This is a genomic window from Halorubrum wangae (assembly GCF_051194135.1).
Lineage (GTDB): Archaea > Halobacteriota > Halobacteria > Halobacteriales > Haloferacaceae > Halorubrum.
Genome location: NZ_JBLZNH010000003.1, coordinates 386,350 through 441,078, shown reverse-complemented (window position 1 = coordinate 441,078; position 54,729 = coordinate 386,350). Strand labels below are relative to the sequence as shown.

At 66.8% G+C, this 54,729-nt stretch carries 56 protein-coding genes, 2 tRNA genes and 1 pseudogene (2 of these 59 cut by a window edge); 23 read left to right on the top strand and 36 right to left on the bottom strand.

Features of this window, described 5'->3' with window-relative positions; genetic code table 11:
• Nucleotides 1–1,403, bottom strand: the 5' portion of a protein-coding gene (locus ACNS84_RS12265) for a ribonuclease FAU-1 family protein (protein WP_435075147.1). 73 nt of this gene lie to the left of the window's left edge; only the first 1,403 of its 1,476 coding nucleotides appear in the window; it begins with the start codon at nt 1,401–1,403; its stop codon lies off the left edge, out of view.
• Nucleotides 1,400–1,816, bottom strand: coding sequence for a DUF7532 family protein (locus ACNS84_RS12260; RefSeq protein ID WP_435075146.1), 417 nt, complete (start codon nt 1,814–1,816; stop codon nt 1,400–1,402). The genes ACNS84_RS12265 and ACNS84_RS12260 overlap by 4 nt, the downstream gene beginning before the upstream one ends.
• 139 nt (nt 1,817–1,955) lie before the next feature.
• On the opposite strand from ACNS84_RS12260, the gene ACNS84_RS12255 reads away from it, so the two are divergent.
• Nucleotides 1,956–2,966 carry a PrsW family intramembrane metalloprotease gene (locus ACNS84_RS12255; protein WP_435075145.1) on the top strand — a complete coding sequence of 337 codons (1,011 nt, stop codon included), beginning with the start codon at nt 1,956–1,958 and terminating at the stop codon, nt 2,964–2,966.
• A 24-nt stretch (nt 2,967–2,990) separates the two neighbouring features.
• Here ACNS84_RS12255 and ACNS84_RS12250 read toward each other — a convergent pair whose 3' ends face one another.
• The 3 genes from ACNS84_RS12250 to ACNS84_RS12240 all read right to left on the bottom strand — a co-directional run bounded on the left by ACNS84_RS12250 (nt 2,991) and on the right by ACNS84_RS12240 (nt 5,354).
• Complete coding sequence (locus ACNS84_RS12250) at nt 2,991–3,971, bottom strand: ROK family protein (RefSeq protein ID WP_435075144.1); 981 nt, start codon at nt 3,969–3,971, stop codon at nt 2,991–2,993.
• An 87-nt stretch (nt 3,972–4,058) separates the two neighbouring features.
• A complete protein-coding gene (locus ACNS84_RS12245; RefSeq protein ID WP_435075143.1) occupies nt 4,059–4,517 on the bottom strand; it encodes a universal stress protein in 459 nt (152 codons plus the stop codon).
• Between the two features lie 57 nt (nt 4,518–4,574).
• The gene (locus ACNS84_RS12240; protein WP_435075142.1) at nt 4,575–5,354 is read right to left on the bottom strand and encodes a hypothetical protein; all 780 of its coding nucleotides are present in this window, start codon (nt 5,352–5,354) and stop codon (nt 4,575–4,577) included.
• A 106-nt stretch (nt 5,355–5,460) separates the two neighbouring features.
• On the opposite strand from ACNS84_RS12240, the gene ACNS84_RS12235 reads away from it, so the two are divergent.
• Nucleotides 5,461–6,054 carry a histidine phosphatase family protein gene (locus tag ACNS84_RS12235; protein WP_435075141.1) on the top strand — a complete coding sequence of 198 codons (594 nt, stop codon included), beginning with the start codon at nt 5,461–5,463 and terminating at the stop codon, nt 6,052–6,054.
• Nucleotides 6,055–6,072: 18 nt separating this feature from the next.
• On the opposite strand, the gene ACNS84_RS12230 is transcribed toward ACNS84_RS12235, so the two are convergent.
• Together ACNS84_RS12230 and ACNS84_RS12225 are read right to left on the bottom strand one after the other, a co-directional pair.
• Nucleotides 6,073–6,456, bottom strand: a complete 384-nt coding sequence (locus ACNS84_RS12230; RefSeq protein ID WP_435075140.1) for a DUF5611 family protein — start codon at nt 6,454–6,456, stop codon at nt 6,073–6,075.
• Between the two features lie 122 nt (nt 6,457–6,578).
• Nucleotides 6,579–7,679, bottom strand: coding sequence for a DUF7093 family protein (locus ACNS84_RS12225; RefSeq protein ID WP_435075139.1), 1,101 nt, complete (start codon nt 7,677–7,679; stop codon nt 6,579–6,581).
• A gap of 223 nt (nt 7,680–7,902) precedes the next feature.
• Between ACNS84_RS12225 and ACNS84_RS12220 the strand changes: the two genes are divergently transcribed.
• Complete coding sequence (locus ACNS84_RS12220; protein ID WP_435075138.1) at nt 7,903–8,217, top strand: 2Fe-2S iron-sulfur cluster-binding protein; 315 nt, start codon at nt 7,903–7,905, stop codon at nt 8,215–8,217.
• A 211-nt stretch (nt 8,218–8,428) separates the two neighbouring features.
• On the opposite strand, the gene ACNS84_RS12215 is transcribed toward ACNS84_RS12220, so the two are convergent.
• Nucleotides 8,429–8,623 carry a cold-shock protein gene (locus tag ACNS84_RS12215; RefSeq protein WP_004048101.1) on the bottom strand — a complete coding sequence of 65 codons (195 nt, stop codon included), beginning with the start codon at nt 8,621–8,623 and terminating at the stop codon, nt 8,429–8,431.
• Between the two features lie 214 nt (nt 8,624–8,837).
• On the opposite strand from ACNS84_RS12215, the gene ACNS84_RS12210 reads away from it, so the two are divergent.
• Both ACNS84_RS12210 and ACNS84_RS12205 read left to right on the top strand, forming a co-directional pair.
• On the top strand, nt 8,838–9,350 hold the full coding sequence (locus ACNS84_RS12210) for a hypothetical protein (protein WP_435075137.1): 513 nt from the start codon (nt 8,838–8,840) through the stop codon (nt 9,348–9,350).
• Nucleotides 9,351–9,421: 71 nt separating this feature from the next.
• Nucleotides 9,422–9,775 (top strand): DUF7577 domain-containing protein, encoded by a 354-nt coding sequence (locus tag ACNS84_RS12205; RefSeq protein WP_435075136.1) that lies wholly within the window; start codon nt 9,422–9,424, stop codon nt 9,773–9,775.
• Here ACNS84_RS12205 and ACNS84_RS12200 read toward each other — a convergent pair.
• Nucleotides 9,772–10,308, bottom strand: coding sequence for a DoxX family protein (locus ACNS84_RS12200; protein ID WP_435075135.1), 537 nt, complete (start codon nt 10,306–10,308; stop codon nt 9,772–9,774). The genes ACNS84_RS12205 and ACNS84_RS12200 overlap by 4 nt on opposite strands.
• 208 nt (nt 10,309–10,516) lie before the next feature.
• Between ACNS84_RS12200 and ACNS84_RS12195 the strand changes: the two genes are divergently transcribed.
• The 6 genes from ACNS84_RS12195 to ACNS84_RS12170 all read left to right on the top strand — a co-directional run bounded on the left by ACNS84_RS12195 (nt 10,517) and on the right by ACNS84_RS12170 (nt 17,295).
• Entirely contained in the window at nt 10,517–10,945 is a 429-nt protein-coding gene (locus ACNS84_RS12195; protein ID WP_435075134.1) for a universal stress protein, read from the top strand.
• A gap of 126 nt (nt 10,946–11,071) precedes the next feature.
• On the top strand, nt 11,072–13,252 hold the full coding sequence (locus tag ACNS84_RS12190) for a heavy metal translocating P-type ATPase (protein ID WP_435075133.1): 2,181 nt from the start codon (nt 11,072–11,074) through the stop codon (nt 13,250–13,252).
• Between the two features lie 48 nt (nt 13,253–13,300).
• A complete protein-coding gene (locus ACNS84_RS12185) occupies nt 13,301–13,960 on the top strand; it encodes an SdpI family protein (protein ID WP_435075132.1) in 660 nt (219 codons plus the stop codon).
• 154 nt (nt 13,961–14,114) lie between these two features.
• On the top strand, nt 14,115–15,515 hold the full coding sequence (locus ACNS84_RS12180) for a sodium-dependent transporter (RefSeq protein WP_435075131.1): 1,401 nt from the start codon (nt 14,115–14,117) through the stop codon (nt 15,513–15,515).
• A 182-nt stretch (nt 15,516–15,697) separates the two neighbouring features.
• Entirely contained in the window at nt 15,698–16,306 is a 609-nt protein-coding gene (locus tag ACNS84_RS12175) for a hypothetical protein (protein ID WP_435075130.1), read from the top strand.
• A 155-nt stretch (nt 16,307–16,461) separates the two neighbouring features.
• A complete protein-coding gene (locus ACNS84_RS12170) occupies nt 16,462–17,295 on the top strand; it encodes a cupredoxin domain-containing protein (protein ID WP_435075129.1) in 834 nt (277 codons plus the stop codon).
• A gap of 86 nt (nt 17,296–17,381) precedes the next feature.
• Here the strand turns inward: ACNS84_RS12170 and ACNS84_RS12165 are convergent, their stop codons facing one another.
• Nucleotides 17,382–17,921 (bottom strand): dihydrofolate reductase family protein, encoded by a 540-nt coding sequence (locus ACNS84_RS12165; protein ID WP_435075128.1) that lies wholly within the window; start codon nt 17,919–17,921, stop codon nt 17,382–17,384.
• Between the two features lie 147 nt (nt 17,922–18,068).
• Between ACNS84_RS12165 and ACNS84_RS12160 the strand changes: the two genes are divergently transcribed.
• On the top strand, nt 18,069–18,893 hold the full coding sequence (locus ACNS84_RS12160; protein ID WP_435075127.1) for a CPBP family glutamic-type intramembrane protease: 825 nt from the start codon (nt 18,069–18,071) through the stop codon (nt 18,891–18,893).
• Between the two features lie 222 nt (nt 18,894–19,115).
• On the opposite strand, the gene ACNS84_RS12155 is transcribed toward ACNS84_RS12160, so the two are convergent.
• The 10 genes from ACNS84_RS12155 to ACNS84_RS12110 form a co-directional block, all read right to left on the bottom strand.
• The gene (locus tag ACNS84_RS12155) at nt 19,116–19,784 is read right to left on the bottom strand and encodes a hypothetical protein (protein WP_435075126.1); all 669 of its coding nucleotides are present in this window, start codon (nt 19,782–19,784) and stop codon (nt 19,116–19,118) included.
• 386 nt (nt 19,785–20,170) lie between these two features.
• Nucleotides 20,171–20,244 (bottom strand) — tRNA-Phe (locus ACNS84_RS12150).
• 370 nt (nt 20,245–20,614) lie between these two features.
• Nucleotides 20,615–20,685 (bottom strand) — tRNA-Pro (locus ACNS84_RS12145).
• Nucleotides 20,686–20,772: 87 nt separating this feature from the next.
• Entirely contained in the window at nt 20,773–22,641 is a 1,869-nt protein-coding gene (locus tag ACNS84_RS12140) for an SLC13 family permease (protein ID WP_435075125.1), read from the bottom strand.
• Between the two features lie 63 nt (nt 22,642–22,704).
• Complete coding sequence (locus ACNS84_RS12135; RefSeq protein WP_435075124.1) at nt 22,705–24,759, bottom strand: DEAD/DEAH box helicase; 2,055 nt, start codon at nt 24,757–24,759, stop codon at nt 22,705–22,707.
• A 160-nt stretch (nt 24,760–24,919) separates the two neighbouring features.
• Nucleotides 24,920–25,450 (bottom strand): 50S ribosomal protein L16, encoded by a 531-nt coding sequence (locus ACNS84_RS12130; protein ID WP_435075123.1) that lies wholly within the window; start codon nt 25,448–25,450, stop codon nt 24,920–24,922.
• A 77-nt stretch (nt 25,451–25,527) separates the two neighbouring features.
• Nucleotides 25,528–26,310 carry an endonuclease NucS gene (gene nucS, locus ACNS84_RS12125; RefSeq protein WP_435075122.1) on the bottom strand — a complete coding sequence of 261 codons (783 nt, stop codon included), beginning with the start codon at nt 26,308–26,310 and terminating at the stop codon, nt 25,528–25,530.
• 166 nt (nt 26,311–26,476) lie between these two features.
• Complete coding sequence (locus tag ACNS84_RS12120) at nt 26,477–27,766, bottom strand: adenosylhomocysteinase (protein ID WP_435075121.1); 1,290 nt, start codon at nt 27,764–27,766, stop codon at nt 26,477–26,479.
• A gap of 146 nt (nt 27,767–27,912) precedes the next feature.
• The gene (locus ACNS84_RS12115; RefSeq protein ID WP_435075120.1) at nt 27,913–28,905 is read right to left on the bottom strand and encodes a hypothetical protein; all 993 of its coding nucleotides are present in this window, start codon (nt 28,903–28,905) and stop codon (nt 27,913–27,915) included.
• A gap of 223 nt (nt 28,906–29,128) precedes the next feature.
• Nucleotides 29,129–30,442, bottom strand: a complete 1,314-nt coding sequence (locus tag ACNS84_RS12110) for an amidohydrolase (RefSeq protein ID WP_435075119.1) — start codon at nt 30,440–30,442, stop codon at nt 29,129–29,131.
• 135 nt (nt 30,443–30,577) lie between these two features.
• Between ACNS84_RS12110 and ACNS84_RS12105 the strand changes: the two genes are divergently transcribed.
• The 3 genes from ACNS84_RS12105 to ACNS84_RS12095 are packed head-to-tail and all read left to right on the top strand — an operon-like array spanning nt 30,578 to nt 32,330.
• A complete protein-coding gene (locus ACNS84_RS12105; protein WP_435075118.1) occupies nt 30,578–31,447 on the top strand; it encodes a PHP domain-containing protein in 870 nt (289 codons plus the stop codon).
• Between the two features lie 23 nt (nt 31,448–31,470).
• Nucleotides 31,471–31,815, top strand: a complete 345-nt coding sequence (locus tag ACNS84_RS12100; protein ID WP_435075117.1) for a dihydroneopterin aldolase family protein — start codon at nt 31,471–31,473, stop codon at nt 31,813–31,815.
• A gap of 17 nt (nt 31,816–31,832) precedes the next feature.
• Nucleotides 31,833–32,330 carry a DUF7974 family protein gene (locus ACNS84_RS12095; RefSeq protein WP_435075116.1) on the top strand — a complete coding sequence of 166 codons (498 nt, stop codon included), beginning with the start codon at nt 31,833–31,835 and terminating at the stop codon, nt 32,328–32,330.
• Between the two features lie 74 nt (nt 32,331–32,404).
• Here the strand turns inward: ACNS84_RS12095 and ACNS84_RS12090 are convergent, their stop codons facing one another.
• The 7 genes from ACNS84_RS12090 to ACNS84_RS12060 all read right to left on the bottom strand — a co-directional run bounded on the left by ACNS84_RS12090 (nt 32,405) and on the right by ACNS84_RS12060 (nt 41,816).
• On the bottom strand, nt 32,405–33,739 hold the full coding sequence (locus ACNS84_RS12090) for an ABC transporter ATP-binding protein (RefSeq protein WP_435075115.1): 1,335 nt from the start codon (nt 33,737–33,739) through the stop codon (nt 32,405–32,407).
• The gene (locus tag ACNS84_RS12085; protein WP_435075114.1) at nt 33,736–34,854 is read right to left on the bottom strand and encodes an ABC transporter ATP-binding protein; all 1,119 of its coding nucleotides are present in this window, start codon (nt 34,852–34,854) and stop codon (nt 33,736–33,738) included. Before ACNS84_RS12085 ends, ACNS84_RS12090 begins: the two co-directional genes overlap by 4 nt.
• Before the next feature lies 1 nt (nt 34,855).
• Nucleotides 34,856–35,827, bottom strand: a complete 972-nt coding sequence (locus ACNS84_RS12080) for an ABC transporter permease (protein ID WP_435075113.1) — start codon at nt 35,825–35,827, stop codon at nt 34,856–34,858.
• The gene (locus ACNS84_RS12075) at nt 35,827–36,759 is read right to left on the bottom strand and encodes an ABC transporter permease (RefSeq protein WP_435075171.1); all 933 of its coding nucleotides are present in this window, start codon (nt 36,757–36,759) and stop codon (nt 35,827–35,829) included. The genes ACNS84_RS12080 and ACNS84_RS12075 overlap by 1 nt, the downstream gene beginning before the upstream one ends.
• A 322-nt stretch (nt 36,760–37,081) precedes the next feature.
• Nucleotides 37,082–38,749, bottom strand: a complete 1,668-nt coding sequence (locus ACNS84_RS12070; protein WP_435075112.1) for an ABC transporter substrate-binding protein — start codon at nt 38,747–38,749, stop codon at nt 37,082–37,084.
• 310 nt (nt 38,750–39,059) lie between these two features.
• Nucleotides 39,060–40,694: a GTPBP1 family GTP-binding protein gene (locus tag ACNS84_RS12065; RefSeq protein WP_435075111.1), complete on the bottom strand. Its 1,635-nt coding sequence runs from the start codon at nt 40,692–40,694 to the stop codon at nt 39,060–39,062.
• Between the two features lie 135 nt (nt 40,695–40,829).
• Nucleotides 40,830–41,816 (bottom strand): transcription initiation factor IIB, encoded by a 987-nt coding sequence (locus tag ACNS84_RS12060; RefSeq protein WP_435075110.1) that lies wholly within the window; start codon nt 41,814–41,816, stop codon nt 40,830–40,832.
• Nucleotides 41,817–41,979: 163 nt separating this feature from the next.
• Here ACNS84_RS12060 and ACNS84_RS12055 point away from each other — a divergent pair, with 163 nt between their 5' ends.
• Nucleotides 41,980–42,504: a DUF7858 family protein gene (locus ACNS84_RS12055; RefSeq protein WP_435075109.1), complete on the top strand. Its 525-nt coding sequence runs from the start codon at nt 41,980–41,982 to the stop codon at nt 42,502–42,504.
• A gap of 70 nt (nt 42,505–42,574) precedes the next feature.
• Here the strand turns inward: ACNS84_RS12055 and ACNS84_RS12050 are convergent, their stop codons facing one another.
• The 3 genes from ACNS84_RS12050 to rnz all read right to left on the bottom strand — a co-directional run bounded on the left by ACNS84_RS12050 (nt 42,575) and on the right by rnz (nt 44,951).
• Nucleotides 42,575–43,363: a P-loop NTPase family protein gene (locus ACNS84_RS12050; RefSeq protein WP_435075108.1), complete on the bottom strand. Its 789-nt coding sequence runs from the start codon at nt 43,361–43,363 to the stop codon at nt 42,575–42,577.
• Between the two features lie 117 nt (nt 43,364–43,480).
• A complete protein-coding gene (locus tag ACNS84_RS12045; RefSeq protein ID WP_435075107.1) occupies nt 43,481–43,897 on the bottom strand; it encodes an HIT family protein in 417 nt (138 codons plus the stop codon).
• Between the two features lie 121 nt (nt 43,898–44,018).
• A complete protein-coding gene (gene rnz, locus ACNS84_RS12040; protein WP_435075106.1) occupies nt 44,019–44,951 on the bottom strand; it encodes a ribonuclease Z in 933 nt (310 codons plus the stop codon).
• Between the two features lie 137 nt (nt 44,952–45,088).
• Between rnz and ACNS84_RS12035 the strand changes: the two genes are divergently transcribed.
• Together ACNS84_RS12035 and ACNS84_RS12030 are read left to right on the top strand one after the other, a co-directional pair.
• Nucleotides 45,089–45,403: a DUF7538 family protein gene (locus ACNS84_RS12035; protein WP_435075105.1), complete on the top strand. Its 315-nt coding sequence runs from the start codon at nt 45,089–45,091 to the stop codon at nt 45,401–45,403.
• Between the two features lie 100 nt (nt 45,404–45,503).
• Nucleotides 45,504–47,450 carry an ABC transporter ATP-binding protein gene (locus ACNS84_RS12030; RefSeq protein WP_435075104.1) on the top strand — a complete coding sequence of 649 codons (1,947 nt, stop codon included), beginning with the start codon at nt 45,504–45,506 and terminating at the stop codon, nt 47,448–47,450.
• Between the two features lie 48 nt (nt 47,451–47,498).
• Here ACNS84_RS12030 and ACNS84_RS12025 read toward each other — a convergent pair whose 3' ends face one another.
• Complete coding sequence (locus ACNS84_RS12025) at nt 47,499–47,822, bottom strand: DUF5789 family protein (protein ID WP_435075103.1); 324 nt, start codon at nt 47,820–47,822, stop codon at nt 47,499–47,501.
• 158 nt (nt 47,823–47,980) lie between these two features.
• Here ACNS84_RS12025 and ACNS84_RS12020 point away from each other — a divergent pair, with 158 nt between their 5' ends.
• On the top strand, nt 47,981–48,730 hold the full coding sequence (locus ACNS84_RS12020) for a creatininase family protein (RefSeq protein WP_435075102.1): 750 nt from the start codon (nt 47,981–47,983) through the stop codon (nt 48,728–48,730).
• Nucleotides 48,731–48,838: 108 nt separating this feature from the next.
• Here ACNS84_RS12020 and ACNS84_RS12015 read toward each other — a convergent pair whose 3' ends face one another.
• From ACNS84_RS12015 to ACNS84_RS12005, 3 genes are all read right to left on the bottom strand, one after another.
• A complete protein-coding gene (locus tag ACNS84_RS12015) occupies nt 48,839–49,048 on the bottom strand; it encodes a hypothetical protein (RefSeq protein WP_435075101.1) in 210 nt (69 codons plus the stop codon).
• A 187-nt stretch (nt 49,049–49,235) separates the two neighbouring features.
• Nucleotides 49,236–49,649, bottom strand: coding sequence for a DUF5790 family protein (locus ACNS84_RS12010; RefSeq protein ID WP_435075100.1), 414 nt, complete (start codon nt 49,647–49,649; stop codon nt 49,236–49,238).
• A 155-nt stretch (nt 49,650–49,804) separates the two neighbouring features.
• The gene (locus ACNS84_RS12005; RefSeq protein ID WP_435075099.1) at nt 49,805–50,611 is read right to left on the bottom strand and encodes an aldo/keto reductase; all 807 of its coding nucleotides are present in this window, start codon (nt 50,609–50,611) and stop codon (nt 49,805–49,807) included.
• 116 nt (nt 50,612–50,727) lie between these two features.
• On the opposite strand from ACNS84_RS12005, the gene ACNS84_RS12000 reads away from it, so the two are divergent.
• The 3 genes and pseudogenes from ACNS84_RS12000 to ACNS84_RS11990 all read left to right on the top strand — a co-directional run.
• Nucleotides 50,728–51,282: a DoxX family protein gene (locus tag ACNS84_RS12000; protein WP_435075098.1), complete on the top strand. Its 555-nt coding sequence runs from the start codon at nt 50,728–50,730 to the stop codon at nt 51,280–51,282.
• A 219-nt stretch (nt 51,283–51,501) separates the two neighbouring features.
• On the top strand, nt 51,502–51,885 hold the full coding sequence (locus tag ACNS84_RS11995; RefSeq protein WP_435075097.1) for a cupin domain-containing protein: 384 nt from the start codon (nt 51,502–51,504) through the stop codon (nt 51,883–51,885).
• Between the two features lie 87 nt (nt 51,886–51,972).
• Nucleotides 51,973–52,251: pseudogene (locus ACNS84_RS11990) on the top strand (methyl-accepting chemotaxis protein); the annotation flags it as partial.
• Between the two features lie 32 nt (nt 52,252–52,283).
• Here the strand turns inward: ACNS84_RS11990 and ahbB are convergent.
• Together ahbB and ACNS84_RS11980 are read right to left on the bottom strand one after the other, a co-directional pair.
• Complete coding sequence (gene ahbB / locus ACNS84_RS11985; RefSeq protein WP_435075096.1) at nt 52,284–53,342, bottom strand: siroheme decarboxylase subunit beta; 1,059 nt, start codon at nt 53,340–53,342, stop codon at nt 52,284–52,286.
• A 139-nt stretch (nt 53,343–53,481) separates the two neighbouring features.
• On the bottom strand, nt 53,482–53,640 hold the full coding sequence (locus tag ACNS84_RS11980; RefSeq protein ID WP_435075095.1) for a DUF7317 family protein: 159 nt from the start codon (nt 53,638–53,640) through the stop codon (nt 53,482–53,484).
• Between the two features lie 304 nt (nt 53,641–53,944).
• Here ACNS84_RS11980 and ACNS84_RS11975 point away from each other — a divergent pair, with 304 nt between their 5' ends.
• Nucleotides 53,945–54,729 carry the 5' portion of an anthranilate phosphoribosyltransferase gene (locus ACNS84_RS11975; RefSeq protein ID WP_435075094.1) on the top strand. The gene runs 319 nt beyond the window's last position, so only the first 785 of its 1,104 coding nucleotides appear in the window; its start codon is at nt 53,945–53,947; the stop codon falls past the right edge of the window.

Here is a 54,729-nt window from a genome sequence, read left to right as displayed (position 1 = left end):
GCCTCCGCCTCCCGCAGTTCGTCGTCGTCGACGCGCTCGACGGTCCCGTCCGCCCGCTTCACCACGTCGACGTGGAGGTCCACGTAGCGCGCGGCGTCCGGGAACACCTCGACCGGGGTACAGATGTTGACGTAGGTCCCCCGCACCGCGCCGTCGCGACCGCGGTACGTGGTCGGGTACCACCACCGGCCCTCCTTCAGGCTCGTCTCGGCGATGTCGCCGGCCTCGCGGGGCGTGCCGAGCCCGTCGTACGTGCCGCCGCCGGTCATCTCGCGCTCGACCGTGACCGAGCCGTCGGCCGCAGTCTCGGTGACGGTCCCCTCGCCGAGCGTGATCAGCCGGCCGTCCGGCTTTCCGTGTTCGATCCGGAGCGCGTCGCCCGCCGTCGGCCCGAACACGTCCGTCACCACCCCGAACGGGAACGCGGCCTCCGGGTCGGGATCGCAGAGCGCTTCCGCGAGGTCGACACCCGCTGAGGCATCCGCCGCCCCCGCTTTCAGGCGGTGGTGTCCCGGCATCGTCGCCGTCACGTCGCGGCGTCGGTCGTCGAGCGCGAACCGGCTCTCGCGTCCGAACCACACCCAGACGCCCGCGTTCGGCGACGCGACCGGCTCGTCGCGGAGGCGCTCTGCACCGCCGAGGACGCCGATGCCGCCCGCCGCGTCGACCGCCTCGTCCAGCCCCTCGGCGGCCGCGACGGCCCGCCGGAGCCCAGCCTCGAGCGCTTCGGTTCCGGCGTCGACCGCGGGCGGCTTCCACACCGCCCGCCACCCATCCGGCGGCTCCAGCCCGAGCAGGTCGACCATCCCCGCAAGCTCTCGGGCGGCCTCGTCGTCTCGGACGTCGACTCGAGTGCCGGAGCCCGGTTCGAGCGCCACGAGCCCGCCGCCGGCGCGCAGCGACCCGTCCAGCGACGAGCGGCGGTCCGTCCACGGCGCCGCGGAGTCGTCCACCCGCACCCGGACCGGGTCTCCCGTCTCAACTCTGTCGTCGACGCTCCCGTACGGGAGGTACCCCTCTGCGGTGGCGGGGTCACCGCCGTCGACGTCGCGCCCCGCGGCGCCGACGCGGAGCCGCACGACCGCGCCGCCGCCGAGCGTCTCGGTCACCTCGCCGTCGAGGACGGTTCCGGGCGGCGTCGGATCGGTCCACGCCAGCGCGTCGCGGCCGACTCCCGCGAGGCGGTCGCGAAGCGACGCCACCACCTCGGGGTCCCCGTGGACACCGACCCCCTGCCGGTCGTCCGTCGTCTCGATCCGAACGTCCGGGGGCGCGTTCTCGAACCCCTCCTCGAAACGCCGGCGGATCGGCGGCGACGCGTCGACGACCGCGTGCCCCGCGTTCAAAAGGAGCCGCGTCAGCGCCGTGGCGTAGATGCCGCGGACGCGAACGGTCGCGGTCACAGCTCCTCCGGGTCGCGGGCGAATCGGACCCGACCGTGGATCGTCTCACCCAGTGACAGCTCGACGAGAACGGGGCGCTCGGCGGCGTCTTCGTCCGCCTCGTCCGCCCCAGACGGCCGCAACACCCGGCCGTCCTCGACCGGGACGCCCCAGCCGTCGAGCGAGAGGTAGCCGCGGAGGTCGCCGCCGTGGGTGAACAGGTCGACGTCGGCAGTCGCGTGTTCCTGCGTCTCGGCGCTGCTGTGCGCCAATTCCATGTCGGAGTAGTACGGACCGTCGCCGGCGAAGAACGCTCGCAGGCGGTCGGCGTCCTCGGCGACCAGGTCGGTGACGCGGTCGGCGGCGGCCGCGACCGCGTCCGCGTCAAGCCCCGCTTCGCGGAGCGCCCGTTGGGTTCGCGGATCGAAGTGCATACCGTCCCTTCGTGCGCCGCGGTTTCAACTCCATCGGCTCGGAGCGTGCCCCCGACGCTCGCGGTGCGCCGGGGACGACCGCGGGGGCGGGTTACCGGGTCGGCCACGGCTTAAGTCGCCACGGATCGAACGACTCTCTATGCCATCTCGGTCCGACCCGGTCAAGTCGCGTGCCGACGACGACCAAGACCTCTACGACGTCGCCACGTGGGAGGAGCGCACCTCTCTCGACGGGCTCTCGGTCGCGCTCTACTGGCTCATCACTCGATCGGCGAAGGCGCTGGTCGTGTTCGTCGCCCTCCTGGGACTGCTCGCAATCCTCGGATCGTTCGGTCTCGGGCTGGTCTTCGACCCCGCCATCGCGATGCTCGTCGGTCTCTCGACGATTCCGGCGTTCGGCCTCGCCGCGTACGTGTACGTCTCCGACGTCACGACCGCTGAACCGCTCTCCCTGCTCGTGGCGACGTTCATGCTGTCGATTCTTACGGCGACGTTCGCCGCCGTCCTCAACAGCTTCGCGCAGCCTCTCTTCGCGCCGCTCGGGTTCCTCGGGTTTGTCCTCTTCTTCTTCCTGATCGTCGGCCCCATCGAGGAGACGGTGAAACTGCTCGCCGTCCGGCTGTACGCGTACACCGACGACCGGTTCGACGCCGTCGTCGACGGCGCGGTGTACGGGGCTATGGCCGGCCTCGGCTTCGTCGTCATCGAGAACCTCGTCTACATCGTTCAGAACGTCGATATGTCGGAACTGACGATCGGACTCGCCGTCCTCGGCGCGGGCGACGGGATCACGGCCCTCCGCGCGCTCGCCGGACCGGGCCACGTCGTCTATTCGGCGTTCGCGGGCTACTACCTGGGGCTGGCGAAGTTCAACCCCGAGAACCGCGGCCCCATCGTCGTGAAGGGACTCGTCATCGCCGCCGTGATCCACGGGCTGTACAACACCCTCGTCGGCCCGGTCATCTCGGTGGCTTCCGCACTGACCCCCCTCTCGCGGCTTTCGGCGCTGTTCGTCTTCGTCATCCTCTTTCAGGGGGCGTTCGGCTACGTCCTCCTGCGCAAGATCTGGCGCTACCGGGATGCGTACCTGGAGACGCGGGACTCGGTCGATCCGAACGTCAAACCGGAGATGACGGAGTTCGAGGACTGATCGGCGCCGCGTCTTTCGGGCGGGTCAGCCGGGCGGCGTCTCGACTCGCGAGCGGTCGCCCGTGCCGCCGGTGAGCGCGCTCGCGAGCGCCCCCTTCACGACGACCTCGTCGCCGAGGTCGGTGAGCCGAACCTCCGGGACGTTGATGAACACCATCTCGGAGAGTTTCTCGCGGACGGGGTCGAGCACCCGCTCGGGATTGTTGAGCGCGACCGCGCCGCCGACGCTCACGACGAGCGGGGCGTACGCGTGGATCACGTTGGCGACGCCCATCGCGTTCCAGTGAGCGACTTGGTCGATCACGTGGTCGGCGAAGATGTCGTCGTCGGCCGCCTCGAACACGTCGACCGCGGAGAAGTCGGGGTCGTCGATCGGCAGCGAGGTCTCGATCGGGTCCTCGGCGTGGAGTTCGCGGGCGTACTTCGGAATGTTGTTGCCGGAGCAGTACCCCTCCCAGTGGCCGTCGAGGCCGCACCCGCAGGTCATGAACCCGTGCGGGTCGACGGTCATGTGACCTACCTCGCCGGCGTTGCCGTCCCATCCCGAGAGGACGTTGCCGTCGACGGCGACCCCCGCGCCGATCCCGGAGGAGATCGTGAGGTACACCATGTCGTCGGGGTTGCGCTCGGCGTGGAAGCGCTCTCCGATGACCCCGGCCACGGTGTCGTTGTGGAGGTGGACCTCGTCGGTGTTGAGGAGTTGGGAGACTGGCCCGACGAGTGGAATCCGCTCGACGGTGTCCGGGAGGTTCGCCGGCCCCTGCACGACCCCGGCCGCGAGGTCGAGGGGGCCGATCGAGCCGATCCCGGCCGCGACGGCTTCGGTCGGGTCGATCTGCGCGGCCCCGCACGCGCCGCGGACGACGCCCAGCACGGCCTCCGTCACGGCGATGCCGTTCGGGCCGCGGGGTGTTCTGCGCTCGTCGGAACCGAGGATAGTCGCGGTCTCGTCGCCGACGACCGCCCGGACGTTCGTCGCCCCGAGGTCGACGCCCACGTAGTACATCGGCTAAACGCCCGTTCCGGTATCACTTAAGCGGGACGCTTCAGGAGACGGAGCGCCGCGACCGTCGTGCGGTCGCCGGCCGTCCGTTTACGCGGCCACTTCGCGCACGAAGGTCACGGGACACGGAGACGAGAGCATCACCTTCTGAGCGACGCTTCCGAAGACGGCCTTACCGGTCGGCGATCGGCTCCGACCGCCGACAACCACGCGGTCGGCGCCGATGGCCGTCGCCGCGTCGACGACCTCGTCGGCGTGGTCCCCGACCGCTCCGCGGACCGAATATCGGACGTCGGCGTCGGAGAGCGCCTTCGCAAGCGCTCGCGTCGTGGTGTGTCGCTCCGCGACGGCGTCCGGTGTCGATCCTTCGCTCGTCGGGTCGACGCCGATGTTCGATCGGACCGTGTCGAACTCCTCGTCGGTGAACACGTGGGTCAACACGACCTCCGCGCCCGCGGGCTCGGCGACCGCGATAGCCTCTTTCGCCAGCTGTTCGGTTCGCTTCTCGTCTTCGGTACCGACCGCCAGTAGCACTGTCTCGATGCTCATACACGTCCTTCGTCGGCCGTCGGCTTAACACTGTCGAAGTTTTAACTCAGTTCTGAATTAACTTTTGTTCGATCGATCCTGACAGTTCTCGCCAGCGTCTGAGCCGGTCGAGTCGGCAGAACCGCCCGTCTCGGACGCGCTCGGTGGCTCAACGAACAGCGGCTCGCCGCTCGGTCGCCCGTAGTCGACGATCCAGAACTGGCCGCGATACGCGCCCACGTTCTCCGGTTTGAGCTCGTCGAAGTGGAATCGGTCGCGGTACGGCGCCAGCGCCGTCCGAACGCGCTCGAGCGCCGCTTCCCGAACGTCCTCGTCCGGGGGGACGTCCGCGCGTGGCATGACGATCCAGTCGCCCTCCTCGTCGCCGCCGAGCACGGGGAGGAACGGGTGTGACCCGACCGCCGACCAGATCCGACGTTCGCGCCGGTTCTGTGGGCGTCCGTCGCCCATCTCAGCGGACGGCCCGTACCGGGCCAGTTTCGCGACGAGGCTTTCGTCGGCCGCCCGCGTCTCCTCGGCGACAGACCCGGGTAGCGAGACGGCGACGCGTCCCGTGCCGACACCGACGACCTCGGCCGACTCCCCCGCTCCGTCCGCCTCTCTGCGGGCATCGAGCTCCGCGAGCAGGTCGTCGAGGACCTCCCGCTCCCCCGGCGCGAGTTCGCGGAAGTAGGTCCTCGCCTCGCCCGCCGGCCACGACCACGTCCGCCCCGCGTACTCCCACTCGGTCTCCTCGACGGCAGCGCGGTCGAGCGCGCGCTGACGGGCCGCTCGCAGGCGACGAGCCGCGACCGAGAGCCGGTCCGCGAGCGCGGTCGGGATCGGGTCCTGACGCATTCGGTTTCCCTACCCGGCGGGCCGTCAATAGCCTGTCGTCGGTCGTCGTGCCTCGCGGCCCGCCGTTCGGCGAAACCTCCTTGCCGCGCGCTCCCGACTCTCAGCCGTGCACACGCTGTTCGTCAGACACGGGACGACCGAGTGGAACGAGGCCGGTCGGATACAGGGGTGGGCGCCCGTCGGCCTCTCGGCCCGCGGTCGCGAGGAGGCCGCACGGGTCGCCGACGCGCTCGTCGAGCGTCACGCCGTCGACACGGTCGTCGCCTCCGACCTCGCGCGGACCGTCGAGACAGCCGAACCGATCGCCGCGGCCGCCGGCGTCGAGGTAGAGACCGATCCGCGGCTCCGCGAGCGCGACTTCGGCGTGTTTCAGGGCCTCTCGTCCGGCGACTTCTTCGAGCGGTTCCCCGATTTCGATCTCTTGGAAAGCGGTCGGGACGCGGCCGAGCGCGCCCCCGAAAGCGGCGAGAGCTGGCTGGCAGTCCGAGAGCGCGTCCTGGAGGCAGCGGCCGACCTCCGCGCTCGCGACGGGACCGTCGTCGCCGTCACGCACGTGAACCCGATCCGGCTCCTCGTCGGCGACCACCGCGACCTCTCAGTCGTGCGGTCGCTCACGGAGTTGTCGGCCGACAACTGTTCGGTCACGGCGGTCGACGACGAGGGCGACGTCGTCCGCGCGGACGACCGATCGTATAAATAGCGGCGGCAATCAGTCCCGTCAGTAGTCTGGCGCGTCGTCCTCGACCTCGCGCTTCAGCGATTCGCGGCGGGACTTCGCGTCGCGGCCGGTCGCCTCCAGCAGGAACGCGTTTTTCGCGTCGACCGCGTCGGCGGCGGCGTCGGCGTTCCCCTCGGCGATGACGTCCTCGGCCGGGCGCTCCTCGAAGTGGACCGCGAGCTTGTCCTTCTTGCTGCCGTACTCGGTGGCGCCGGCGACGATGCGCTCGAAGACGGGGTTGTCGGGCTCACCGACGACGTACAGCTCGTGGCCCTGCCACTCCTCGGTTCCGGTGATCTCGCCGAAGTACTCCTCGATGGATCCTTTGAGGTCGGGCATGCGGTCGTCCAGATGCTCGCCGCGTCGCATCTTGTACTCCTTCATGCCGCGACCGTTCGACAGGGGGGCGTAAACCAGTTTCGTCACGGGGTCTTCAGCCCGCTGAGCACGCCGTTCCGAGTGGAGGGGGTCGGACGACCGACGGCGCGAGTCCGATCCTCGGCGAGTCAGATCGGACGTTCGGTGACGTAGCCGCGCTTGCACTCGGGACAGATGTCGCCCGCGCGCATGGAGTTGCCGTCGGCCGCTCGGGTCATCTCGCACTCGGGGCAGTGATACTCCGTCGTCGTCTCCGAGGTCGAGGTCTCCAGCGTCGGACTCTCGGCACGGGTTATCCCCGTCCCCGCGTCGCTCGCCGCCGACTCGTCGTCACGCGGCTCGATCGTTCCGCCGACCGCGTCGGCGTCACGCTCCGGCGCCTCGACGTACTCCGCGTCTTCGTCGTCCGGGACCGAGTCGGCGGCTTCCGGGGTGAGGCCACCGCTGAACTCGACGCCGTCGCCCGCGTCGCCGTCGCCGATCTCGGCGCTGAATCCCTCGTCCTCACCGGGCTGTTCGGGCCACGGCGTCGCGGTGCCGGGCGACTCTTCGGGCTCGTCGAGCGCCGGCCACGCGCCGCGCTCGCGCTCCGCCGCCGGTTCCTCCTCTTCGTCGAGGATCACGCCATCGTCCGTCTCCGCGCGCTGCTCGTCGTCGTCCGGCGACGACGCGTTCTCGACCTCCGGATACTCCGCGTAATCGTCGCTCCCACCGAGCGACCCCGCCTCGTCGTCCGGCCCCGATTCGAGGAGTTCCGCGCCGTCGTCTCCGTCGGCGGCGTCCTCGGCTTCCGTCTCGACAGCCACGTCGTCGTCGAGCGCGTCTGCGGGCTCTGAGTCGGCCGGTGCCGCGTCCGAAATCTCGTCGCTCGCCGCGTCGACGGGCTCCGCGTCCGGGGTCGCGGCCCCGTCGTCGATGATCACGGCGTCCTCGATGTCGCCGTCCGCGTCGACCGGTCCGACCTCGTCGGCGGGAGCGTGGCCGTCGCCGACGCTCGGTTCCATCGGCGCGGCGTCTGACGCCGGCGCGCCGGCCCCGGCGGCGGCCTCGTCGGCCAGTTGCTCCATCGTCGTGACCTCGGTGTTCTCGCTCACGACCTGCGTCTCACCGCAGCGAGCGCAGGTCTTCACCTCCGTGACGGTCGTGACGACCTCGTTCCCGTCTTCCTCGCGCTCGCGCCGTAGTTCGGGTTCGTCGAAGTCGTGCCCGAGCAGACACCTGAGTCCCATTATGCCCATCCTGCGGTGCCGAAGGTAAAAAACGCCCCGTCCGGTGTCAGACGCCCGGCGCACGCCGGTCCCGCGGCGCGTCCTCCCCGGTGCCTCCTTCGCGTCTCGGCTCGCGGCTTCTTATCCCCGTTCGCACCTCGGATCGCGGGCGGCAGGCGGTCGCGGTCGGTCGGCCGCGGTACCCAGACTCTTTGTGGGTCGGCCGCATACCGTACGGTCGTCTATGCCGACTGTATCCTATCAGGGAGAGGAGATCGAGTGCGAGAAGGGCGCGATACTGCGTGACGTTTTAAAAGAGGCCGGTCTCTCCGTCTACAACGGGAAGATGGAACAGCTCAACTGCCGCGGTATGGGGTCGTGCGGCTCCTGCGCCGTCCAGGTCGACGGCGAGGTCAGCGAACCCGGCAAAAAGGAGAAGATCCGTCTCTGGTTCCCCCCGCACCATCCGAGTCACGACGTCCGCCTCGCGTGCCAAACCCGCGTCGAAGGCGACGTCGAGGTAACCAAGGGCCGCGGGCTCTTCGGACAGCACATCTGATCCGGCCCTCGCCGAGCCGAACCCTCGAATTTTAGAGCTCTAGCCAGCGCTGCCGCTCGTCGTCGCCCGCCGAACCGATCGGCGGCGGCGACGCTCGGTGTCGTGATACAAACCCGCAGCGGACGTGAATCCGCGGCGGGCAGAAGTTTCGTTATCGCGTGTCAGAGTCGCGTTCGGCAGCAGCCGGACCGACCCACCTTATCGGATCGGCTTACTGCCGAACGACGTTGGACGCGCGCGGGCCCTTGGGCGAGGACTCGATGTCGAACTCGAGCTCCTGGCCCTCTTCGAGGTCCGGTCCTTCGACGTCTTCCATGTGGAAGAACACGTCGTCGTCAGCGTCGTCAGTCTCAATAAATCCGTAGCCGCCAGTGTCGTTGAAGAAGTCAACCTTTCCGGTCGCCATTACATCTCAACGAAAGCCCCCTTAAGACATAAGGATTGCGAGTGTACAGTTAACACGGCGGTAGGCGGGCATTTACACCCGTTTTCGGCGACTATCGAGACGATCGGTGACCGTACGGTGGAGTCGGTTCGGTGCCGCCGACCAATCACTCACTTCACCGGGCACCTCCGCCGTCGGAGGGACGCTTATCACCCACCGCCGTGATCGAACCGTCGTGTTTCGATCGATCAGAGCGAACGGACCGGCGCTCCTCGTCCCCGCCGCCTGGCTCGTCGTCGCCGCGGCGACCCTCGACGTCGTCTCGGCGCACACGCTGTTCGTCGCCCACGTCGTCATGAGCGTCCTGCTCGTCGCGTTCGTCGTCGCCTCGTGGGGCGACATGGCGACCGGCGTGCTCCGGGCGTGGAAGCTTGTGATCCTCGCGGGGACGCCCGTGACGCTCGCGGGGGTCGCGGGGTTCCTCGCGCTCGGTGACGGGGTGGTCCCGTCGAACGCCCTGCTGGCCGTTTCGCTCTTCGGCTGGGCGCTCCTCCCGGCGGCGGGGTTCGTCCACACCAGTCGCCGCGTCGAGGCGGGCGCGCGGATATACGCCGCCGGCGCCGTCTGTTGTGTCGTCGGTGCGATCGCGATCGCGGCCGCGCCCTCGGCGGCGTGGACCGCAGTCGGACTCGCGGTCGTCGGTGCCGGACAGACCGCCGGCATCCTCGACGCCACGCTGCGGTACTGACTCGCCGTCTATGCGCGCGCGAGCAGTGGGTCTGCCCCACAATACCTAACCGTTCGGCCCGTACGATTCGCATGGTCGACGTTGGTCCGGTCTATCTCACGATCTCGGGCGCGCTGCTCCTCGTCGCGCTCGCACTCGGCCTCCGCGTGCTCCGCGGCATCGTTCGCGAGGGGCGGGACCGACGGCGCCGTCGCCGCGCCGGCGAGATCGAGAAGTACACCGAAGACGAGGAGTACGGGCGGCGGCCTCGGGTCGGCCCCGACGGCGACTCAGGAGAGGCGGACGGGCCGACACGCCCCGACGATCGGAGCGAGCCGGGAGGCCCGAACGCCCCGGACGTCACCTGCCCCGGGTGCGGCGCGGTCAACGCCCCCGGATTCACGTACTGTCGTCGCTGCGCGGGGCCGCTTCGCTCGGAGACTTAACGCTTCGTGCCCCGTCTGACACCGTCGTCCTCGCTCTCTGACTCGGCTTCCGGGAGTGCGTGCCACCACGCCCACAGCACCAGCAGGGCCTGCATCGGGAGGCGCGCCAGCGCCGCGGCGCGGGCGACGCCGCCGAGGCGGTCGGGGACGAACTCGGCGGCCACGTCGTCGGTCGCCATGTAGACGTTCGCCGGGAAGACGGCGACCAGCAACGCGACGATTCCCCACGACGACGCGCGCCGCGTCCGGTCGAACTGCATTCCGACGCCGAGGAGGACCTCCGCAACCCCGGACAGGTAGACGAGCGCCCGCGGCCGCGGCAACTCGGGCGGAACGGCCCTGGCGAACGAGTTCGGCGCGAGGAAGTGAGCGACGCCGGCGACGATGTACGTTAGGCCCATCAGCCGGCTCAGGCCTCGCTTCCGTCGCGCGACCGGGCCGACGCGGTCGATCTGATCGTCGTCGTCGTCGCTCCCGTCGCGTTCGTTCGAGACGAGACCGACGCAGCGTGTTCCGAGTCGAGTGAGTGTCATGGTTGGGGACGGTGGACGCGTTCGGTGTGACCGACGTGCCGGTCGATACGTCCACCTGCGGCCGGACCGGCAAAATGGTTGGGTGCAACGATCGCGGTCGGCCGATCGACGGCCCGACTCCGAAGCGGTCGCACCGCTCGCGGACGACTCGTCGCCACGCGGTCGCCCGGCAGTACGTTCATTTCACCGCACCGCGAATCGTTCTCCCATGCCCGCAACCGTCCTCGTCGCCGTCGACGGCTCCCCGCTCGCCGAGCGCGCGTTCACGTACGCGCTCGAGACCTTCCCGGACGCGGTCATCACGGCGATTTACGTAATCAATCCGATCGACGCGGTCATCGACGTGGAGGTCGGCGGCCTGCCGGTTGCCGAGGGCTGGTACGAGAACGCGAAGGAACGAGCGACCGGCGTCCACGCGACGGTGACGGACCTCGCGGCGGAGCGGTCGACCGACATCGAGACGGTCACCGAAGTCGGGAAGCCAGCACGCGAAATCCTCGACTACGCCGCCGACCACGACATCGATCAGATCGTCATGGGCAGTCACGGTCGCTCGGGGATCGATCGGGCGCTCCTCGGAAGCGTCGCCGAGACGGTCACCCGTCGAGCGCGAATCCCGGTGACGATCGTCAGCTGAACCGTTCGGACCGGACGACTCAGGAGAGCACACCGGTGTCTCGAGCACGCGACTATAGGCGGTCAGCCGAAGACGGAATGACACACCGACAACACGAAACCGACGCACGCCGTAGGGGGGAGCCACGTGGCCGCTACTGAACACCCTCCACTCGCGACGTGTACGGTCCAGATCGAACGACGAGGCGGTCGCGGCGAAGCGGGGGCGCGCAGCCTCGAACGACACCTCCGGGACGTGCCCGGCGTCCACGACGCCGAGGTCTCGTTCAGAACGCAGAGCGCTCGGATCACGTACGATGATCGCGTCACCTCAGAGGCGGCGCTTCGAGACGCGATCCGCGAGCGCGACGTCTCGGTCCGCGACTCCCTCGACGCGAGGAGCGACGCGACGACCTCGCGCGCGGAACTCAGATGGGAGGCGGCGTTCGTCGGCCTGACGCTACTCGGCATGGCGACCGGCTTCGTGACGGGGTGGCTCGACGGACCGTCGCTCCTCGCGTGGGCCGGCTACGGCGTCGCGTACGCCTTCGGCGGGTGGTACGGACTCATGGGGGCCGTCGAGACCCTCCGACACCGCGCGGTCGACATCGACCTGTTGATGATCGTCGCCGCGCTCGGCGCGCTCTCTATCGGGGCCCCGTTCGAAGGCGCGATGCTCCTGTTCTTGTTCTCGCTATCGAACGCGCTCCAACACTACGCCATCGGCCGCTCGCGTCGAGCGATCCAGTCCCTCGTCGAGATGCGGCCGGACGAAGCGCAGGTCCTGCGCGACGGCGAGGAGGTCACCGTCCCGATCGACGACGTCGCCGTCGGCGACGTGTTCGTCGTCCGCCCGGGCGACAGAATCCCGCTCGACGGCGCCGTCACGTCCGGCGAGGGGACCGTCGATCAGTCGTCGCTCACCGGCGAGTCGGTGCCCGTGCCGAAGGAACCGGGCGACAAGGTGTTCGGCGGAACGATCAACGAGAACGGGAGCCTCGAAATCGAGGTCACGCGACGGGCCCACGAGTCGGCGATCAGCCGACTCATCCACATGGTCGAACGCGCCCAGAGCGAGAAGGCGCCCACGCAGCGGCTCATCGACCGGCTCGAACAGCCGTACGTACTCGGCGTGTTCGCGCTCACGCTCGCGGCTATCGCCCTTCCGATCGCACTCGGTAGCGAGTTCGCGGGGACCTTTTACCGGGCCATGACGCTCATGGTCGCCGCCTCGCCGTGCGCGGTGATCATCTCGACGCCCGCGGCGGTGCTCTCGGCGATCGCGTCCGGTGGCCGGCAGGGCGTCCTGTTCAAGGGCGGCGAACACGTCGAGGCCGCGGCGCGCATCGACGCGGTCGCCTTCGACAAGACGGGCACGCTCACGCAGGGCGACACGCAGCTGACCGATGTGTTCCCCCGTCCCGGCACGTCAGCCGGGACGCTGACCGAGGACGAACTGCTCTCCCTCGCGGCCGCGGTGCAGGCCCGGTCGGAGCACCACCTCGCGCGTGCAACCGTGAGAGCGGCGACCGAACGATCCCTCGACGTCGCCGACGCGGAGCGGTTTCAGTCGGTCGCCGGAAAAGGCGTCACGGCGGACGTCGGGGGGCGAACCACCCACATCGGGAACCGAAGCTACTTCGAGACCGTCCTCGGCGACGAGGTGATCGACGGGCTCGAACCCGGCTTCGACCGCCTCCGGACGTTGGAGGCCGAGGGGAAGACGAGCGTTCTCGTCGCACAAGAGCGTCACGGCGAACTCAGCGTGGTGGGGTGGCTCACGTTCACCGACGCAGTCCGCCCCGACGCCGCCGAGATGATCGCCGACATACGGTCGCTCGGTGTGGAGCACATCGTCATGCTGACGGGCGACAACGAGCGCGTGGCACGGCGGATCGCGGACGAGGTCGGCATCGACGACGTTCAGGCGGAACTGCTGCCGGAGGAGAAGGTGGCGACCGTCGAGGCGCTGATGGAGCGACACGGGACCGTGGCGATGGTCGGCGACGGCGTCAACGACGCGCCCGCACTCGCCACCGCGACGCTCGGCATCGCGATGGGCGGGGCGGGGACCGACGTCGCGCTCGACACGGCCGACGTGGTGTTGATGGGCGACGACCTCAGCAAGATTCCCTACGTCCTCGGTCTCGGCCGCAAGACCCGACGGACGCTCACGGTCAACCTCATCGTTGCCTTCGGTGCGATCGGGATCATGGTCGCCGCCATCCTCCTCCGCGGTATCCCGCTCCCGCTCGCGGTGGTCGGCCACGAGGGATCCACGGTCCTCGTCTCGCTGAACGGGCTCCGGCTGCTCGGCTTCCGCGGGTAACTCCCCGTTCACCCGATTGTTATCTGTGCGTAGCCCGTTCGATCCGGTATGCAGACGGTTCACCGACTCCTGCTGGCCGCAGGCTTCGTGGCGTTGTCCGGCATCGTGAGCCTGCTCGCGGCCCCCTCGCTTCCAGCCGCTCTCGTCACGAACTGGGACGCCGCCGGTGACCCGAACGGCACGATGCCGACGCTGCTCGCCCTCGGGCTGTTTCCCGCGTTGACGGCGGGAGTCGTCCTCCTGCTCGCCGTCGTCCCGCGGATCGACCCCCTCCGGGAGAACATCGCCGAGTTCCGGGCCTACTACGACTGGTTTATCGTCGTCTTCGCCGCCTACATGTTCGTCGTTCACGCCGGCATCGTCGCGTTCAATCTCGGCTACGAGTTCGACTTCACGTACCTGATTCTCGTCGCCGTGGCCGGACTGCTCTACTACGTCGGCGTCCTGATCACGCACGCCGAACAAAACTGGTTCATCGGCATCCGGACGCCGTGGACCCTCAGCAGCGAAGCGGTCTGGGACCGGACCAACGCGCTCGGTGGTCGGCTGTTCAAACTCACCGCCGTCCTCGCGCTCGTCGGCCTGCTGTTCGGCGAGTACGCCATCTACTTTCTCCTCGTCCCCGCGCTCCTGACGACCGGCGTCACCGTCGTCTACTCGTACTACCTCTACGAGCGGATCGAGCGAGGCTCGGACGCGACCTCGTGATCGAATCCGTAGCCCGTGGCACCCAGTTCCTCCGCCACAGCGAAGGGAAAGTACTCGACCGCATGCGACGGCTTCGACTGCTCGTAACCGGGCGTCTGTCATCACGTCGGCATACTGAACTATAACAAACCGGAGACTGAAGGGGACTGTGTAAATGGACCTGTGGTCCTCACGTACTGGTTTCATCTTCGCGGCCACCGGTGCCGCCGTCGGTATCGGGAACATCTGGCGCTTTCCGTCAGTCGTCGGTCGAAACGGCGGCGGTGCGTATCTGATTCCGTTCCTCATCGCCGTGTTCGTCTTCGCGGTGCCGCTCATGATCCTGGAAATCAACAGCGGCCGGCGGACACGTGCAGACATCGTCGCCACGTTCGGTGACCTTCGGCCACAATTCAGGATCTTCGGGTGGTTCATCGTCGCTATCGTCATTCTGATCCTCAGCTACTATCTCGTCATAACGGGTTGGATTCTCGCGTTCCTGGGATCCGCGATAACCGGAGGTGACATCTCGCTGGCTAGCTTCACCGCGACGTACGCACCGGTGTTTTCCTTCGTTCTCTCGCTCGGCATCGTTGCCGCCGTACTCTCCCTCGGGGTACGAGAGGGAATCGAACGATTGACCACCGTTCTCATGCCGCTCGTGTTCGTGATTCTTCTCGGTATGGCGGTCTTCTCGGTGACGTTGTCTGGATTTTCAGAAGGGGTGGCGTTCTTTCTGACGCCCGACCTCTCCGTGCTCACTGATCCGCTCATCTGGAGCGCCGCATTCGGACAGGCCTTCTTTTCGCTCTCGGCGGGAATGGGGATTCTCATCACGTATGGGAGTTACCTGGGCGAAGAGACGAACGTTCCCGAGGCGGCGGCTATCGTTGCCGTGGCGGACGTGGTCGTCGCCGTCTTGGCCGGCATCGTCATCTTTCCCATCGTCTTCACGTTCGACCTCGAACCGTCGCTCGGCACTGAACTGGCGTTCTCCACCCTTCCTGCGGCGTTCTCGCTCCTTCCGGGTGGCCGACTCGTTGCGGGGGCGTTCTTCGGCCTTCTCTTCGCGGCCGCGATCACTTCAGCCGTCTCAATGATGGAAGTCGGCGTCTCGACTGTTCGGGGTGCAACGCGGTTTTCACGGCGACAAGCGACAGCGCTCGTCTCCGTGTTGGTGTTCCTCCTCGGAATGCCGTCACTCCTGAGTTACACGCCGTTCCAACTCCACGTCTGGGGGACGCCCTTCCTCGACCTTCTCGATAACTCTGTCGGGGCGCTCGGACTGCCAGTCACCGCGCTTATTATCTCGATCGCGTTCGGCTATTTTGCGAGACACGAGGAGGTCCGGGTACCGCGCATCGAGCGATTGACTTCCGCGGCTACGAAATACCTCCTTCCCCCGGTTCTCGTTGTAATCATCGCCTCACAACTGTTTCTCGGGTTCGGTTTCCCCGGCTGGCATACGCTTCCCGGTAGTGCGCTGAGCCAAGGGCTCGTCTCCGCCGCGATCCTCGTCTGTATCGGTGTCCTGGCCTATCTCCTGCTTCGACTCCAACGAGCGGCGGCTAAGTGACGACGTCTGTGTTGGGTACTGCGACCGACAGTGCGAAATAGCATTCAGCGTTGATCGGTGTGGCCGTTACCGGTGAATCAGTGTGGTTCAGCTGCTTCTCTGTACGGACACGAGGCGCTTCGGGAGCGTTCGCGTGAGAGTGACACCGCGTAACGGATATGTGCGTGCGGTCTGGTTCCGCTATGCACCTGCTGGATACGCTCTTTCACCCCGTCGAACGATATGCGAATGCGCTCTCCGCGACCACCCACGGTCTCGTCGCCGTTATCTCGTTTTGCACCTTTGTCGGGGTCATCGCTCTGGGGTTCGTTCCGGTGACTCGCCGGATCGAGACGTCTGGCTACTCCACGGCAGAGTTGCAGGCCGCGACGAGTCGGGCGGACGTGGACACGATACTGCGGGCTTTCGAACCCGTTATGGACTCCGTGATGCTCCTCTCGGTTCTCGATTACATCTTCATCGTCGCAGGGTTCTTCTTGTTTTTCTCACTCCATTCGATCTCTCTGAAGACGCTGGCAGCTCACGACAGGCTCGTCCTCATCCCGAAGGTCGGGATGTGCTTGACGGTCGTCTCTCGACTGCTCGATTCGCTGGAGAACCTCTGGGTCATCCTCATCTACACGAATCCCGACGACTACGCGACCGTCCTGATCGGTCTCATGAACGCCTCTGAATCCTTGAAGTGGATGGTCGTCAGCATCGAATATCCGACGCTCGGCATCGCCGTCGTGCTCGTCCTGCTGACCCGGTTTACCGCACTGTTCGACGGCCGCTCAGAGAGTCCACAGTAGGTAGCATTGACATGCTCGACTCTGCTCACTCCCAGGAGTTGATCTATCTGGCGTGGTGAACGGATGAGATTCGCAGCACACGGGCCTCGTCTGACTAAAATTTCACCGTAGGTATCTCCCCAGCAAATATTTCAGGGGGGATCGAAGTTACCGTAATGGTGCGGTGGACACGACGGTCGCTCCTCCGAACGATAGGTGTATCGGGACTCGTCGGGGCCGCAGGCTGTTCCACATCGCTCCCCGGAGTGCCCCCACCAGAGCCCCGCGTCGATGTCCAGCCCAACTGGTTCGAACCCGGGCGGCTCGTCATCGACCCCGGTGAGACGGTCACGTGGTGGAACATCGAACTGCTCAAGCATACTGTTACGGCCTACGAAGGTCGTATCCCCGACGAGGCGAGCTACTTCGCGAGCGGCGGATTTGACGCCGAAATCGCCGCTCGAGCCGACCAGTCGGAGACCGGACTCCTTCGTCCGGGCGATCGCTTCGAGCACCAGTTCACCGTTCCCGGACACTATCACTACTGTTGTCTGCCGCACGAGGATTTCGACACGATGGCCGGAACAATCGTCGTTCGAACGCCGACGGGCGAGATTCCGCCCCATCCCGAGATCGTCCAGCCCGATACCGACCACGTCGTCCAGATGGGCCTGACGACCTATTATCCAGAATCATTGACGGTTCGCCCGGGCGACAGCGTCGGCTGGGTGAACGGGACCGGAATCGCCCACTCCGTCACCGGTGAGGACGGCGGACAGGCGATTCCAGAGGGTGACGACAGAGAGTTCCCGGAGAACGGCGAGTACTTCGCCAGTGGGGGGTTCGATTCGGCGGAGGCTGCGGTCGAGGACTGGCTGACGGCGCGGAAAGGCGATATCCTCCCTGAGGAGCCTTTCGTTCATACGTTCGAGGAACCAGGAACGTACCCGTATCTGTGCCTCCTGCACGCTCTCAATATGGCGGGGACCGTGACTGTACGTGATGTGTAAACTGCTGTCGAACGGCCCTCCTATTTCCCCTTTTGAGGAGGTCCGTCACGTCCCGCATACGCGCGCTAACTCAATAAGCTGCTGTCCTACTCGGCTACCTCGTACTGGTGTTCTACGATTCCGCTGTCAAACACCGTCGTGCCGACCAGATCCACTCTCTGTTCGTCGTATCCGCCCGAAAACAGTGGGATGCCATCCCCCAACAGAATCGGGATGAATGACAATCGAATCGCGTCGATCTCGCGTTCTCGGAAAAACGATTGTGCGAGGTGTGCACCGCCGACCACCCACACGTGGGAATACCGCCGTCTGAGTTCAGGGACAAGATCAGCTACCTCTCGACTAACGAACCGTACTGCCTCGGTTGCGGGTGAGAGGTTTCTATGGGTAAACACGTACGTCGGCTTGTCTCCGTACGGCCATTCACCGAAGCTGAGAACTTGTTCGTAGGTTGTCGCCCCCATCACGAGACAGTCCACGGTCTCGAAGAATTCGGCATATGCCTCGGCCTCCCCGTCGCCGTCTGGTTCTGTTTGAAACTCGTCCAACCAGTCAACGCTACCGTCCGCGTCGGCAACATAGCCGTCTACGCTGGTTGCGATGTAGAGCGTAATTTCACTACTCACAGCATCTATCTGAGGCGTCCCATCGAATTAAGCGTAGCAGACGGAGCAGAGTGCTGAACACAACCTCTTTATCTCCCACACCAATAGTGTCAACAAGTGTGACTTTCAACGGAGCCACTTATCTGAGATCGATCGGTAGAACCGATTATGAGCGGTGAACGACCGGAAACGAACGCCGAACAGCGGGATCTGCGACTGGTCGGTGCGTTTCTCTTACTGACGTTCGGTTGGTCGTGGGGGTTCTGGGGGCCCGAGGCGCTCGCCGCCGAAGGGTTCGTCGAGAGCGTTCCTGCCCTACCAGAACTCGGAGCTTTCGGCCCAACCGTTGCCGCCTTCGTTCTCGTCACGTACGCGAACGGAATCGCCGGGGCGCGACGACTCGCCCGACGCGCAGTTCGCATCGATTTCCCCAAACGCTGGCTGATTCCGGCGCTGTTCCTGTCCCCGGCCGTCGTCTTCATCGCACTCGGCGTCGCCATCGCCACGGATGCCTCGCTCTCGTTTCCCTGGGCGGACAATCCGATTGTCCTTCCAATCGCGTTCGGTGTCATCTTCTTTCTCGGTGGTCCAGTCCAAGAAGAGTTCGGCTGGCGAGGATACCTTCTTGACCCCTTACAAGAGCGACTTTCGGCACTTGGTGGCGGTCTCGCTGTCGGCCTCATCTGGGCTCTCTGGCACGTACCGCTGTTTTTCATCCCGAGCGAGACCATCTACTACCAGCATCCGTTTCTCGGGTTCGCAGTCTCCATCACGCTCCTCTCCGTGCTCATCACCTGGGTGTACAACAACACTAACGCCAGCCTCCTCCCCGCCCTCCTCTTTCACGCCTCGTTCAACTGGTCGCAGGGCATGTTCCCGATACTCAACTCCGATCCAGCGAGCCTCACGCTCGTTGGACTCCTCGCTCTCACTACGGTCGCCGTCGTCCTCTACTGGGGTCCCGCCAGACTGGTTCGCACGGAACGCGAGTAGCATCTGCGAACAACGCCGTGAAGCCCATCGGATTGTATCCATCGAATGTTTCACAGTCGCGGCTCGCAGTTGGGAACTCGGTTCGAAGAACTCGACCCTATCTCGCCCGCTGTGGGGAAATGGAACGTGATGCAGACATTCCGAACGCGGTATCGCGACGACAGCGACCTGACGCCATTGACTCCTGTCGGGAACCTCGACGTACTCGTCGCGTCGGATGGCTCAAGAGACGTGCTGAACGATTTCGTCGCGCAGATATTCGAGGTAGTTCGCCGAGTCGTACCCATTCGGGCGATACACCTCGACGTAGCCGCTTTTCGAGGCGGTCATTTTCACGTCGTTCCCGTTGTATCGGTACGAGAGTCCGACCTGATTCAACGTCGAGTCACGGAGGACATCCTCCAAATCGAGGTCCGTGCGCAGGTTCTTCCCGTGGAAGATTCCGTTGACGCCGTCCTCGCCCGTCCCGTGAAAGCCAGCCTTCCACGGCGTCGCGCTCTCGTGGCTGGCGAAGAAGGCGTCGAGGTTCAGCGTCGCTCGCTCGACGTCGGTGCCGGTATCCTCGGCGATCAGGTCGAACGCGAAGGTACCCTCACCGCTGCCGACGGCGACGAACTCGCCGGCGACGCCGACGAATTCGGTGTGGTGGGTTTCGGGATGTGCCTCCTCGGTGACGTGAATCGCCCCGTTCTCGATGGTCGTCGTCGATCGGTCTCTGAGTGTGGTGGCGGCGGCCCGACCGGCGAAGGCCATGTCGCCGCCGGGCAGCGAAAACACGCGATCGATGGTCAGACACCGTTCCAGGTCGTGGCCATCCTGCGAGACGGTGTCGGTGAACGAGTCGACTACGTTGAACGTCCCGTCGACGATACCGACTACTCCTGCCTTCATACACTCGCTTCGTTACAGGGTGATACTATAACGCTTGATGTTATCGACAGCCACACTGTGTCGTGCCCACGGCTCGACGACGAGGGGACACACCGGGCTCAGTTCTTCGCTATCGCAAATTGCGAGACGTTGCAGCCCCTGCACTGTTAGCGGCTGTGATCGATCGAATTGCGGGCGATTTGTAGGATGGCGAAGACACGCTCGGTCATCGTTCGACCGGTAACAGGATGTCGCCTTCCCGATTTGAACGCCGTGAGACCTGCTCGCTTCGCTGCGCGCAACTCACGAGGACACATCCCGTCGAGAGCAGTACTGTGGCCGACGGCTCACTCGCTGGCGCTCACGGGTCGCTACGCTCTCCGTTCGCGTGGTCGGCCGCAGAAACATGCCGCCTCCCCGATTTGAACGGGGGACAGCTCGATCTTCAGTCGAGTGCTCTCCCAGTCTGAGCTAAGGCGGCTCGCATGGTGACCAATGCCGATTCGAGACAAAAGGATTTCGAAAGGCGGCGGGGAGGCCGACGATTTCGACTGTCCCTCGCTCCTCCTCCGAATTCGTCCACAGCCGCGGCGCTTACGAGTCTGTTCGCGCCGCGAAAATGGGACCGCCCGGATTCGAACCGAAACCGAACGTGCTCGCTCCGCCGTCGCTGCGCGCGTCCGGTAGGGTTCGAATCCGCTCCACGGCTGCTGCTCGCGACATTGCTCGCAGCAGCAGGATGGGACCGCCCGGATTCGAACTGAATCGAGACCTCGCTTTGCTCGGTCTCGCCGAGTTCGAACCAGCCGCTCTGCATTTCTGGCTCCTCGCGTGTGCTCGTCGCACAGAAATGGGACCGCCCGGATTCGAACCGGGGTCACGGGCACCCAAGGCCCGGAGTATACCACTAACCCACGGTCCCGCGTTCATACGTACCCGCATCGGCCGCTAAAGCGTTTCGTTGCGCGACGAGGGTCGTTCCTCGCCGCCGCCGCGGCGTTCGCCGGCGCTACACTCCCCAGAAAAACGCGATTCCAAGGGTTGTTACGACGGTCAACAGGGCCTGAAGGGGGGCACCGAGCCGGAAGAAATCGGTGAACGCGTAGCCGCCCGGCCCGTACACCATCAGGTTCGTCTGGTACCCGATCGGCGTCAGCATCGCCGTCGACGCCGCGAACGTCACCGCGAGCACGAACGAGAACGGGTCGGCACCGATCGCCTCCGCGGTGTCGATGGCGACGGGGATCATCAACACGACACTCGCGTTGTTGCTGATCACGTTGGTGACGAGGGCCGTGAACAGGTAGAACAGCCCGAGTACGACGACCGCGTCGAGTCCCCCGGAGAACGAGACGACGACGTCCGCGAGCCACGCCGCGGCCCCCGTCCGTTCCATCGCGACCCCGAGCGGGATGAGCCCGGCCAGCAGGAAGATCACGCTCCAGTCCACGGAGGAGTAGACCTCGTTCGGCTTCACGCAGCCCGTACCGACCATCGCCACGATCCCGCCAAGCGCGCTCACGAAGATCGGGACGACGTTCAGGGCGGCGACCGCGATCACGGCGGCGACGATCCCGAGCGCGACTGGAATTTTCTCGGTCCGGAAGTCGCGCCGCGTGAGTCGCCCTCCGACGACGAAGTTTCGGTCGTTCCCGAATCGACGGATCGTCTTCTCCGTCGCCTGTAACAGAAGCGTGTCGCCGGCCCTGAGCGGCCGTTCGTCCATCCGAACGTGGATGACGCGCCCCCCGCGCCGGATCGCGAGCACCGTCGCGTCGTACCGTTCCCTGAAACCGAGCGTCTCCAGGGTCTCGCCCACGAACGGGGCCTCCGGCGAGATGATCACCTCGACGAGGTTCTGTTCCGTCTCCGCCTCAAGCGCCTCGGTGTCGGTCGTCAACTGCGCCTCGCTCACCGTCGCGTCCGGCGCGAGGTCGAGCCCCTCGGCGTCGACGAGCGTCATGAGGCTCTCCTGATCGGTCCGCAACACGAGCACGTCGCCCTCCCGGATCTCTTTCGGCCCGAGCGGCTCCGTGAACGCCCGGGTGCCCCTGACGAGTTGGACGATGTCGGCGTCGATGTCGAGCGTCTCGATGCTTCGGCGCACGGTCTGTCCGACGAACGGCGAGTCGCCGCGCACGACCACCTCGGTCAGGTACTCGGCCATCCCGAACTCGTCTATCAGTTCCTCGTCGAACCGCACGCGCTCGGGGAGGAGATACGGACCGGCGATCGCGAGGTACGCGCCCCCGGTAAGCAGCACGACCGCGCCAAGCCGCGTGAACTCGAACATCGAAAAGGGATGGTCGAGCAGGCGCGCCGAGACGTCGGAGGCGAGGACGTTCGTCGATGTCCCGATCAGCGTCAGCATGCCGCCGAGCATCGACATGAACGATATCGGCATCAGGAGCCGCGAGGGCGAGACGCCCGTCTTCTCCGAAATCGTGCTCACCATCGGGATCATGATGGCGACGACCGGCGTGTTGTTGATGAAGCCGGCCGTCCCGCCGGCGAGGCCGAGCACCGCGAGCAGCTGCTTCGACGGGCTCTCGCCGAATCGCTCGGCGATCCACAGCCCGATCCGGTTTATCAGCCCGGACTGCCGGATCCCCTCGCTGAGCACGAACATCGCCAGGACGGTCAGCGTCGCCGAACTGGCGAATCCGCCGACGCCGGTCACTGGGTCGACGCGGGTCCACGGCTCCAGCGCGACGAGCGCGACCATCACGCCGACGGCGGTGATGTCGATGGGGATCGGCTCGGCGACGAACAGCACGAGCGCGACCGCGACGACGGCGAACACGAGGAGGATCTCCGTGGTCAACGGCGCGACCGTCGCCGGGACCGGGACCGCGCACGGATCCCCGCACCAGTGCATGGCGAACTCACGACTGCCGCCGGCAAAAGCGTTGGTGGGGCCTATGCACTCAGCGCGCTCGGCTCACTCCTCGTCGTCGCGGAGTTCGAGGTCGGCGACGATCTGGTACGGGTCCGTTCCCGTCCGAATCGAATCGAGGATGAAGAACGCCTCGTCGGGCGCGAGGAAGTGTCTCGTGATGCCGCGCCCCAGCGGCGTCGGCGAGAAGCCGTCGATGAACTCCCACTCCAGCAGCTTCCCGACCGCGTGCTTCGTCGGCACCTCGCCGATCATGCGGTCGTTGAGTCGTTTGGTCTTCTTGCCGGCGACGACGACGTTCGCCAGCGTCTCCTCGACGGCGGCCGCCTCGTCGTAGTGGGTCGCCACGTCCTCCATCTCGCCTTTTAAAAGCGTGAACGCAACCTCGTCTTCGGTGCGGTCCATCGAGTTATGGTAGACGCCGTCGGGCTCGACGAGGAGGTAGACGCGCCCGCGGTCGTGGTAGTCCGGCCGCCCGGCGCGCCCGAGCATCTGCGAGAACTCCTGAACCGAGAGCCACTCGATACCCATCGCCAGCGAGTCGAAGATCACCTGCGAGGCGGGGAAGTCGACCCCGGCGGCGAGCGCCGCCGTGGTGACGACCGCTGAGAGGTCCTGATTTCCGAACTGGCGCTCCACCTTCTTGCGGCGCTTGTAGTCCAGCCCGGCGTGGTACGGCGCGGAGTCGTACCGTATCTTCCGGCTGATCTCGTGACAGCGCCGCCGGGAGTTGGTGAAGATGATCGTCTGCCCGCGGTACCCCTTCGACGACTTCGTGTCGAACTCCCGCTTCACGAGCTTATCGGCGATCTGCGCCTTCTCGCGACTGTCCGCGAACGTGACGTGGCGCTCGATGGGGACGGGCCGCTCCTCGTACTCGATGAGCGTCGCCCGGAGGCTCTCGGCGAGCCATTCGGGGTTGCCGACGGTCGCGGAGAGGTAGACGAACTGCGTGCCGTCGTACCCCGAACGCGTCCGCATCCGCTCCTCGCTGTAGTACTTCAGTCGGGAGATGAGTCCGTCGAGGCGATGGCCGCGCTCGCCCTCCTTCAGGGTGTGGACCTCGTCGATGACGACGGTGCCGACGTCGCCCAGGTCCTTCCCGGTCCGGAGCGCGTGGTCGATACCCTCGTAGGTACCGACGATCACGTCGGCGTTAGGGTCGAAGCGGTTGCCGTCGTCGTTCACTCGCGAGGAACCGACCCGGATCGAGACGTTGAGCAGGTCGCCATAGCGTTCCTCGAAATCCTCGTGCTTCTGATTGGCGAGCGCGACGAGCGGGACCAGAAAGAGGAGCTTCCCGTCCCCCTTCAGCGCCCGGTCGATCCCGGTCAGCTCGCCGATCAGGGTCTTCCCGGTCGCGGTGGCGCTCACGACGAGTTGGTCGTTCCCGTCGAGGAGGCCGTTCCGCACGGAGAGGCTCTGGACCGGGAGCAGCTCCTCGAACCGTCCTTGGAGACGCGCGGAGAGCTCCGGGTGAAGGTCGAGGTCCTCGGTGCGCACAGGGCTCACGTCGTCGACGTTGGCAGAGACCTCGTCGTACTTGGTGAGGTCGGGGTCGAGCCCCCCCTGTAGGAGGTTGATGATCCGGTCCAAGTCGCCGGACTCGTACAGGAGTTCCTCCAGCCGCTCCTCGGCGGCGCCCGTGAACTCGCCTTTATACGATAGCTCCCGCTCTAACTCTCGCCGAGCGCAGTCGCGGCAGATCAGCTCGTCGTTGTGCTCGACCGCGCCCTCGCTCGTGATGGGGCCGTACCGGCCGTCGTTCGCACAGCGGCGACAGGTCCGGACGGCCATCGCTTCCAACTGGTACCCGTCGAGCATCGCCTCCAATCGCTCGCGGTTCGCCGGCGACGTCTGCTCGGAGATGCGGATACGGTCGGCCGCGCGGGCGAGGTCGACGAACTCGTCGGGCTGTCGAGGGTGGTCCTCGCCGTCGCGGATCACGCGGAATTTCCCCGGTCGCGGGCCCGCGGAGGTCTCTTTGAGTTCCAGCCGTCCGCGGAGCACGCGGTTCCCGCCTCGGTTCGCGACAACGGTGTAGTCGCTCCGCGCCTCGTGGAGGAACAGCGTCTCGACCTCGGCCAACTGCTGTGACACTGTCCGTCGGTACGCGAGGTAGGTATTTCAGGAGTTCGGCTCGCCGTGTGGCGACTGCGGATATTCTGGCTCGTCGCGCCGCGGATTCCGGCGCCCGTCCGCGCCGCGCGGCCGCACGGCTCACGGTCGTGAGAACCACGCCTCGAAAAGGATCGGGAGTCTACGAGACGAGGAGCTCTTCGCCACGCTCGACCGTGATCCGGCACGGCGGCGAGAGCTTGTTGTACGCGCGGCGGAACGCCTCCTTCACGACGGACGCCTGCTCGACGTCGCAGTAGGCGGTGAAGACGATGTCGTCCTTGTTGAGTCGCGCGGCCGTCCCGACCGGCTTGCCGAACGCCTGCCGCATCCCGTCGGAGACACGGTCCGCGCCGGCGCCGGTCGCCTGCTTGTTCTCTCGGATGACCTGGTGAGGGAACTTGCGGAGGGTCATCTTGTAGTTGCCCTCGCCGAGCTCCTTGATCAGGTGACGGTTCGCCGAGAGACGGGCGCTCTCCAGCGCGCCGTGGCGGATCTGGAGCTCCTCCTCGACACGGAGGCTGATCTCGACGGGGTAGTCGTCGGGCTCCGCCGACAGGTCGCCCATGTTGTGCTGGGCAATTTTCGAGCCGGGAATTCCGGTGATGTACTCGCGGCGAGTGTACGACGGCTTATCGATCGTCCGATACATAGAGGCGGGTTTGTCAGACATGGCTACTTGTCCGATGTAGCCCGTGCTGCGGCGATAAACCCTTCGATACCGTGGCGGCTCCGACGCTGTCGTCGGCGTCAGCGACCGTTATCCGGGTCGCTGTGCCCCTTCTCGGCCGTCGGTTCGAGCGCGACGTGGTCGAACCCTCGTTCTGCCAGTCGGTCGGCGGCCCGGTCCGTGACCGACGGCGCGACGAGGATGCCGCGAACGACGGGCGCACCGACGCCGTCCTCGCCATCGGAGTCCGTCCCGCCCAACTCCTCGCGGAGCGCCCGCACGTACCGCGCCAACTGGCCGACTGCGTCCGGTCCGACGCGGCGACGCTTCAGCTCCACGACGACCGGGTTGCCGTCGGCGTCGACGCCGAACACGTCCATCGGACCGGCGCTGGAGGGGCGCTCCGTCTCCCGCGGCTCGAATCCCGGCTCGACGAGCGCGGGACGTTCTAAGACCCGCGTTCGGAGGTCCTCCTCGCTGCCGTGGAGGGTGAGGTCGCGCCCGCCGGTGACCGCCATCGCGGAGAGCTGGTGGACCCGGTCGAAGCGGACGGTGAGCGTCTCGTCGGGGTCGGTCCGCGTCGAGCGCACTCGGAGCCGGCCCTCGCGGACCGCGGCGCGGTGCTCCGACCCCGGCGGCTGCCAGTTGACCGGCTTGCCTCCCTCGTCGGTGTGGACGAGGGCGGCGCCGTCGGGCTTCAACACGAGCAACCGGTCGCCGACGCCGAGGTCGGAGGCGGCGCGCCCCTCGTAGCTGACCGTGCAGCGGCCGAAGACCGTTATCAGGTCGCCGCGGTCGAAAGCGTCCTCAAGCTCCCAGAGGGCCTCGCGGTGGCTCGGGTCGTGGACGCTCGTGACTGTCACTGCGCGCTCATAGGCGGTCGCGGCTGAAAAAGGACGCGCGCTCGATTCGCGCTCGGTTCACGCTCAATTCGCAATCAATTCGCGCTCAACTCGCGGTCTCGCTCCGCGCCGCCCACAAGCCGATCGACCCGCCGTCGTCGAACCCGGCGGGCCGATCCGCTCCCGATCAGGTCCCGTGTTCCCAGCTGCCCATGTACTCGCGCTGTTCCTCGCTGAGCGCGTCGTGCTCGACCCCCTCCGCGTCGAGTTTGATCTCGGCGACTTCGCGGTCGAGTTCGTCGGGGACGTCGTGGACGCCCGGCCCGTACGCGTCGCCGTTCTCGGCCAGCTCTCGAACGCAGACCGCCTGCACGCCGAAGCTCTGGTCCATCACTTCGACCGGGTGGCCCAGCGAGATGGGGGCGGCGAGGTTGACGAGGCGCCCCTCGGCGAGCACGTTCAGGACGCGCCCGTCGTCCAGTTCGAACCCTTCCACGCCGGCGCGGACCTCGTAGCGGTCCACGGCGAGGTCGTCCAGGTCCTCGAGGTTCACCTCCACGTCGAAGTGGCCGGCGTTCGCGAGGAGGACGCCGTCCTGCATCTGCTCGAAGTGCTCGCGGGTGATCACGTCGCGGTTGCCCGTCGTCGTGATGAACACGTCGCCCTTCTCTGCGGCTTCGATCATCGGGAGCACCTCGTACCCTTCCATGTGGGCTTCGAGCGCCTTCCGCGGATCGACCTCGCAGACGATGACGTTCGCGTTCTGACCGGCCGCCTTCTTGGCGACGCCCTTCCCGCACTGCCCGTAGCCGCCGACGACGACGTTCTTGCCGGCCCACGAGAGATTCGTCGTCATCGCGATGGTCGCGAGCGACGACTCACCCGTGCCGTGGACGTTGTCGAACAGCTGTTTCATCGGCGTGTCGTTCACGGCGAAGACGGGGTATTTCAGCTCTCCGTCGGCGTCCATCGCGCGGAGGCGGTGGACGCCCGTGGTCGTCTCCTCGGCACCGCCGACGATGGTATCGATCAGGTCGGGGTACTCCTCGTGAACGAGTTTCACCATGTCCATCCCGTCGTCGACGGTGATGGTCGGCCCGTGAGCGATGCAGGCGTGCATCGCGTCGTAATACTCCTCGTCGTCGACGCCGCGGACCGCGTAGGAGGTGATCGACTCGTGGGTGTCGAGCGCGGCCGATACGTCGTCGTGCGTCGACAGCGGGTTACACCCGGTGATCGCGACCTCGGCGCCGCCGTCGGCCAGCAGTTCGACGAGGTTCGCCGTCTTCGCTTCGACGTGCATCGCCATCGCGATGGTCTCTCCGGCGAGCGGCTGCTCGGCGACGAACTCATCGCGCAGCGCGTTCAGAATCGGCATGTGCTGGAGCGCCCAGTCCATCTTCCGGCGCCCCTCCTCTCGGGCCGCTTCGACGTCCGAGAGATGCTTCGATACCGGCGGATACGCGGTTTCGCTCATACCTGTCGGTTCGCTCACGGCGCACTAAACCCTGCCGACACCGCGTCGTGTCGTGCTGCAGTGAAAATGCAGTGAAAAGAAAAAATTCCGTCGTTCGCGCGTCAGTTACCGCGTTGTCGATGTGTCAGCTATGGTTCCGAGGGGCGTCAGTTGCCCGGGCCGCCGCCGTTGTTGCCGCCACCGTTGTTACCGCCGCCGCTGTTACCGCCGCCGTTGTTGCCGCCACCGTTGTTACCGCCGCCGTTGTTGCCGTTGCCGGCATCGTCCGGTTTGCCCTTGTCGCCGTTGGTACCAACGTCGTCCGGCTTGCCCTTGTCGCTACTGTTGCCAGCGTGGTCCGGGGCGTTGCCGTTGCCGCCCGCGTTGCTTCCGTTCTTGGCGTTGTTGCCGTTACCCGCGTGGTCCGGGGCGTTGCCGGGGTTGTTCTCCGTCACGAACTCCGAGACAGCGGCGCCGATGCCGCCCTCACGGTCGCTGATCTGCTTGATAAAATCGCGGACGAGCTGTCCGAACGGCTGAGCTTCTGCGTCCTCGCCGCCCGTCGTCAGGTCGGCGGTCGTCGAGACGGTTTCGTTCTCGTACTCGGCGGTGACGTCGACCGTGACGTTATTCTCGGCAGCGTCGAGGGTGACGGTGCCGTTCTCGTCCGTCTCGTAGCCCCCCTCGCCGACGTAAGTGACGTTCTGCCCGTCGGCGGTGGTGACGTTCACCGAAGCGTTTGCGACCGCGGTGCCGTTATCGGTCACCGTGACGACCGGTTCGCCGCTGGTGTTCGACACGTCGAGTTCGAGAGTACCGGGCGCTTCGAGCAAGACGTTCTCGGCGGACGCGGTTTCGTTATCCGAGGTGGCGGTGACGTTCACCGTCACGTCCTCCTCGACTGCGGGGAGCGCGACCGTTCCGTTCTCGTCAGTCGTGTAGTCGCCCGCTCCGGCGTACGATTCGTTCGCCTCGTCGACCACGCTCACGTTCACCGAGGCGTTTGCGACCGCGGTTCCGTTTTCCGTCACCGAAACGACTGGCGCGTCGCCGGTGTCGTCGACACTCACTTCGAGGTGACCCTCGGCGGCCGCGACACCGGTCATCGCGCCGAGTGCGACGACCGCGATCAGTAGGATTGCTGTCGTGCGTTCTCTCATGTCCACCTGGGCACTCTCGCCCTTCCCATATAAATAGAGAGTTCGGTTAAGCCGGTTTAAACCGGATTTCATCCGACTTAGCGGAGCTGTATCGGTCGTTTCCGGTTTTGTCGTCAAACGGGCGGTAATCTGACCATATCGCCCCCGATCCGGGGGTCGAAGAGATCGGACCGCGGCTCGGCCGCGGTCTGGTTGCGCCCCGGTCGCGCTCCGACCGCGCTCGTTACTCACCGACGCGGTCGACGAGGTCGGCGGCGGCGGTCGCGGCGCGCTCTCGAACCGCATCGGCGTCGAGCGTGAGGACCTCGCGGTCGCGCATCAGCACCTCGCCGTCGCAGACGGTGTGCCGCACGTCGCTCCCGCGGGCCGCGTACGCGAGGTGGGAGACGGGGTCGTGAAGCGGGGTCAGGTGCGGGGCGTCGAGACCGACGACGGCGAGGTCGGCGGCCGCGCCCGGTTCGATCCGACCGCCGGGGAGGTTCAGAGCGTCCGCGCCGGCCGCGGTCGCCATCTCCACGACCGCCTCTGCGGGGACCGCCGCGGCGTCGTCCGCGGCGAGTTTCCCGATCATGGCGGCGTCGCGCATCTCGTCGAACACGTCGAGGTCGTTGTTCGAGGCCGCTCCGTCGGTGCCGAGCGCGACCGTGACGCCCGCGTCTCGGAGGCGCTGGACGGGGGCCATTCCGCTGGCGAGTTTCATATTCGAGGCCGGGCAGTGGACGATCGCAGTCCCCGCCTCGGCGAGACACTCTATCTCGGCGTCGTCGAGGTGGACGCCGTGCGCGAAGAAGTCCTCGGGGCCGAGCGCGTCGAGGTCGGCCGCGTACGCGATCGGTCGCTCGCCCCGCTCGTCGACGATGGGGTCAACCTCGTCGGTGGTCTCGTTCGCGTGCAGGTGGACCGGAACGCCTGCCTCGCGCGCCTCGGCGACGCCCTCGCGCAGGTACTCCTCGCCGACCGTCGTCAGCGAGTGCGGCATGAACGCGGTCCGCACTCGGCCGTCTGCGGCCCCGTCGAGGTCGCGAGCGACCGCGAGGCTCTCCTCGATGTCGGCGCGGGCGTCGGCCGCGTCCTTCCCGATCGTCACCACGCCGTGGCCGAGGCGCGCGCGTAGTCCGGCGCGGTCGACGACGTCGGCCACGCGGTCCATGGCGAAGTACATGTCCGCGAACGCCGTCGTCCCCGAGCGGATCATCTCCAGCGCGCCGAGTGCGGCGCCGGCCTCGATGTCGTCGTCGGTCAGTTCGGCCTCCGCCGGCCAGATGTCCTCCCGGAGCCACGCGTCGAGGGGCTTGTCGTCGGCGTACCCGCGGAGCAGCGTCATCGCGGCGTGGGTGTGCGCGTTGACGAGGCCGGGGATCACGAGCGATCCCGTCGCGTCGAGGGTCTCGGCCGCGCTCTCGCTCGGTTCGCCTCCCGCGGTCTCCTCGCCGACCGCGAGTATCGTCCCCGTCTCGCGGTCGACCGTCACGTCCGACTCGGTCACGGAGCCGTCCGGACGGAGCACCCGCCCACCGGTGACGCGAAGCGTGTTCATACGGACCGATCCCGGCCCCCGAACCAAACCGCTTCGGTTCCGTCGCGCGGTCGAGCGGGGCCTTCCGGCGGCGCTCGGCTCGGTCGCCCCCGATCCCGCGACGGGCTTAGGGCCCTCCGGCCCCTCTGTTCACGGGTGACCGTCGACGTTCACGCACACACGTCCTACTCCGACGGCTCCGGACTCCCGCTCATGGTCGACGCCGCCGAGGCGGCGGGACTCGACGCGGTCGGGTTCGCCGACCACTGCAGCCTGAGCGAGGCGTGGCGCGACGAGCGGCTGCTGTGGAACCGCAACTTCGACCGCACTTACGCGCGACGCCGGGAGGCGCTCGCGGTCGCCGCCGACCGCACCGACCTCACGCTCTACGATTCGGTCGAGATGGATTACGAGCCCGAACTGGAGGCCGCCATCGGGGAGTTCCTCGACGAGGCCGCCTTCGACTACTCGGTAGGCAGCGTCCACTACGTCGCCGGCAGGCAGGTGTTCCCGTTCGAGTCGTTCGACGACGCGAGCGACGCCGACCGCCGGGCGTTCGTCGACGACTACTACGACGCGGTCGTCTCCCTCGTGGAGTCGGAGCTGTTCGACGTGCTCGCGCATCCGGACCTCGTGGAGAACCACCCCGCGCTCCACGGACTCACCACCGCGACCCATCGGGAGCGGGTCGCGGCCGCCTGCGCCGACTCCCGGACCGTCCCGGAGATCAACGCCGGCCGCGCCGGTGACCGAGGGGAGTTCGACCTGTTTCACCCGACCGACCCCCTCTTACAGGCGTTTCGCGACCGCGGGGTCCGGTTCGTCCTCGGTACCGACTCGCACGACCCCGAGGATTTCGCCGACCGCGTCCCCAGACTGGAGCGCTACCTCGACGAGACGGGTATCGAACCGCTTCCCGTCGAAGCCCTCCTCGACGGGTCCGGCGGCGGGTCGTCGGCCGCTGCCGGCAAATCGCCGCCGCGGTCCGCGGAGGCCGGTCCGTCGGACCCCTCCGAAGCCTCTTAGGCCGGCGCCGCCGCAGTACGGACATGGCAACCGACGCCCAGCAGGCGTGTTTCGAGGCCGGGATAAAGTTCGGCTCGCTGTATCACCAATTCGCGGGGACGCCCGTCAGCCCGTCGAGCGCGCGCAGTCTGGAGGTTGCGATGGCCGAGTCGATCGAAAACCAGCCCTTCTGCGAGTCGGTGACGGTCACCATCCACGACGACCGGGTCGCCGATGCGATCGACCACGAAAACGGCTACACCGAGCTTACGGGATCGCTGATGGACGTCGAGATGCGGGTCGAACTCGAGGGCGTCACCGTTCACACGCAGATGACGATGACCGACGGCTACCCCCTGATGGAACTCGTATCCGTCGACGGCGCGTAATCTTCGCCTCCACGACGATGGTCCACCGACGACACAGCGACTCCGACGACAGAACCGGCTTCGACGACACCACCAACTACCTCTCTGCGGCGGTCTCGCGGTTCGTTCCGCGGTGGCTCGCGCGTCGCGCAATCGCCGTCGAGGTCAGCACCGACCGAACCGCGTACGATCCGGGCGACCCCGTCGAGATAACCGTTCGATTCACGAACCGGCTTCCGCTTCCCGTCGAAGTCGTCACCCCGACCCGGCGACCGTGGGGGTGGGCGATCGATGACGTTCTTGAAGGGACTGACGAGCGACGGTACGTCCGCGAGGAACCCGCGGCCGTCTCGTTCCGTGCAGGAGAGACAAAGACCGCGACCGTGACGTGGAACGGTCACTTCCGACGCGAGAACGCCGACGGACTCGACCGATCCGAAGTCGCCGGCAGCGGCGAGCACACCGTCTCCGCGTTCCTCTCTGTTGCCGACCGACGGGCGCACCACGAGGACACGGCGCAGATACGGGTCCGCTGACGGTCGTCCGTCCGCCGCTTGCACGCCGCGTTCGCTTGCCCTGTTCTTCCGCTTCGCTCGGTTACCCGCCCGCTTCAGTCGTTCATGCCGACCGCGTCGAGGTCGGTGGCCGCGCCCGTCGCGACCGCCGCTTCGCGAACCCGGTGGCAGGCGGCGTAGTGGCGGCCGTCCCCGTGCTCGGGTGCGACCTCGTACGCTGGGTTGTCGGTCGCACAGACGCTGGCGTCGGCGAACGACGTCGTGAGAAGCGCCTCCGCCTCGTTCCACTCTCCCTCCGCGATGTGGCTCAGCGCGTCCTCGAGCAGCGTGCCGGCGTCGCCGGCCGGGAGCGAGTCGAAGTACCGCCGTTGGACCTCTCGGCGGTCCGTCGTCTCGAACTCCCGCCGTTTCACGGCCCGCTGGAACTCGACGACGGCCGACCACTCGTCGTCGGTCATGTCGAACTCGTCCGGCTGAATCAACACGGGGCACCGCGTTCTGAACCGACAGCCGGAGGGCGGGTTGATCGGCGAGGGAACGTCCCCGGTCAGCAGGTTCGTCCGACCGTCGCTCCGCGGGTCGGGAACCGGAATCGCGTCGAGCAGTGCCTGCGTGTACGGGTGCTGCGGGTTCTCGAACAGCTCCTCCTTATCCGCGAGTTCGACCATCTGCCCGAGGTACATGACGGCGACGCGGTCGGAGATGTGCCGGATGACGCTCAGGTCGTGGGCGATGAACAGGTAGGTGAGGTTGAACTCGTCTTGGAGCTCCTGCATCGTGTTGAGCACCTGCGCCTGAATCGAGACGTCCAGCGCCGAGACGGGCTCGTCGCAGACGATGAAGTCGGGATTCACCGACAGCGCCCGTGCGAGGTTCACCCGCTGTCGCTGACCGCCGGAGAAGGCGTGCGGGTAGCGGTTGTAGTGTTGCGGGTCGAGCCCGACCTTCTCCAACAGCTCTTTCGCGCGGGCCTCGCGACCTTCCTCGTCCAGCATCCCGTGCGCCTGCATCGGCTCCTCGACGATGGGGCCGACCTTCATCCGGGGGTCCAGCGAAGACTGCGGGTCCTGGAAGATCATCTGCATGTCCTGCCGCTTCCGACGCAGCGGATCGCCGGAGATGGTCGCGAGGTCCTCGCCCTTGAAGTAGACGCTGCCGGACGTGGGCTCCAGCAACCGAAGCACCGTCCGAGCGAGCGTCGACTTCCCGCATCCAGACTCGCCGACGAGTCCGAGCGTCTCGCCCTTCTTGATGTCGAAGCTCACGTTCTCGACCGCCCGGACGTTCGACGGATCGCGCTCGACGAAGGGGAACTCCCGGTCGAGGGTCAGCCCGCCGAACAACCCCCCGTCGTTGTCGAAGTACTTGCACAGATCCCGGACCTCAAGGAGCGGCTCCTCGCCGTCGTGACGGGTTTCGGGAGCGCTCATTCGCTGTCCTCCGTTTCGGTCAACCCGGCGGAGAAGCCGCCGGTCGCCTCCGTTTCGATGGGACGGCTCTCTTCGTACCCGACGTCGAACGCGTCGTATTTCACGCACGCCGCGCTGTGCGTCTCTTCGCCCTCTTCGGCGAGGTTCCGGGGTTCGGGATGGACCTCGCGGCAGACCTCTCGCGCGTCGGGACAGCGCGAGTGGAACCGACAGCCGGAGGGCGGATCGATCGCCTCCGGCATCACTCCCTTGATCGGGTTCAACTCGTGGACGGTCCGGTCCGGCCGCGGCATCGAATCCAGCAGCGCCTGGGTGTACGGGTGTTTCGTCTCGTAGAACAGGTCGTCGACCTCGGCGTGTTCGATGATCTCGCCGAGGTACATGACGTTCACGCGGTCGCAGATCTCGGCGACGACGCTCATGTCGTGTGTCACCCAGATGAACGACGTCCCGTACTTCTGCTGTAGATCCCGCACCATCTCGAGGATCTGCCCCTCGACGGTGACGTCGAGCGCGGTCGTCGGCTCGTCGGCGATGATGAGGTCAGGCTGACACGCGAGCGCCATCGCGATCAGGACGCGCTGTCGCATCCCGCCGGAGAACTGGTGCGGGTACTCGTCGTATCGCGACTCCGGCGCGGGGATGCCGACCTCGCGCAGCATGTCTATTGCCTCCTCTTTGGCCTCCTCTTCCGAGAGGTCGCGGTTGATCTCGATGAACTCGCGGAGCTGTCCGCCGACGGTGAACACCGGGTTCAGCGACTCCATCGGGTCCTGGAAGATGATCGCGATCTCCCGGCCTCGGATCTGCTTGCGCATCTCCTCCTCGGAGAGCATGTCGTCGCGGGGTTGGGGGTCGCCGCCCGGCCCCTCTTCGAGGCCGAATATCGTCTCGCCCTTGAAGGTAATCTCGCCGCCGACGATCTCTCCGGGGCTGTCCACAAGGCGGAGCAGACTCGACGTGGCGACCGACTTTCCGGCGCCGGACTCGCCGACGAGGCCGACGATCTCGCCCTCGTAGACGTCGAAAGAGATGCCGTCGACCGCGCGGACGGTTCCGTCTTCGGTGAAAAACTGTGTCTTGAGATTCTCGACGCTAAGTAGTGGTTCGCTCATGTTAGTTGTTGATGCGGGGATCGAGGGCGTCCTGTAACCCGTCGCCGAGAATGTTGAACCCGATGACGGTGATCAGAATCGCCATTCCTGGGAAGAGGCTGAACGTCGGTGCCGGCAGCATGTAGTTCCGTGACGCCGAGAGCATCTGCCCCCACGACGGGGTGGGCGGCTGCGCGCCGAACCCAAGGAACGAGAGCCCGGCGACGATGAGGATGCTCACGCCAATCTGGAGCGTTGCCTGCACGAGCACCGGCGCGAAACTGTTCGGAATGATGTGCCGGAGGATGATATTTCGGTCCTTGACGCCGGCCGCGCGCGCGGCTTCGATGTAGTCCTCCTCGCGGATCGAGACCACCCGCGACCGGATGAGTCGGTTGAACACCGGGATCGACGTAATACCGACACCGATCATCGCGAAGGTGAGGTCGCGGCCGAACGCGGTCATGAAGGCGATGACCAGCACGAGGAACGGAATCGCGTAGATGGTCTCCGTGATGCGCTGGAGAACGTCGTCGATCCAGCCGCCGTAGTAGCCGGAGACGGCCCCGATCAGCGTCCCACCGACGAGGCCGATCCCCGTCGCCATGAAGCCGACGGTGATCGCGATCCGCGTCCCGTAGAACAGCCGACCGAGGATGTCACGCCCACGGTGGTCGGTCCCCATCGGATGCTCGATGACGCCCGGTCCGTACTGGTTCTCCATCCCGACGGGCGGGAGGAGCCGATTGACCTGTTCGGGGTCCTGTACCGGACTGTACCAGATCGCCTCCGCGATCGCGTACTCGAACACGTAGTGGTCGATCGCCGCGAGCAACGCGACGAGGGTGACGAACCCGACGGTGTAGATGCCGATCAGCGCCGTCGTGTCTCGCTTTACCTGTCGAAGCGTGTACCGAAGCCCGACGCGCGCCTCAACCCCGTCGTCGTCTTCCGCCTGACTGCCGTCCGTCTGTGGTTCAGTTTCTGTGGCCATTATTCGTCACCGTAGGCGACCCGCGGGTCGATGTAGGCGTACGCGACGTCGGTGATGATGACACCGACGACGAACGCCACGCCGAACATGAACGTCGTCCCCATGATCAGCTCGTAATCTTGGTTGTTGATCGCCGTGATGATCAGTCGGCCCATCCCCTGAATTTCGAAGACCGTCTCGGTCAGCACCGCGCCGCCGAGCGCCGTCGACAGGCCGAGACCGATGATCGTTATCACGGGTAGCTGCGCGACTTGGAACGCGTGTTTCCGGACGATAGTCGACTCCGGCACCCCGTACGCCCGAGCGAGCTTGACGTACTCGCCTTGGAGCGACTCGACCATCGACGACCGCTCGATGCGCGTGATCTGGGCCATCTGTAGCGTCCCGAGCGCGATCATCGGCATCGCGAGGTGGTGTAGCGACGTCCGAAGCACCTCAAGCTGCGTCTCCGCCGCCCTGAGTTCTCCCGGTGCCTCCCACGGCAGTGGGAGCCCCCGAGCGGGAAACCAGCCGAGGTGGAACGCGAAGACGATGATGAGCATCAATCCGATCCAGAACGATGGCGTCGACACCCCGACGAGCGAGACGATCCGCGAGATGTGGTCGGCCGGCTTGTTGCGCCGCTTCGCGGAGATGACGCCCAACGGAATCGCCGTCACGATCGCGAACATGAACGCCGACACCGTGAGGTACAGCGTCACCGGAAGCCGGAGCATGATCATCTCCAGCACCGGCCGGTCGTAGTAGATGCTCTGTCCGAGATCACCGGAGGCGACGCCGGACAGGTACGTCAGATACCGCTCGTGAGCCGGTCGATCGAGACCGTACCGGGCTTGAATCGCTTCTACCTGTTCTTGTGCCGGGCTGGGACCAAGCATGATCTCGACCGGGTCGCCAGGAATCTGATTGGCGAGGAAGAACGTGATTGTAATGATACCGATCAGTACGGGAATCGCCTGTGCGAGTCGCCAGAGTGTGTACCGTAAGAGCCCCATTTGGTGGCGTATTGTTTCTGTGTAGTCCGGGCCGTGCTGTTATACCTAACTGATTGCCGTCGAATCGTCGTTGCAGGTCCCAAGCCGACCGAGAGCGCGTTCGGCGCCGGTCGTCCGTCGGCGTCCGACACTCGCCGCCTGCTGACCGTCCGTCGTGTTCTCCAGTCGCCGCGTCCGTCCCGGTCGCCTCGTCGGCGGCCGGGAATCGAGAACCGCTGTCGTGAGCCGTCTGCCGCCCCGACCGGGGCGTCAGTTGGCGTTACTCCACCGAGACGTTGTTGTGTCCGGTGAAGATCTGGACCTCGGTCGAGATCGCGTGCGCGCTGAAGTCGGAGACCCGCTCGTGGATCCCGTAGGAGTTCTTCAGGTTGTACGCGGGGATGTGGACGCGTCCCTCGAGCAGCTGGGTCGTCGCGTCGATGTAGAGCTGACGACGCTCCTCACGGTCCGCGCTCTCGCGGGCCTGCGTAAGCATCTCCGAAGCCTCCGCGTACTCGTGGAAGGTGCCGTTGGTCGTTCCTTCGACCTCCTGGCTCAGCAGCTGGTACGCGAACGCGTCCGGGTCGGGCGCGCCGGACCAGCCGAGCGTGTACATGTTGTAGCGCTCTGCGTCTTCGGTGACGTACGCGTCGAGGAACGTCCCCCAGTCCAGTCGCTGGACTTCGACGTTGCTGAAGCCGGCGTTCTGGAGCCCGTCGCCGATCGAGATACCGATCTGCTCACGCATGTCGTCCGGCGGGACGATGATGCGCCAGTTGTAGTCCATGTCCACGCCCGCCTCCTCGAACAGCTCCGTGGCCATGTCGAGGTCGCGGTCGTGAGAGATGTCGCCCCACTCGTCGAGCGGGAAGTCCCACTCTTCGGCCATCGTCTGCGGGTACGGACTGACCTGTCGCACACCCGCCGGCTGGACGAAGTTCTCGATGGCCTGGTCCATCGAGAAGCAGTAGTCGACCGCCTCGCGCACCATCGGGTCGGTCGTCGGCCCGTCGCCGCAGTTGAACGCGAGGTAGAAGTATCCCACACCGGGCTCCTCGTCGATCGTCGCGTTCTCGTTGCTCCGGACGGTCTCGTACAGCTGTGGCGGGATCGTCTCGATCATGTCGACGTTGCCCGTCTCCAGCTCGGTCACGCGCGTCGTCTGCTCCTCGATCGGATCGAACTCGATGGTCGACACGTTGGGCAGGCCGTTCGAGTCGTCCCAGTAGTCGTTCCACCGCTCGAGCGTCGCGAAGCTCTCCGGCTCCCACTCGACGAGCTGGAAGGGACCCGAGCTGACGGGGTCGGTGTTGTACGCCTCTCTGTCGTTGGTCCGGACTTCCTGATTGACGACGTTCCGAACCAGTGCCACCTCGAACGCCCCGTACGGGTACGAGAGGTCGAACTGGATCGTCGTCTCGTCGACGGCCTCCGCGGTGTCGACCATGTCGACTTCCGCGGCGTTCTCGGTCTGCTCTTCGGCCGGCGCGACGATCGTGTGGATGACGTCCTCCGCCGTGACCGGGTCGCCGTTCTGGAACACCGCGTCGTCGCGGATCGGAACGATAAATCGGGTTCCGTCACGCTCGACCGTCGGCGCCTCGGTGGCGATCTTCGGCTCGATGCCGACGCCCTCGTTATACTCGTAGAGGCCGTCGAACATCTGGTTCGCGATCTGCGCGGACGGGACGTCGTTCATGATGATGGGGTCCATGTCGAGCGGGCCCTTCACCTGTGCGAAGTACAGATCCTGGTCCGGCAGGTCGTTCCCGTCGGAGCCGTCGGAGCCGTCCGAGCCGTCGCTTCCGTCGGAGCCGTCGGAGCCGTCCGAGCCATCTCCGCCGCCACCGGAACAGCCGGCGAGGAACATCGAAGATGAAACCGCCATCCCGCTCGCCAGCGCCTGCCGACGAGTAATGCCTAAGTCTGTGTTGGGCTTTCGCGCCATGTATGCACGATACAATGTTACTGGTATAAATCTTACCACCTGTTTGCCGTAATCCGTTTCTACTACCATAATCAGTCACGTATCCGACCAGATGGGTCCGGGATAGATCACTAATCGCGGCGATAATTCGACAAGGATCATCCAAAACGGCAGTTTCGGTTGTCGTGATTTCAATTCTTGCACAAACAATAATCATATATGTACTATCGCTTGACACCGCTCTCGGCGTCCGGACGGCCCTCGCGGGTCGACGTGAGCCGTGGCGGCGTCCGTCCCCACCGCTTCCGGTCGCGTCTCCTCGCGGCCGCGTCTACTCTCGGTCGGGAGGCGTCACTTCGCGGATGGTTCCAACTCCCTTGCTCGACCCCTCCCGAAAGACGAACCGCTGGCCCGCTTCGACGAGGTACGGCCGGAACTTGAACCGGACCTGTGTCCGGCCGGTGTCGCCGGGGAGGAGCCGTCCGCCCTCCGGCGCGAAGACGGCGGCCTCGGAGACGGTCTCCACGTGGACGACCGGCTCGTACCCCTCCTGAATTCTGGTCGGGTGGTTCAGGACCATCACCTCGGCCTCGAACTCGCGGACCGGGTCGGGGTCGCTCTCGCGGGGAACGAGGGCCATCCCCCGTTCGATTTCGGCCTCGTCGACGCCCTTCAGCGCGATACCGACGATTCGGCCGGCGGTCGCCTTGTCCACCCGGTGGTAGTGCATCTCGATCGAGCGCACCTCCACCTCGCGGAAGGAGCCGTCGGCCATCGGGCCCAGGAGGAGTTCGTCGCCGGCCTCTACGGTGCCAGAGTTGACGGTGCCGGACGCTACTGCGCCGACCCCGGTCACCTTGTAGCTCCGATCCACGTACATCCGGAACTCCGCGCGCTCCGGGGTCGCCCGCTTCGGAAGGGTCTCAAACAGTCGGTCGAGCGTCTCGATCCCCTCCTTCGTCACCGCGCTGGTCTGCAGCAGCGGAACGACGCCGTCGCCGACCTCGGCGATCGCGGCGTCGATCCCGTGCCGGTCGACGAGGAGCGGGGTCTGTCCGGCGTCCCGGAGCGTCGACTCCACCTCACGCTCGACCTCGGCGAGCCGCTCGTCGCTGACGGCGTCGGCCTTCGTGATCGCGACGATCGTCGGGAGCTCGGTCGCCAGCAGGATCCCGAGGTGCTCGCGCGTCGTCTTCGTCGGTCCGTCGTCGGCAGCGACGACGAGGAGCCCGTAGTCGAGCTTCTGGCCGACGAGCCCGCGGATCGTCGTCCGGAGCCACGGCTCGTGGCCGACCGTGTCGACGAACGAGACGAGCCGGTCGGCCTCCTCGACGATCCGCGCGCGATCGGACTTGCGGTGCGGGTTGTCCATCCGGACCGGCTCGCCGCCGTCGTCGAACCCGTAGACGGCGTACGAGAGGTCGGCGGAGAGCCCCCGCTCGACCTCGTGCGGCTGGACGTCGAGGAAGCCACGGGTGCCGCCTTGACCGTCGTCGGCCCGTCCGGTCACGAGGGTGCCGACGAGCGTCGACTTCCCGTGGTCGACGTGGCCGGCCGTGCCGACCACGAGGTGGTCGTCGTCCGTCTCGAACATCCCGCCGTCTCGGAGGGTGGCAAGGCCGACGAGGCCCTCTGCACTCCCGTTTCCGGCGGAGCCGGCGCTCCACGTCTCCACGTCGGCGATGTGGGCGTCGGCCTCGTCGGCCAGCAGCGAGAGCACGTCCATCGTCTCGGAGAAGGTCTCGGGGGCGATCCCGGCCAACCCCCCGTCGTCGGTGACGCCGAGGACGTAGGTCGCCTCACCGTCGCCCGAGAGCACCCGGTGACGGAGTTGGGCAACGAGCGACTCCATCCGCCCCTCGGCCAAGTGGACCTCGCGGGTCAGTCGCTCCTTGAACTCGATCGCACCCCCGTCGCGCTCGCCGCGCTCGATGGCCCGCCGTAACGCGGACCGGTCAGCGCTCATGGCCGTTCGTAGGTGACTGCCGGGCTTAACGGTTTTCGTGCGATCCGTCCCCACGGCACGTGATCGGTCCCGGACGCTCGGGAGGGCTCCCGGGTCGCGAGGTTCCGTCTCAGCTCCCGTCTCCCGTGACCGAACTCACTCCTCGGTCAGGTCGACGTACGTCCGCCGGACGGTCACGGGCGTCACGCCCGCGACGTCGGCCGCCTCCTGTTGCGTGCAGTCGGCGCCCGACTCGCGGGCCGCCGTGTACAGGCAGGCGGCGGCGACGCCGACCGGATTGCGGCCGTTCGCGATCCCCTCGCTGACGGCACGCTCGGCGAGTTCACCGGCGCGCCGCTCCACGTCGGCCGAACAGCCGAGGTCGCTCGCGAACCGCGGGAGGTACTCAGCCGGACCGGTCGGGCCGAGCGGCAGCCCCAGTTCGCGGTTCATCGCGTCGAAGGCCGCTTGATGCTCGTCCTCCGTCGCCTTCGCCTCGGCACAGATCTCGCCGACGGTCCGGGCGACGTTCGCGGTGCGACAGGCGACGTACACGCAGGCGGCCGCAAAGCCCTCCAGCGACCGACCGCGAAGCAGGCTCTCGTCCTGCGCGGAGGCGAACAGCGTGCAGGCCGTGTCGCGGACGCTGTCCGGAAGCTCCAAGACGCCGGTCAGCCGGCGGATCTCGGTGTACGCGTACACCTTGTTGCGGTCCCGCTTGGTGGATATCTGCGCGCGGTTGTGCTGCGTCCGCATCCGAGCGAGGCGCCGACGCTTTCGTCCCTTCACGCGGGTCGACCGACCGATCTCCGTCGAGAGCCCGCGGTCGTGCCGGGAGCGCGTCAGCGGCGCGCCGGTGCGCTTGGGGTTCGCGTCGTCGTCATCGAACGACCGCCACTCCGGGCCGTGGTCGATCCGGTCGGCGTCGACGACGAGTCCACACTCCGTGCAGACGCGCTCGGCGGAGTCGGCGCGAGTCCGACCGCCGCACTCGGGGCACTCGTCGACGGCCCGCTCCGTCGTCTCGTCCCCTCCCTCGGCGCGGTCGGTCGTCTCCTCGGTGCGTGCTGTCGTCTCCGCTTCGCGGTCGGTCGTCTCCTCGGTGCGGTGCGAACGGACGCGGGTCGAGCGTGCCTGGCTCATCACACGTCGAACTCGGGCCCGATGCCTTACTTAAACCCGGGCGAATCAGGGGTCGATCGCCCGGATCGGCACGGTTGAACCGACCGGTTACCGGTCGGTGATCTTCTGGGTTTCCTCGCCGCGGTACGGTGGTTTTAATGTCTGTAACGAGACACCTGTTCGCATGACGCTGTCGGAGATCGCGGACGGGGTGGAGGTGACCGCGAGCCAGCGCGATCGCGGTGTCGCCGTCGCCGACGACACGGAGACGCCGCTCGTCGATCGCCTCGCCGAGCACGCGGCCGACCTCCCCTGTACCCCGGCCGCGACCGCGACGCTGGTCGACGCGTACACGACCGGACGAACCGTCGGCGACGCCGCGCGTGAGGCCGGCGTGACGCCGATGACGGCCGCGAAGGCGCTGCACCGGTGCGGCGTCGAGGGCGTCTGTCCGCTCGCCCCGAGCCGTCGGAGCGTCGTCCGCGACTGGCTCGACGGACGGATCGCGCGCAGCGAGGCGGTCGCGCTCGCCGGCGGCGACGAGGCGGATTTCGCGCTGGCGACGTACGTCGAGACCCACGATCCCGTCCAGGCAGTCGCCGACGCCGTCGACGCGCACGTCGCCGGCTCAGCGCCGCTCGGTGACGGCCGCAGGGGCGACGGCGATGCGCTCGGCGGGGCGCTCGGCTCGCCCGACGGCCTGCGCTGAGAACGGAACCGACCATCCGTCTTCGCCTCCGGTCGTCCGTTCTCGCCTCCGATCGCCCGCTCTCGACCGCTCAGGAACGGAGTCGCTCGACTAGTCCCGGCTCCTCGAACTCGATCCCCAGCGACGCGTCGAACGCGCGCTCGTACGCTCCCGCCAGTTCCTGGACGTACGCGCCGGTCGCGGTCGCCGCCTCGGGAGCCTCGTCGACCCCCGAACTGACGGCCGGAAGCCGGGTGTCGGCGCTCACCCCATCCTCGCACTCGGCGTCCGCCTCGCCGGCGCGAGCGACGGCTATCGTCCCGTCGACGCTCCCGCCGACGTCGGCCACCCGTCCGCGCAGCCGCTGGAGCGCGTCTCGGCCGTGTGCCGTCGCGGGCGTCACCGCCTCGACGCGGTCGGCGACCGTGGCCGCCGCGACCGCCTCGTTCGAGCCGACGGGGGCGGCGTCGACGACCACGGCGTCGTAGGCAGTCGTCGCCTCGTCGATTCGCCGCTCCAACTTCCGCGCTGCCTCCGCCGTCTTCGCGCGGGCCACGCGCTCGAATGGCGCGCGGGCCGGCACCGCGTCGGCCCGTCCCGGACGGGTCGACCCGGCGTCCGTCGCCTCCCCGTCACGATCGGTCCGAATCGGATACGTCGCCGTCGACAACGGCTCGTCCGGTTCGTCGGTGAGTAGCGCTGTGAGGTCGGTGCCGATCCGTCCCGCGACGTACTCGGAGAGCCCCTGGGTCGTGAACGCGGCGTCGATAACGGCCACGTCGCGGCCGTCGCGCGCGCCCAGCGCTGCCAGTTCGACGGCGGTTCGCGTCGTCCCCGCGCCGCCGGTCGCTCCGACGAGCGCGAGCGTCGTCGCCTGCATGCGGTCGGCTACTCGACGTTTCGCTGTTAACTCTGTTGCACGCCGGCCGTCGCCGCTGTTTCTAGGGTGAATCGCCTAAAGCGCCGTCTCACCCGCTAGTTGCGGGCGTCGAAGGACTCACTCGGCGATCGCTTCGGCGACGGCGTCCAGTTCGTCGTCGGAGAGGTCGGGACGCTCGCCGCCCACCGCGTGAAGCGGCGCGCCGCCGTCGCCGTCGAACCGGGGGATGATGTGCACGTGGGCGTGCGGGACCTCCTGTCCGGCCGCCTCGCCGTCGTTGAGCCCGACGTTGGCGCCGTCGGCGTCGACGGCCGCCCGGACGCGCGGGGTGAGCTCCGTCACGGCGGCGAACAGCGCGCCCGCGACGTCCTCGTCGAGGTCGCCGAGGTGCTTCGCGTGCGCCTTCGGGATCACGAGCGTGTGCCCCCGAGAGAGCGGGTTGGCGTCGAGGAACGCCAGCACGTCGTCGGTCTCGTGGACGGTCCGCGCCGGGATGTCGCCGGCGACGATGGAACAGAAGATGCAGTCGGACATACGCGAGGGGTCGACGGCCCGACTCATCAAGGTTTCCCGCGGTTGGCGTGGTCGGGGCGGCGTGATTGGGTTGGAGTGGCCGGGTCCTCTACGGTCGCGACCAACCCGTGACTCCCTCGGCTCACTCGTCCGCGTCGGGGAACGGAACCTCGAAGAGGTCGCCGTCGTTCGGGAGGAAGACATCGCCGTCGAACGCGCTGGCCGCCTCCCGACGGATCGGTGAGGCGTCGGCCGCGTATCTCGAGGAGATGTGGACCAGCGCGAGCCGTTTTGCGCCGGCGCGAGCGGCGATCTCCCCGGCCTCCCGGCCGGTCGAGTGTGCCGTGTCCCGCGCACGGTCGGCCATCCCGTCGGCGAAGGTCGCGTCGTGGACGAGGAGGTCGGCGCCCTCGGCGACCTCGACCGTCCGCTCTCGCGGACGCGTGTCCGCCGTGTAGACGAACGTTCGACCGGGTCGCGGCGCGCCGACGACCTGTTCCGGCTCGACGACCGTCCCGTCCTCGGCCTCGACGGACTCGCCGGCGTGGAGCCGACCGAACTTCGGCCCGACGGGGACGCCCAACTCCTCCGCCCTCGGCCGGTCGAACCGGCCCGGGCGGTCGTCCTCCTCGAGGACGTAGCCCTGAGAGACGGTCCGGTGTTCCGTCTCGAAGGCGCGGACCTCGTACCCGTCGGCGTCGAACGCGACCGCTCCGGGCGCGACCTCCTCGATCCGCACCTGAAACGCGGGGTCGTGGCCGACCGCGTGGACCAGATCGCGGAGGTCGTCGCCCGTCCCCGGCGGGCAGTGGATCGTCAACGGCGCCGCTCGGTCGTTGAACCCGAGGGTTTGGACCAGCCCCGGAATCCCGAGGACGTGGTCGCCGTGGAGGTGTGAGACGAACACGTGGTCGATACCGAACCCGGTGCCGAACCGCATCATGCCGCGCTGGGTTCCCTCGCCGCAGTCGAAGAGGAGGCGGTCGCCCTCGCGGTTGACGAACAGTGCGCTCGGCGCGCGTTCGGTGGTCGGAACGGCGCCGCCCGTTCCGAGGAACGTGACGCGAAGGGACATACGCGACCTGCGGTCGGCGGCGATAAACTCCTTTCGAGGTCGGCGTCGCGGTCGCCGTGGTCGTCGCGACCGTCGCGCCGTCGACCCCCCTCCGATCGAGGCGAAGCCGACATGTGTGCGCCGCCCCGAACGCGACCATGCACGATTCGATCGCCGCGCTGGTCCGGCAGGAGGGGTGGCGCGCGGAGGGTGCCGCCGCCCGAGTCCATTACGACGGCGGCGGCGACCGGTTCGCGGTGGAGTTCTACGCGGACGCCGAACGCGTCCTCTACTGGACGGTGCCCGCCGAACAGGGAGGCGGCTCGGAGACGGCCGACGCCGACGCGTCGACGGCGACCGCCACGGCCGCCCCGGTGCCCCGCGCCGACATCCCCGACCCCCTGCGGCGACGCATCCGCGCGGATCTCGCCGACGCCGACATCGACCCGTCGATCGAGCGGCGCGAGGTGTGACCCCGAAACGCGTTCGTTGGGCTCCGATACCGGTGATTTCCGCCGATGTATCTCGGCTCGAAGGAAACATATTTGCCGCGCGATACGATACGAAACGATAATGAGTAGCGTCGAATGGGAGGAAGACGACCCCTTCGAGGAACAACGGGAGAAGATCGAGAACCCGATGAAACGGCTGTTCCTCTCGTACGGTCGCGACTACCTCCCGCAGGTCTCCGTCGGTGTCATTGCCAGCGTCTTCGCTCGGCTCCTCGACCTCCTCCCGCCGCTCATGCTCGGGATCGCCATCGACGCCGTGTTCTACGAGGACGCGCTGTTCAGCGAGCAGATCCCGCTCGTGATCCTCCCGGACGCGTGGCTCCCGACAGGGCAGACCGAGCAGTTCTGGTTCACGATCATCGTCATCGGGGCCGCGTTCGGCATCGGCGCCGGCTTCCACTGGATCCGCAACTGGGGGTTCAACGCCTTCGCACAGAACATCCAGCACGACGTTCGAACCGACACCTACGACAAGATGCAGCGGCTGAACATGGAGTTCTTCTCCGACAAGCAGACCGGGGAGATGATGTCGATTCTTTCGAACGACGTGAACCGCTTAGAGCGGTTCCTCAACGACGGGATGAACTCCCTCTTCCGCCTCTCCGTGATGGTGCTCGGCATCGGGTTCCTGCTCGTGTGGATCAACTGGCAACTCGCTCTGGTCGCGCTCCTCCCGGTGCCCGTCATCGGCGGGTTCACCTACCTTTTCATCAAGACGATCCAGCCGAAGTACGCCGAGGTGCGCTCCTCGGTCGGGAAGATGAACTCCCGGCTGGAGAACAACCTCGGCGGGATCCAGGTGATCAAGTCGTCGAACACCGAGCCGTACGAGTCCGACCGCGTCGACGACGTCTCGATGGACTACTTCGACGCCAACTGGGACGCGATCACGACGCGGATCAAGTTCTTCCCCGCGCTCCGCGTCCTCGCCGGCATCGGCTTCGTGCTCACGTTCGTCATCGGCGGGCTGTGGGTGTTCCAGGAGACGCCGCCCGGCCCGTTCACCGGTGAGCTTTCGGTCGGGATGTTCGTCGTCTTCATCCTCTACACCCAGCGGTTCATCTGGCCGATGGCGCAGTTCGGCCAGATCATCAACATGTACCAGCGCGCCCGCGCCTCCTCCGCGCGGATCTTCGGCCTGATGGACGAGCCCTCGCGGCTCGCCGAGGACCCGGACGCCGACGAGCTGACCGTCAGCGACGGCGACGTCGTCTACGACGACGTGAGCTTCGGGTACGACGAGGAGACCATCGTCTCCGACGTCGACTTCGCGGTCGAAGGCGGCGAGACGCTCGCGCTGGTGGGCCCGACCGGCGCCGGGAAGTCCACCGTTCTCAAGCTTCTGCTTCGGATGTACGACGTCGACGACGGCGCGATTCGAATCGACGGGCAGGACGTCCGCGACGTGACGCTCAAATCGCTTCGCCGGTCCATCGGCTACGTCGGCCAGTCGTCGTACCTCTTCTACGGCACCGTCCGCGAGAACATCACCTACGGTACGTTCGACGCGACCGACGAGGAGGTCCGCGAGGCGGCGGAGGCGGCGGAGGCGCACGAGTTCATCCAGAACCTCCCGGACGGGTACGACACGATGGTCGGCGAGCGGGGCGTGAAGCTCTCGGGCGGTCAGCGCCAGCGTGTCACCATCGCGCGGGCGGTGCTGAAAGACCCCGACATCCTCGTCCTCGACGAGGCGACGTCCGACGTCGACACCGAGACGGAGATGCTGATCCAGCGCTCGCTCGACCGGCTCACCGCCGATCGGACGACGTTCGCCATCGCTCACCGGCTCTCCACGATCAAGGACGCCGACACCATCCTCGTGTTGGAGGGCGGCGAGGTCGTCGAGCGCGGCACGCACGACGCGCTGCTCGACAACGGAGGGCTGTACGCGCACCTCTGGGGCGTGCAGGCCGGCGAAATCGACGAACTCCCGCAGGAGTTCATCGACCGGGCCCAGCAGCGCACCGCGCGTCTCATCGAAGACGCGGAGAGCGACGACGACTGAGGCGGAAAATCCTTGCCCGACGCGCCCCGAACGTCGCCGCTCGGCGCCTCAGGTCGATAGCCGACTCCAGCCGTCATCGACCGCTTCGTCTCCGGTCTCTCCCGCGGCGGCCCCTTCCGCCGTCGCCTCCTCGCCCAGCGCGTCGAGGATCGCGTCGCGAACTCCTCGGGGATCGCGGAATTGCGTCTGGTCGCATCGTTCCAGCGCCGCGTCGAGCCGTTCGCTTCCGCCCGCGGTTTCCAGTTCGAAGCCGCCGTACTGCTCGACCAGCTCCCCGACCGACACCGGGTAGCTGTGCTCGCGGAGCGCCTGCTTCAGCGGTCCGAACGTCACTCCCGTCGTTTGATCGTGGCCCTCGTTCTCGCGACCCATGGATCGCCTCTCGTCGGGTGACGGAATAATTCCCCGGGGCGGTTCGGTCCGCCCCCCTTGTCCGCCGGTCCGACGGCGTCGCGGCCCTCGGACGGCGGCGTCGCCACCCTATCGCCCGAGACCGTCGCCTATACGACTCACCCCCTCGTGGTGACGGTATGCGACTCGCGGACGCCACCTGGACCGACGTGCGCGACGCCGACGTCGACGTCGCGTTCATCCCTGTCGGCAGCACCGAACAGCACGGCCCGCACGCCCCGTTAGGGACGGACACGCTCGACGCCGTCGCGGTCGCGGAGGCCGGGGCGGCGGCGTACGAGGCAGCGACGGGCGAGGGCGCGAGCGAAGTCGTCGTCGCCCCACCGATCCCCGTCGGGGTCGCCGAGGAGCACCGCGCCTTCGCCGGGACGATGTGGGTTTCGCCAGACACCTTCCGGGCGTACGTCCGCGAGGCGGCCGAATCGCTCCCGCATCACGGGGTCGACCGAGTCGTGTTCGTCAACGGGCACGGCGGCAACGTGGAGGCGCTCGCGGAGGTCGCGCGTCGATTCTCCCGAGACCCGGACCACGACGGGTACGCCGTGGCGTTCACCTGGTTCGAGGCGGTCGGCGACCACGCGGGCGACATGGGTCACGCCGGCCCGCTGGAGACGGCGCTGTTGCGGGCGACGAACCCCGACCTCGTCCGCGAGGACCGCGTCCCGGACGCGAGAGAGGGCGCCGCCGCCCGGTGGGGCGAGTGGGTCTCGGGGGTGAACCTCGCGCACGACTCGGACGCGTTCACGGAGAACGGCGTGGTCGGGGACCCGAGTGCGGGTGACGCCGAGCGCGGCAGGGAGCTTTTGGACCTCGCGAGCGACGCGCTCGCGGAGTTGGCGACCGCGATTGTCGAGCGGGAGTCGATATAACTGCGACCGGCGCTGTCGAGGTCCAATTTTTCAGTAGACCACTCTAACACAGCCGGTCGCCGAGGACCGCGTATTGCCCGCTGGACGTGGGATTCTGAGCCGAGACCGTCAGCGCGTCGGTGTCGCTTCCTCGGGGATAGCGTAGGGCTGGCCGCACCCGTGTATCTCTAACGTACAGTCGGGGCACACGGTGTGCTTTCTCCGTCGATGCTCGACCGACTGTCGCTGTCGCTGTGAGTCCGCCTCCAAGCGCTCCCGCAACTCGTCTGGCAGTTCGCTGAACTCCACAACGGCGCTTCCGCAGACGGGACAGTCCATACGGCGGATAGTCGCTCTCATACCACAGAAACGTTGCTACTCCGGCAGTTCCCACGCGCAACGCGTCGCTCATCTCGACGTCTCTCAAGCCGTAGTACGAGACTGTACTCGTCCTGCATTGACCGGAATCGAGTCTGAACGAATCGCTCGCTGCGGATTTCAACAGGTCAACGGAGCGGAACGCCGATTACTCCTCTTCCTCCTCCTCGGCCGCCGCGGCGTCCTGGAGCGCCCCGCGGATCGCCGGCACGGTGCCGGTGAGTGAGGCGACCTCCTCGGCGGCCTCCTCGATGTCGTTCACGAGCGACTCCAGCTCCTCGATTTTCGCTTTTAAATCGTCGGCGTCCTCGAAGGCGTCGGCGCGCTCGCCGAGCACGTACGCCTTCTTCGCCGATCGGACGGACTCGATTGCGTCCCCGACGTCGAGCGCGGATTTCAGGCCATTGAGCGCGCCGAGCACGTTGTCCGCGTCCGTCTCCCATACCGCGTCCGGGTCGGGGAGCTCCGCTCTGGCGGCCGCGAGGTGTTCTTCGACCTCGGCGCGGGTCTCCTCGGCCGCCTCACCGAACAGGTCGTCGTCGTCGAACGTGGACTGGCTCATACCCGATGCGTCGTGCCGACGCCTTTTAAAAACGCGCCCGAAAGCGAAAGTAAAATCAGAGCCGACGCGGCGTCTGCGGTCCGGTTCGGTGCGGCCGGCCGTTCAGTTTCGCTCGGGCTGGAGTCCGACGTCGGCGTCGGTCACAGTCGGTCGACTCACTCCCGATTCCACGGCGCTTCCTCGAAGTCGACGACTCGTTCGCCGCGGTCGAGCGCATCGATCCGAGTGATCTCCTCGTCGGTCAGATCGATGTCACGGGCGGCCCAGTTGGCCTCGACGTGGCCGAAGTCGGCCGCCTTCGGGATCGGCGCGACGCGTTCCTTCGAGAGCAGCCACGCGAGGCTCACCTGCGCCGGGCTCGCGTCGCGGGCCGCGGCGATCTCTTGTAACACGTCCACGTCGGCGACGCGGTTGCGCGCGATCGGCGAGTAGGCGACGAGCCAGTGATCGTGCTCGGCGGCGCGCTCGCGCAGCGTCTCCTGTTGGAGCAACGGATGGCACTCCACCTGATGCGCGAACACGTCGTGATCGAGCCGGTCGATCGCCTCGTCGAGCTGGTCGGGCCGGAAGTTCGAGAGCCCGATCCGCTCGACCACGCCCTCGTCGACGAGTGCGTCGAGCGCCGGTAACGTCTCCTCGGGATCGTACGTCCCGATCGGCCAGTGGACGTAGAGGAGGTCGATCGAGTCGACGCCGAGCCGGTCGCGACTCACCCGAGCGGTCGCGAGCGCGTCGTCGTACGAGAGGTTGTCCGTCGAGAGCTTCGTCGCGACGAACAGGTCCTCGCGGTCGACGCCGGTCCGATCGATCCCCGTCCCGACCGACGCCTCGTTGTCGTACCCCTGTGCCGTGTCGACGTGGCGGTATCCCGTCTCGACGGCGTGGGCGACGCCGGCGACGCACTCCTCGCCGTCGGCCAGCTTGTACGTCCCGTATCCGAGCCGATCGAACGCGTCTGACATACGAACTCGGGGAGCGCAACCCCCGTCAACGTACCGGTCCCGCCCGTTTTCCTCGGTCTCTCTGATTCCGAGAACTCGGATCGGTAGTTATGGCCCGACGACGTGTCGGTGTCGATATGGCGACACAAGAAGTCTCACTACGGAGTACGATCGGCGGCGTCTCGGTGGAGGGGAAACTCCACACGCTCAGCGTCTGGTTCATCCTCGCGCTGCGGCTGATGATCGGCCTGGCGTTCTTCCAGAGCGGGCTCAGCAAAGTGTTGGGCGGCGAATTCAGCGCGGCCGGCTACCTCCAGAACGCCCCCGCCGCGAACGGGAGCCCGGCCGCCGGGCTGTTCGCCGCGATGGCCGAGAGCAGCCTGTTCCTCGAGTTCGTGAACGTCGCGGTGCCGTGGGGGGAACTCCTCATCGGCCTCGGCGTGATCGTCGGCTTACTCACCCGACTCGCCGCGTTCTGGGGAGCGTTCATGATGCTCCTCTTCTACCTCGGGAACTGGGACATCGGGCACGGCTACATCAACGGCGACTTCGCGTACATGCTCGTGTTCCTCTCGGTCGCCGCCTTCGGCGCCGGGCGGATCCTCGGACTCGACGCCTACGTCGAGAAGTACGAGATCGGCGGAGTGCCCCTCGTGGAGCGGTTCCCGTGGGCGCGCTACCTCCTCGGCTGAAGGGACCGCCGGTCGCAGTCTCGACTAAGGGGGCCGCCGGTCGCAATTGCGCCACTCGCGGCTCTCAGAACTGATCTTTTAATCGGCGGGCTCTGTTGAAATCCTTAGTTTCTGATAATTTGTTGAGACCGTGCTGAATACACTGTGCATATTGCTCAAGCACCAACAACCCTAGCCAATAGTTGCCACAGTTATCGTCTCGCGAAGTGTGCAGACGATATGGACGAAGTTACGGTGGCCACGCAAACCAGTTTGGAAAATCCAGATGAAACTGCCGATGTTTCGCGACAGTTGGTATTCGAGACCGAGGATACCATCGTGATTCAGTCGCGGGTCGCTGGAGGGATAACAACCGGTTGGCACCACAATGGCGACCGTCACGCCTACGGATACGTGGTTGAGGGACACGCTTTACTGGAGTATGGACCGGCAGGAGAAGACTCGGTTGGCCTCTCTGAGGGTGACTTCGTGTATGTTCCGCCTCGCACAATTCGGCGGGTGGTAAACCCCACGACCGAAAACTGGGTAATCGTCATTAGCTTCGTCGGCTCCGGACCGCCTGCCACGCCCGTCAATGCACCCCAGCCAGAAACTGAGTTGTAGATGTACTATGCTGAACCCACCCTCTATATCTCGCACGCCGTTTGTGTCAGTTTCTGAGGATTTCAACAGAGACAATCCGCGTTATTCATGTACTCGTTTTCCGGCAGCAGATCGAGCGACGCCGCGGCGCTCGTGCGGTCGCTACTCGGAGTCGTGTGGGCATGGGGGTCTCGGTTTTAGACAGCGGTATCGTCTCCCTTCGCGCGGAGGAGGCCGGTGTCGCGGGCGCAGAGGTCACGTCCGGACTTATCGGAATGACGCTGCTGACGGTGATCGGACTTGCGCTCATCGGCGTCACGGTCGGGGAACATGGTTATTTCCCTGCGAAAGCTCACGGCCAAGGCCGAGCACCGGAGAGCACACGACCGTCCTCGAAGACGACTGAGCCGCCGCCCGTTTTAGCCGCCGTCAGCGACGAGGTCGTCGTACCGCGCGCCGGTCTGTTTCAGCGTCTCCGTCGAGTAGAGCCGCTCGTGGTCGAACGGGAGGTGATCGGTCGCCAACTCGTCGATCTTGGCGTCGACCGCTTCGGCCTCGCGGCCGTGAATCATCGTGAACAGGTTGTACGGCCACTCCTGATCCTCCCGGCGTGGCCGGTGGTAACACAGCGTCACGTACGGCAGACTACCGACCGCCTCGCCGCGCTCGTCGAGCTCATCGTCGGGCACGTCCCAGACGACCATGCAGTTGTTCGTGAACCCGGTGACGACGTGGTTGACGACGCAGCCTATCCGTTTGATACAGCCGTCGGCGAGCAGGCGGTCGACCGCCGCGAGCACGTCGTTGAGGGGGGCGTCGATCTCGCTCGCCACGTCGGCGTACGGGGTCGCCGACAGCGGGAAACCGTCCTGGATCGCCAGAAGGAGATCGGCCTCCAACGCCGTCAGGTCGCCGCGAGCGCTCTCGGAGATGCGGGTGGCCGAGACCGCCGTCTCGTCGAGCGACTCCCGGGCGAACCGGTCCGCGTTCACCACCGGGAACTCAAGGTCGATGTAGTAGTCCGTGAGCATCGGCAGCGCGAGCACCTCACAGCCGGTCCGTTCCTCGATCTCCGCGAGGATCGCGTCACGCCGCTCGCGGGAGCCCGCGGTGACGACGAACCACTGGTTCCACTCGTGGTCGCGACGGTAGTTGTGATTCACCTGCCGGTAGCCGTTGATGACCGCTGCGATCTCGTCGAACCGGTCGTCGGGCGCCCGAACCGCCGCGAGCGTCGACGACCCGATGACCGGCGGGTTGAGTACCGCGCCGAACCGCCGGAACACGCCCTGCTCCCGGAGGTTGCGGACGCGGTCGAGGACTGCGTCGGCGTCGACGTCGACGCCCGTCTCGGCCGAAATCTCGCGAGCGACGCGCTCGAACGGGCGCGCTTCGACGGGGAAGCCGCTCTGGTACTCGTCGATGAGCGCGGCGTCGACCGCGTCGATGTCCGTCCGCCAATCGGCGTCCAAACTCATTGCAAGCGCTACGCGACGGTCGTACCTACGCGTTTCGGCACGCTCGGCAGGATGCGTATCACGTCGTACGTGTACAATAGACGCGACGTTCGAGGGTACGCGGTCGCTTTGCCGCGTAGTCGCCGGAGGCCGAGAGGACTCAGTCGTCAGCGGGGGTCCGCTCTGACGTCGGTGCGAACGCCCGAGCGCTCTCCTCCAGTTGCGCCGCCGAGCAACCGCCGATAGTTGCGGCCTGTTCGAGCGTCAGGGTACGAGCGCGATACAGCGTCAGTGCGGTGGCCACGGATTTGGACGTCATCGGGTACGATTCTATACTGAGTGGACATGCATATAACTCTAACGCCTATACTGAGGCGTTATGGAACATCTATGCCACAGAATAGCCGATATGTGCTTAATAACGTTCCACAATCGGACGATCGTCCTGTTGAATTATGCGAACAGCTACCACGGAACCGGATCGAGCCGCCCGATCCGTCCGGCTCGTCGCTCGCGCGCGCCGCCTGACGCGGTCACTCACGCGACCCGCGCTCTGTTCTGCCCGTTCGTCTGACTCGGGAGTCGAGCGAGGGACTTTTCGTTCGAGGACCCGAACGGCGCGTATGGCTCAGGCGACTCAGGAGTTCGGCGACTGGCCCCTCAAACGGCTGATGACCGAGGTCTGCGGCTCCGGCCACAAGTCGGCCGACGACCTGTCGCGCGCACAGGCGACCGAGGCGTTCGAGCGGATCCTCGCGGACGAGCCCGATCCGACCACGCTCGGAGCGTTCTGGCTCGCGAACCGCTGGAAGCGAAACACGCCCGAGGAGCTCGGGGCGTACGTCGACGTGATGTGCGAGCGCGTCGAGTACGCCGAACCCGACGCCGATCCGGTCGACTGCGGCGCCAACTACGACGGGAAGGGACGGACCGCGATCCTCGGCGTCGCTGCCGGCCTCGTCGCGGCCGCGGCCGGGACTCCTGTCGTCGTCCACTCGGGCGACCGCGTTCCCACGCAGAAGCAGGACGCCTACAAGCACGTCTTGGACGAACTGGGCGTCCACACCGAACTGACTCCCACGGACTCCGCCGACATGGTCGACGAGACCGGCTTCGGCTTCTACTACCAGCCCGCGTTCAACCCAGCGATCGACGACCTGTTCGACCGCCGCGACCAGATGGGGGTCCGGACGTTCGTCAACACCATCGAGACGCTGGCGAACCCCGCCGGGGCGTCCGTCCACCTCGGCTCCTTCTACCACCTCGCGTTCGCGAAGAAAGTGGTCGACACGTTCGTCGCGAGCGAGTTCCACGACCTCGACCGCGTCCTGATGTTCCAGGGGATGGAGGGGTACGACGACGTCCGCCCCGGCTACACGAAGGTCGCCGAGTGGGACGCGGCCGGCGG

Excerpts from the sequence above, each read along its gene's own strand:
- ACNS84_RS12260 (WP_435075146.1), bottom strand. The coding sequence starts at position 1,816 with ATGCACTTCGATCCGCGAACCCAACGGGCGCTCCGCGAAGCGGGGCTT.
- ACNS84_RS12255 (WP_435075145.1), top strand. The coding sequence starts at position 1,956 with ATGCCATCTCGGTCCGACCCGGTCAAGTCGCGTGCCGACGACGACCAA.
- ACNS84_RS12250 (WP_435075144.1), bottom strand. The coding sequence starts at position 3,971 with ATGTACTACGTGGGCGTCGACCTCGGGGCGACGAACGTCCGGGCGGTC.
- ACNS84_RS12245 (WP_435075143.1), bottom strand. The coding sequence starts at position 4,517 with ATGAGCATCGAGACAGTGCTACTGGCGGTCGGTACCGAAGACGAGAAG.
- ACNS84_RS12240 (WP_435075142.1), bottom strand. The coding sequence starts at position 5,354 with ATGCGTCAGGACCCGATCCCGACCGCGCTCGCGGACCGGCTCTCGGTC.
- ACNS84_RS12230 (WP_435075140.1), bottom strand. The coding sequence starts at position 6,456 with ATGAAGGAGTACAAGATGCGACGCGGCGAGCATCTGGACGACCGCATG.
- ACNS84_RS12225 (WP_435075139.1), bottom strand. The coding sequence starts at position 7,679 with ATGGGACTCAGGTGTCTGCTCGGGCACGACTTCGACGAACCCGAACTA.
- ACNS84_RS12220 (WP_435075138.1), top strand. The coding sequence starts at position 7,903 with ATGCCGACTGTATCCTATCAGGGAGAGGAGATCGAGTGCGAGAAGGGC.
- ACNS84_RS12215 (WP_004048101.1), bottom strand. The coding sequence starts at position 8,623 with ATGGCGACCGGAAAGGTTGACTTCTTCAACGACACTGGCGGCTACGGA.
- ACNS84_RS12205 (WP_435075136.1), top strand. The coding sequence starts at position 9,422 with ATGGTCGACGTTGGTCCGGTCTATCTCACGATCTCGGGCGCGCTGCTC.
- ACNS84_RS12200 (WP_435075135.1), bottom strand. The coding sequence starts at position 10,308 with ATGACACTCACTCGACTCGGAACACGCTGCGTCGGTCTCGTCTCGAAC.
- ACNS84_RS12195 (WP_435075134.1), top strand. The coding sequence starts at position 10,517 with ATGCCCGCAACCGTCCTCGTCGCCGTCGACGGCTCCCCGCTCGCCGAG.
- ACNS84_RS12185 (WP_435075132.1), top strand. The coding sequence starts at position 13,301 with ATGCAGACGGTTCACCGACTCCTGCTGGCCGCAGGCTTCGTGGCGTTG.
- ACNS84_RS12180 (WP_435075131.1), top strand. The coding sequence starts at position 14,115 with ATGGACCTGTGGTCCTCACGTACTGGTTTCATCTTCGCGGCCACCGGT.
- ACNS84_RS12175 (WP_435075130.1), top strand. The coding sequence starts at position 15,698 with ATGCACCTGCTGGATACGCTCTTTCACCCCGTCGAACGATATGCGAAT.
- ACNS84_RS12170 (WP_435075129.1), top strand. The coding sequence starts at position 16,462 with ATGGTGCGGTGGACACGACGGTCGCTCCTCCGAACGATAGGTGTATCG.
- ACNS84_RS12160 (WP_435075127.1), top strand. The coding sequence starts at position 18,069 with ATGAGCGGTGAACGACCGGAAACGAACGCCGAACAGCGGGATCTGCGA.
- ACNS84_RS12155 (WP_435075126.1), bottom strand. The coding sequence starts at position 19,784 with ATGAAGGCAGGAGTAGTCGGTATCGTCGACGGGACGTTCAACGTAGTC.
- ACNS84_RS12140 (WP_435075125.1), bottom strand. The coding sequence starts at position 22,641 with ATGCACTGGTGCGGGGATCCGTGCGCGGTCCCGGTCCCGGCGACGGTC.
- ACNS84_RS12130 (WP_435075123.1), bottom strand. The coding sequence starts at position 25,450 with ATGTCTGACAAACCCGCCTCTATGTATCGGACGATCGATAAGCCGTCG.
- ACNS84_RS12120 (WP_435075121.1), bottom strand. The coding sequence starts at position 27,766 with ATGAGCGAAACCGCGTATCCGCCGGTATCGAAGCATCTCTCGGACGTC.
- ACNS84_RS12115 (WP_435075120.1), bottom strand. The coding sequence starts at position 28,905 with ATGAGAGAACGCACGACAGCAATCCTACTGATCGCGGTCGTCGCACTC.
- ACNS84_RS12110 (WP_435075119.1), bottom strand. The coding sequence starts at position 30,442 with ATGAACACGCTTCGCGTCACCGGTGGGCGGGTGCTCCGTCCGGACGGC.
- ACNS84_RS12100 (WP_435075117.1), top strand. The coding sequence starts at position 31,471 with ATGGCAACCGACGCCCAGCAGGCGTGTTTCGAGGCCGGGATAAAGTTC.
- ACNS84_RS12095 (WP_435075116.1), top strand. The coding sequence starts at position 31,833 with ATGGTCCACCGACGACACAGCGACTCCGACGACAGAACCGGCTTCGAC.
- ACNS84_RS12090 (WP_435075115.1), bottom strand. The coding sequence starts at position 33,739 with ATGAGCGCTCCCGAAACCCGTCACGACGGCGAGGAGCCGCTCCTTGAG.
- ACNS84_RS12085 (WP_435075114.1), bottom strand. The coding sequence starts at position 34,854 with ATGAGCGAACCACTACTTAGCGTCGAGAATCTCAAGACACAGTTTTTC.
- ACNS84_RS12080 (WP_435075113.1), bottom strand. The coding sequence starts at position 35,827 with ATGGCCACAGAAACTGAACCACAGACGGACGGCAGTCAGGCGGAAGAC.
- ACNS84_RS12070 (WP_435075112.1), bottom strand. The coding sequence starts at position 38,749 with ATGGCGCGAAAGCCCAACACAGACTTAGGCATTACTCGTCGGCAGGCG.
- ACNS84_RS12065 (WP_435075111.1), bottom strand. The coding sequence starts at position 40,694 with ATGAGCGCTGACCGGTCCGCGTTACGGCGGGCCATCGAGCGCGGCGAG.
- ACNS84_RS12060 (WP_435075110.1), bottom strand. The coding sequence starts at position 41,816 with ATGAGCCAGGCACGCTCGACCCGCGTCCGTTCGCACCGCACCGAGGAG.
- ACNS84_RS12055 (WP_435075109.1), top strand. The coding sequence starts at position 41,980 with ATGACGCTGTCGGAGATCGCGGACGGGGTGGAGGTGACCGCGAGCCAG.
- ACNS84_RS12050 (WP_435075108.1), bottom strand. The coding sequence starts at position 43,363 with ATGCAGGCGACGACGCTCGCGCTCGTCGGAGCGACCGGCGGCGCGGGG.
- ACNS84_RS12045 (WP_435075107.1), bottom strand. The coding sequence starts at position 43,897 with ATGTCCGACTGCATCTTCTGTTCCATCGTCGCCGGCGACATCCCGGCG.
- rnz (WP_435075106.1), bottom strand. The coding sequence starts at position 44,951 with ATGTCCCTTCGCGTCACGTTCCTCGGAACGGGCGGCGCCGTTCCGACC.
- ACNS84_RS12035 (WP_435075105.1), top strand. The coding sequence starts at position 45,089 with ATGCACGATTCGATCGCCGCGCTGGTCCGGCAGGAGGGGTGGCGCGCG.
- ACNS84_RS12030 (WP_435075104.1), top strand. The coding sequence starts at position 45,504 with ATGAGTAGCGTCGAATGGGAGGAAGACGACCCCTTCGAGGAACAACGG.
- ACNS84_RS12025 (WP_435075103.1), bottom strand. The coding sequence starts at position 47,822 with ATGGGTCGCGAGAACGAGGGCCACGATCAAACGACGGGAGTGACGTTC.
- ACNS84_RS12020 (WP_435075102.1), top strand. The coding sequence starts at position 47,981 with ATGCGACTCGCGGACGCCACCTGGACCGACGTGCGCGACGCCGACGTC.
- ACNS84_RS12015 (WP_435075101.1), bottom strand. The coding sequence starts at position 49,048 with ATGGACTGTCCCGTCTGCGGAAGCGCCGTTGTGGAGTTCAGCGAACTG.
- ACNS84_RS12010 (WP_435075100.1), bottom strand. The coding sequence starts at position 49,649 with ATGAGCCAGTCCACGTTCGACGACGACGACCTGTTCGGTGAGGCGGCC.
- ACNS84_RS12005 (WP_435075099.1), bottom strand. The coding sequence starts at position 50,611 with ATGTCAGACGCGTTCGATCGGCTCGGATACGGGACGTACAAGCTGGCC.
- ACNS84_RS12000 (WP_435075098.1), top strand. The coding sequence starts at position 50,728 with ATGGCGACACAAGAAGTCTCACTACGGAGTACGATCGGCGGCGTCTCG.
- ACNS84_RS11995 (WP_435075097.1), top strand. The coding sequence starts at position 51,502 with ATGGACGAAGTTACGGTGGCCACGCAAACCAGTTTGGAAAATCCAGAT.
- ahbB (WP_435075096.1), bottom strand. The coding sequence starts at position 53,342 with ATGAGTTTGGACGCCGATTGGCGGACGGACATCGACGCGGTCGACGCC.
- ACNS84_RS11980 (WP_435075095.1), bottom strand. The coding sequence starts at position 53,640 with ATGACGTCCAAATCCGTGGCCACCGCACTGACGCTGTATCGCGCTCGT.